The sequence below is a fragment of the Thermincola sp. GK-1 genome, assembly GCF_059412445.1.
In genome coordinates, this window is sequence record NZ_JBSQAT010000005.1 from 173,014 (window position 1) to 230,684 (window position 57,671).

Annotated in this window: 47 protein-coding genes and 1 tRNA gene (1 of these 48 running past the window's edge); 8 read left to right on the top strand and 40 right to left on the bottom strand. The window is 47.9% G+C overall.

Annotated features, from left to right (window positions below; genetic code table 11):
• Window positions 1-138: 138 nt before the first annotated feature.
• From ACSNJE_RS06875 to addB, 6 genes are all read right to left on the bottom strand, one after another.
• Window positions 139-612 (bottom strand): hypothetical protein, encoded by a 474-nt coding sequence (locus tag ACSNJE_RS06875; RefSeq protein ID WP_474773372.1) that lies wholly within the window; start codon window positions 610-612, stop codon window positions 139-141.
• A 12-nt stretch (window positions 613-624) separates the two neighbouring features.
• Window positions 625-1,107 (bottom strand): hypothetical protein, encoded by a 483-nt coding sequence (locus ACSNJE_RS06880; protein WP_052218263.1) that lies wholly within the window; start codon window positions 1,105-1,107, stop codon window positions 625-627.
• Window positions 1,108-1,257: 150 nt separating this feature from the next.
• Window positions 1,258-4,200 (bottom strand): AAA family ATPase, encoded by a 2,943-nt coding sequence (locus tag ACSNJE_RS06885; protein ID WP_495252291.1) that lies wholly within the window; start codon window positions 4,198-4,200, stop codon window positions 1,258-1,260.
• On the bottom strand, window positions 4,166-5,530 hold the full coding sequence (locus ACSNJE_RS06890; RefSeq protein ID WP_495252292.1) for a metallophosphoesterase family protein: 1,365 nt from the start codon (window positions 5,528-5,530) through the stop codon (window positions 4,166-4,168). The genes ACSNJE_RS06885 and ACSNJE_RS06890 overlap by 35 nt, the downstream gene beginning before the upstream one ends.
• 17 nt (window positions 5,531-5,547) lie before the next feature.
• A complete protein-coding gene (addA, locus tag ACSNJE_RS06895; protein ID WP_495252293.1) occupies window positions 5,548-9,387 on the bottom strand; it encodes a helicase-exonuclease AddAB subunit AddA in 3,840 nt (1,279 codons plus the stop codon).
• Window positions 9,388-12,852, bottom strand: a complete 3,465-nt coding sequence (gene addB, locus ACSNJE_RS06900; RefSeq protein ID WP_495252294.1) for a helicase-exonuclease AddAB subunit AddB — start codon at window positions 12,850-12,852, stop codon at window positions 9,388-9,390.
• Window positions 12,853-13,040: 188 nt separating this feature from the next.
• Here addB and ACSNJE_RS06905 point away from each other — a divergent pair, with 188 nt between their 5' ends.
• The 3 genes from ACSNJE_RS06905 (at window position 13,041) to ACSNJE_RS06915 (ending at window position 15,603) form a co-directional block, all read left to right on the top strand.
• Window positions 13,041-14,030 (top strand): ABC transporter substrate-binding protein, encoded by a 990-nt coding sequence (locus ACSNJE_RS06905; protein WP_495252295.1) that lies wholly within the window; start codon window positions 13,041-13,043, stop codon window positions 14,028-14,030.
• A 71-nt stretch (window positions 14,031-14,101) separates the two neighbouring features.
• Window positions 14,102-14,851, top strand: a complete 750-nt coding sequence (locus ACSNJE_RS06910; protein ID WP_474658714.1) for an ABC transporter ATP-binding protein — start codon at window positions 14,102-14,104, stop codon at window positions 14,849-14,851.
• On the top strand, window positions 14,848-15,603 hold the full coding sequence (locus tag ACSNJE_RS06915) for an ABC transporter permease (RefSeq protein WP_474658712.1): 756 nt from the start codon (window positions 14,848-14,850) through the stop codon (window positions 15,601-15,603). The genes ACSNJE_RS06910 and ACSNJE_RS06915 overlap by 4 nt, the downstream gene beginning before the upstream one ends.
• Before the next feature lie 30 nt (window positions 15,604-15,633).
• On the opposite strand, the gene pflA is transcribed toward ACSNJE_RS06915, so the two are convergent.
• The 8 genes from pflA to ACSNJE_RS06955 all read right to left on the bottom strand — a co-directional run bounded on the left by pflA (window position 15,634) and on the right by ACSNJE_RS06955 (window position 25,120).
• Window positions 15,634-16,380, bottom strand: coding sequence for a pyruvate formate-lyase-activating protein (gene pflA, locus ACSNJE_RS06920; protein ID WP_495252296.1), 747 nt, complete (start codon window positions 16,378-16,380; stop codon window positions 15,634-15,636).
• Window positions 16,381-16,391: 11 nt separating this feature from the next.
• Window positions 16,392-18,620, bottom strand: coding sequence for a formate C-acetyltransferase (pflB, locus tag ACSNJE_RS06925; protein ID WP_461567669.1), 2,229 nt, complete (start codon window positions 18,618-18,620; stop codon window positions 16,392-16,394).
• Window positions 18,621-18,854: 234 nt separating this feature from the next.
• Window positions 18,855-19,160, bottom strand: coding sequence for a hypothetical protein (locus ACSNJE_RS06930; RefSeq protein ID WP_461567671.1), 306 nt, complete (start codon window positions 19,158-19,160; stop codon window positions 18,855-18,857).
• Window positions 19,161-19,324: 164 nt separating this feature from the next.
• Window positions 19,325-19,858, bottom strand: coding sequence for a permease (locus ACSNJE_RS06935; protein ID WP_474658708.1), 534 nt, complete (start codon window positions 19,856-19,858; stop codon window positions 19,325-19,327).
• Complete coding sequence (locus ACSNJE_RS06940; RefSeq protein WP_461567675.1) at window positions 19,858-20,337, bottom strand: permease; 480 nt, start codon at window positions 20,335-20,337, stop codon at window positions 19,858-19,860. Before ACSNJE_RS06940 ends, ACSNJE_RS06935 begins: the two co-directional genes overlap by 1 nt.
• 14 nt (window positions 20,338-20,351) lie before the next feature.
• Entirely contained in the window at window positions 20,352-20,705 is a 354-nt protein-coding gene (locus ACSNJE_RS06945; protein WP_461567677.1) for a PadR family transcriptional regulator, read from the bottom strand.
• Between the two features lie 115 nt (window positions 20,706-20,820).
• Window positions 20,821-20,970 (bottom strand): DUF1540 domain-containing protein, encoded by a 150-nt coding sequence (locus tag ACSNJE_RS06950; protein WP_095522510.1) that lies wholly within the window; start codon window positions 20,968-20,970, stop codon window positions 20,821-20,823.
• Window positions 20,971-21,079: 109 nt separating this feature from the next.
• Window positions 21,080-25,120 (bottom strand): EAL domain-containing protein, encoded by a 4,041-nt coding sequence (locus ACSNJE_RS06955; RefSeq protein ID WP_474658706.1) that lies wholly within the window; start codon window positions 25,118-25,120, stop codon window positions 21,080-21,082.
• A 302-nt stretch (window positions 25,121-25,422) separates the two neighbouring features.
• Here ACSNJE_RS06955 and ACSNJE_RS06960 point away from each other — a divergent pair, with 302 nt between their 5' ends.
• Together ACSNJE_RS06960 and ACSNJE_RS06965 are read left to right on the top strand one after the other, a co-directional pair.
• Complete coding sequence (locus tag ACSNJE_RS06960) at window positions 25,423-25,590, top strand: hypothetical protein (RefSeq protein ID WP_013119880.1); 168 nt, start codon at window positions 25,423-25,425, stop codon at window positions 25,588-25,590.
• Between the two features lie 234 nt (window positions 25,591-25,824).
• Window positions 25,825-27,861: an EAL domain-containing protein gene (locus ACSNJE_RS06965; protein WP_495252297.1), complete on the top strand. Its 2,037-nt coding sequence runs from the start codon at window positions 25,825-25,827 to the stop codon at window positions 27,859-27,861.
• 128 nt (window positions 27,862-27,989) lie between these two features.
• Here the strand turns inward: ACSNJE_RS06965 and ACSNJE_RS06970 are convergent, their stop codons facing one another.
• Window positions 27,990-28,184 carry a hypothetical protein gene (locus ACSNJE_RS06970; RefSeq protein ID WP_495252298.1) on the bottom strand — a complete coding sequence of 65 codons (195 nt, stop codon included), beginning with the start codon at window positions 28,182-28,184 and terminating at the stop codon, window positions 27,990-27,992.
• Window positions 28,185-28,456: 272 nt separating this feature from the next.
• On the opposite strand from ACSNJE_RS06970, the gene ACSNJE_RS06975 reads away from it, so the two are divergent.
• Window positions 28,457-29,911 carry an FMN-binding glutamate synthase family protein gene (locus tag ACSNJE_RS06975; protein ID WP_495252299.1) on the top strand — a complete coding sequence of 485 codons (1,455 nt, stop codon included), beginning with the start codon at window positions 28,457-28,459 and terminating at the stop codon, window positions 29,909-29,911.
• A gap of 61 nt (window positions 29,912-29,972) precedes the next feature.
• On the opposite strand, the gene ACSNJE_RS06980 is transcribed toward ACSNJE_RS06975, so the two are convergent.
• The 16 genes from ACSNJE_RS06980 to ACSNJE_RS07055 form a co-directional block, all read right to left on the bottom strand.
• Entirely contained in the window at window positions 29,973-31,613 is a 1,641-nt protein-coding gene (locus tag ACSNJE_RS06980; RefSeq protein WP_495252300.1) for a methylamine methyltransferase corrinoid protein reductive activase, read from the bottom strand.
• Between the two features lie 17 nt (window positions 31,614-31,630).
• Window positions 31,631-32,578: a CobW family GTP-binding protein gene (locus ACSNJE_RS06985; protein WP_495252301.1), complete on the bottom strand. Its 948-nt coding sequence runs from the start codon at window positions 32,576-32,578 to the stop codon at window positions 31,631-31,633.
• Between the two features lie 66 nt (window positions 32,579-32,644).
• Complete coding sequence (locus ACSNJE_RS06990; RefSeq protein ID WP_461567688.1) at window positions 32,645-33,394, bottom strand: cobalamin B12-binding domain-containing protein; 750 nt, start codon at window positions 33,392-33,394, stop codon at window positions 32,645-32,647.
• Window positions 33,395-33,462: 68 nt separating this feature from the next.
• Window positions 33,463-34,836, bottom strand: coding sequence for a methanol--corrinoid protein co-methyltransferase MtaB (gene mtaB, locus ACSNJE_RS06995; protein WP_013119872.1), 1,374 nt, complete (start codon window positions 34,834-34,836; stop codon window positions 33,463-33,465).
• A gap of 468 nt (window positions 34,837-35,304) precedes the next feature.
• Window positions 35,305-36,057 (bottom strand): cobalamin B12-binding domain-containing protein, encoded by a 753-nt coding sequence (locus ACSNJE_RS07000; RefSeq protein ID WP_052218278.1) that lies wholly within the window; start codon window positions 36,055-36,057, stop codon window positions 35,305-35,307.
• Window positions 36,058-36,075: 18 nt separating this feature from the next.
• Window positions 36,076-38,061, bottom strand: coding sequence for a sigma-54-dependent Fis family transcriptional regulator (locus ACSNJE_RS07005; RefSeq protein ID WP_495252302.1), 1,986 nt, complete (start codon window positions 38,059-38,061; stop codon window positions 36,076-36,078).
• A gap of 78 nt (window positions 38,062-38,139) precedes the next feature.
• Complete coding sequence (locus ACSNJE_RS07010; RefSeq protein ID WP_495252303.1) at window positions 38,140-38,865, bottom strand: cobalamin B12-binding domain-containing protein; 726 nt, start codon at window positions 38,863-38,865, stop codon at window positions 38,140-38,142.
• Window positions 38,866-39,017: 152 nt separating this feature from the next.
• A complete protein-coding gene (locus ACSNJE_RS07015; protein ID WP_013119868.1) occupies window positions 39,018-39,680 on the bottom strand; it encodes a cobalamin B12-binding domain-containing protein in 663 nt (220 codons plus the stop codon).
• Window positions 39,681-39,856: 176 nt separating this feature from the next.
• On the bottom strand, window positions 39,857-40,915 hold the full coding sequence (locus ACSNJE_RS07020) for an MtaA/CmuA family methyltransferase (RefSeq protein ID WP_495252304.1): 1,059 nt from the start codon (window positions 40,913-40,915) through the stop codon (window positions 39,857-39,859).
• A 59-nt stretch (window positions 40,916-40,974) separates the two neighbouring features.
• The gene (locus ACSNJE_RS07025; protein ID WP_495252305.1) at window positions 40,975-41,916 is read right to left on the bottom strand and encodes a tetrahydromethanopterin S-methyltransferase subunit H family protein; all 942 of its coding nucleotides are present in this window, start codon (window positions 41,914-41,916) and stop codon (window positions 40,975-40,977) included.
• A gap of 26 nt (window positions 41,917-41,942) precedes the next feature.
• Window positions 41,943-43,904 (bottom strand): ASKHA domain-containing protein, encoded by a 1,962-nt coding sequence (locus tag ACSNJE_RS07030; RefSeq protein WP_495252306.1) that lies wholly within the window; start codon window positions 43,902-43,904, stop codon window positions 41,943-41,945.
• Window positions 43,905-43,925: 21 nt separating this feature from the next.
• Window positions 43,926-44,945, bottom strand: coding sequence for an MtaA/CmuA family methyltransferase (locus ACSNJE_RS07035; protein WP_474658693.1), 1,020 nt, complete (start codon window positions 44,943-44,945; stop codon window positions 43,926-43,928).
• Between the two features lie 38 nt (window positions 44,946-44,983).
• The gene (locus ACSNJE_RS07040; RefSeq protein ID WP_495252307.1) at window positions 44,984-45,709 is read right to left on the bottom strand and encodes a 4Fe-4S double cluster binding domain-containing protein; all 726 of its coding nucleotides are present in this window, start codon (window positions 45,707-45,709) and stop codon (window positions 44,984-44,986) included.
• 376 nt (window positions 45,710-46,085) lie between these two features.
• Window positions 46,086-47,036, bottom strand: coding sequence for a hypothetical protein (locus tag ACSNJE_RS07045; RefSeq protein WP_495252308.1), 951 nt, complete (start codon window positions 47,034-47,036; stop codon window positions 46,086-46,088).
• Between the two features lie 127 nt (window positions 47,037-47,163).
• Window positions 47,164-47,388, bottom strand: a complete 225-nt coding sequence (locus ACSNJE_RS07050; RefSeq protein WP_495252309.1) for a hypothetical protein — start codon at window positions 47,386-47,388, stop codon at window positions 47,164-47,166.
• 52 nt (window positions 47,389-47,440) lie between these two features.
• On the bottom strand, window positions 47,441-48,874 hold the full coding sequence (locus ACSNJE_RS07055; RefSeq protein ID WP_474658687.1) for a stalk domain-containing protein: 1,434 nt from the start codon (window positions 48,872-48,874) through the stop codon (window positions 47,441-47,443).
• Between the two features lie 237 nt (window positions 48,875-49,111).
• Between ACSNJE_RS07055 and ACSNJE_RS07060 the strand changes: the two genes are divergently transcribed.
• Window positions 49,112-49,381, top strand: coding sequence for a type II toxin-antitoxin system Phd/YefM family antitoxin (locus tag ACSNJE_RS07060; RefSeq protein WP_052218289.1), 270 nt, complete (start codon window positions 49,112-49,114; stop codon window positions 49,379-49,381).
• Window positions 49,368-49,685, top strand: a complete 318-nt coding sequence (locus ACSNJE_RS07065) for a type II toxin-antitoxin system RelE/ParE family toxin (RefSeq protein ID WP_461567708.1) — start codon at window positions 49,368-49,370, stop codon at window positions 49,683-49,685. Before ACSNJE_RS07060 ends, ACSNJE_RS07065 begins: the two co-directional genes overlap by 14 nt.
• A gap of 166 nt (window positions 49,686-49,851) precedes the next feature.
• Here ACSNJE_RS07065 and ACSNJE_RS07070 read toward each other — a convergent pair.
• The 9 genes from ACSNJE_RS07070 to ytaF all read right to left on the bottom strand — a co-directional run.
• Window positions 49,852-49,934, bottom strand: a tRNA-Leu gene (locus ACSNJE_RS07070).
• Window positions 49,935-50,127: 193 nt separating this feature from the next.
• The gene (locus tag ACSNJE_RS07075) at window positions 50,128-51,096 is read right to left on the bottom strand and encodes an ABC transporter ATP-binding protein (protein WP_495252310.1); all 969 of its coding nucleotides are present in this window, start codon (window positions 51,094-51,096) and stop codon (window positions 50,128-50,130) included.
• 1 nt (window position 51,097) lies between these two features.
• Window positions 51,098-52,072 carry an ABC transporter ATP-binding protein gene (locus tag ACSNJE_RS07080; protein WP_474658683.1) on the bottom strand — a complete coding sequence of 325 codons (975 nt, stop codon included), beginning with the start codon at window positions 52,070-52,072 and terminating at the stop codon, window positions 51,098-51,100.
• Entirely contained in the window at window positions 52,032-52,916 is an 885-nt protein-coding gene (locus tag ACSNJE_RS07085) for an ABC transporter permease (protein ID WP_495252311.1), read from the bottom strand. The genes ACSNJE_RS07080 and ACSNJE_RS07085 overlap by 41 nt, the downstream gene beginning before the upstream one ends.
• The gene (locus tag ACSNJE_RS07090) at window positions 52,913-53,860 is read right to left on the bottom strand and encodes an ABC transporter permease (protein WP_474773395.1); all 948 of its coding nucleotides are present in this window, start codon (window positions 53,858-53,860) and stop codon (window positions 52,913-52,915) included. The genes ACSNJE_RS07085 and ACSNJE_RS07090 overlap by 4 nt, the downstream gene beginning before the upstream one ends.
• A gap of 33 nt (window positions 53,861-53,893) precedes the next feature.
• Entirely contained in the window at window positions 53,894-55,519 is a 1,626-nt protein-coding gene (locus ACSNJE_RS07095; protein ID WP_474773396.1) for an ABC transporter substrate-binding protein, read from the bottom strand.
• A 147-nt stretch (window positions 55,520-55,666) separates the two neighbouring features.
• Window positions 55,667-56,236, bottom strand: coding sequence for a lytic transglycosylase domain-containing protein (locus tag ACSNJE_RS07100; RefSeq protein WP_013119852.1), 570 nt, complete (start codon window positions 56,234-56,236; stop codon window positions 55,667-55,669).
• A 20-nt stretch (window positions 56,237-56,256) separates the two neighbouring features.
• Window positions 56,257-56,856 carry a dephospho-CoA kinase gene (coaE, locus tag ACSNJE_RS07105; protein WP_013119851.1) on the bottom strand — a complete coding sequence of 200 codons (600 nt, stop codon included), beginning with the start codon at window positions 56,854-56,856 and terminating at the stop codon, window positions 56,257-56,259.
• 158 nt (window positions 56,857-57,014) lie between these two features.
• On the bottom strand, window positions 57,015-57,671 hold the 3' portion of the coding sequence (gene ytaF / locus ACSNJE_RS07110; protein WP_495252312.1) for a sporulation membrane protein YtaF. It continues 6 nt past the right edge of the window; only the last 657 of its 663 coding nucleotides appear in the window; its start codon lies off the right edge, out of view; it ends in the stop codon at window positions 57,015-57,017.

The window sequence follows — 57,671 nt, forward strand, 5'->3', positions numbered from 1 at the left end:
TACTAACATGCTTTAAAAAGGTAGGCTTCGCCAAGACCTTCCGGGTAAAGCTTAGCTTTTTATGCCAAAAAAGGCCGTAACTTTCCGCGTTACGACCTCTGTTATATCCGGTTCACTTCATCAATCCCCGGTATCCTGTTATATCCTTGACCAGAGATATTTCCAGTCACCGTTGACCTTCACCAAGTGCAGGGTATTGGTTATCTCTTTCTCTCCTTTGGGCGTATCCACTTTCACAGTATAGTAGACTTCCGCCACATTCCTGTATGGGATTTTTGACTCAAAGGGGTCCTGCCACTCGGGGAGCATCTTTACTTTTACCAGGGCAAAGTTCTCATACTTAATCTTCATATGGCTTTTCTTTTCCGCCATCTGTTTAGCAAATTGCTCCTTTGTTATTAAAGCCTGAATATCAGGGTGCAGATACCCATAAAGCTTGTCCCAATCTTCCTGCTCAGTGCTGGTCAAAACCTGGGTGGCTATTTCAGCTATGTCAGGAGCTATGTTAGGCTTCGGAGGGCTAACCTTGGCCGCCGGTCCCTTTCGACCGCATCCCATTACCCCGAAAAACAACACCATTATTACAAAAAATATAAGTATCTTACGATGCATACTATATCCCCCTCAATTTTTTGGCCAGAGATAAGCCCATTTTCCGTCAGGGCCTTTGGCCAGATAAAGGTTGCTCTTAATTTCCTGTATTCCTTTAGAGCCTTCAACAGTTACAGTGTAGGTTATTTCAGCTACATTGTTAAAAAGCAGTTCCTGATTCGCCGGGTCTCGCCATGTTTTTATAAATTTTAATTTTTCAATCCTGTAACCTTGATATTTTAATTTTATACGATTTCTGGCCTCTGTGCGCAGTCGTATGAAATCTTCTTTAGTTACCGTGCCCTGAATATCAACATGAATATAATCATATAAGGCCGCCCAATCGGCGGACATATAGGCATCAAGTACTCCTACGGCAACCTTGGCAATCTCCGGAGGAATTCCATCGGCAACTACCGTACCCATAGAAGATTCTTTGCTTCCGCATCCGGCAGCAACCAAAACCGGCAGCAAGAAAACAATAATTATGTAGATGAAGGAATTCTTCTTTGTCAATTAAGGTTCCTCCCAGTAGCGCTTGTTTACACCTAACCCTATTTTAATATAATACAAAATTCACTTAACATAAAGAGTATTAACTGGACTTTCGCATTTTGAGAATTATTCCCTGTGCCCTGTAATGGTGAAACAACCGTTGTTCCGAAGCTATTCCAACATTGATCCCGCTTCAGTGTCTTTTTTTATCTGGATGATGTTATCGGTCATGGAATCAAAGGTATCATCGTGACTGATAATAAACAACTGGTCAAAATCTCCTGTGACCCTGGGAATGGTATCGGCCAGGTTCAACCGCCGGTCGGTATCCAGGTTGGCCGTCGGCTCATCAAAGAAACCTATCCGCACCTGCGACTGCTGTTTGAGTAGCGCTAACCTTACTGCCAGCGCAGCCGTCATCTGTTCCCCGCCGGAAAACTGCTTAAAAATGCGCACCCGTTCCCTGCCCTGGAAGTTGTCCGTCAAACAGATGTCGTAATCACTCCGCCATTCGAGCATGGCGTTTTCGGAAGAAATCTGCCGGTAAATTTCGTTGGCTTCCCGGGACAAGTTTTCCAGGTAAACTTTGGCTATTGGCGCACCGGCGTTATTCAGGATACCGCGAATGGCCTCCAAAAGCCGTTGGGTTTTGCGTGTCCGGCGCATGTCTTCCTCCAGCTTCTTTATAGCGGCCAGTTTTTTCTCCAGGCTACCCAGCCTTTCGATTGCTTCCTGCAGGTCATTTTTGCGTTCCTGCAATATCTGGTTCTGGGCAATATGTTTCTGCTTTATCATGTCCAACTCAGCTTTTTCGAAATTATAGGCTGTAGGGTTAAAACTTTTGACAAGCTGTTGTTTTTCTTCCTGTAGCCTAATGTATTGGTCCTTCTTGTTCGCTATTTCACCGGATAATTTTTGCAGTTCCCGCTCCAGGCTGTCTTTTTTGGCGGCTGTCGCCCGGTTTTCCATGTACAGTTCATAATCCCGGCGGCGCTGTTCCTGGGCCGTCCGGGTATTTTCCAGGGCCTCCTCCACCCCCTTGAATGCGGCGGCTTTCCCGGCTGTCTCCCCAACCCGAGCTTCCATATCTGACAATTTTTTCTTCTCTTGTTCCAGGGCAGCCAGGTCGTCTGCCAACAGTTTCTTTTTGGCCTGTACCTGGTCAAGGGCCCGGATAATGTTTTCCTTTTCCGTGGAATACCGGGTGAGAGTATTGGAAGCCTCCTGCAACCTCTCGTTAAAATCCTTTTCCTTAGCTGCCCGCCGTGTCCCAGACTGTTCTAAAACAGCTTCAACAGCAGCCAACACAGTGTCCAAGTCCCTTTCGTCCTGCCATTCCCTGTTCCAAAGATTACAGCACTTTTCCAATTCATCTGACGGCAAATCTCCGGTCTTCCGCAATTCATCCAACAATTCGGCAAAATCCGGCCGGCGAAAACGGAGTGTCAACTGGGCAATTTCTCCAGTCATTGCCTCTTTCTGCTGTTGTATCTGTTGCAACCTTTTTTTCTCAGCGCGTAGGACCAGTACTTTTTCCCTGGCCGCTTTGGCTTCCTTAACTTCATCGGCCAGTCGGAGGCCGGTCTCCTTTAAGGAATCAAGTTCTTTCTGCACTTCCGCAATCTGCCTGGCAAAAAAACCTCTCAGGTCACCCGCTACATTCTGGCAGGGGCTCTTTAAAAACGGACACAAACCGTCAGCGGCCTGCTGGCTGTCTTTCTGCAGACTGTGGAGTCTTTCTTTAAGCTTAGCCCATTCTTCCCGGGACCGGTTTAGTTCCTTTTCCCGGGCTTCCAGTTGTTCGGCGACCGCCTCCAAAGGAGTTAGCTCTTCCAACCGCTCCAATATGGCGGCTTCCTCCTGGACCAGGCTCCCCTCCAGCAGTTGGCCTTTGGCGTTTATTTCACGGTAAATATCCTGCAGGCCGGCACAGGCCCCAACCAGCTTCTCTTCGCTTTGTCGCCAACGCAGAAGCGCTTCCTGACCCGCCATTATCCTTTGATATTTTTCCTTTGCTTTGGCCAGTAGAGCAGCGTTCTCCGCCAACCGGTTATTAAGCTCTTTCTCTTCGGCCTGCAAATCTGCGGCCCGGGCGGCCGCCTCTTTCTCTTTGGCCCCAATAGCTGCCTGCAGCGCAGCCATGGTCTGCTTCAACCTGTTAACTTCCTGTTCCAGCCCTTCCTTTTCCCGCTTCTGCTTTTCCAGCAGCTTAGCCTTTTCCTGCAGTTCCAGGTAAGCCTTGTAGCCCGGCGCTGCATTCCGGACGACCCGGTAGGCCTGGGCAGCCTGCGCCAGATTTTCCCTCAGGTCCTTTTCCCGCTGTTCCAGCCCTTCAATGGTCGCCGCCAGGGCCTGCAAACTCGCCTCCGTTTTCTCCAGCCTCTCCTTTAACCGTTCCAGTTCCGTTACTTTTTGAGCCCGGTTTTGTACTTCACCTTCCAACTGTTGCAGTGTCTCCTCCAACTCCCTGATTGTTGTCGTCACCGATTGGACCTGGGCTTTGACTGCATCATAATCCTGCACTTCAGCAGCAAGGACAGCCAGGTCCTTTTCCTGCTCGCGCATCCGCTCATCCAGCAACTTTGCGGCCGCCCGCGTGTTCAGGTAAGCGTCCCTGTACTGCTCCACCTTCAGAATGGCATCAAACTTCTTTTTTCTTAAAGACGGAGTTTCCAGGAAAGGTGCGACAAAGGTGCCCTGGGGGACCCCTACTATATCCCGGAACAGGTGCTCCAGTTCCATGTCCTGGTCAATCCCCATGGCCTCCTTCAGCCAGTTTTTTACATCCCTGGTTCCGTGGAGATCAAGTTCGCCGCCACTTTCCAGATCGAACACGGTCCAGAGGGAACTGGTACCCAGTTTACGGACCACCCTGTATTCGCGCTCATCAATGCCGCAGAATTCCACCGTTATTGTCCCCGTTTTCGTCCCGTAGCGGAGGAATTCGCCGATTGTCCCCGGGTGGTGGTCAAAAAGAGCGAACCCGATAGCCTCAATAATGGTAGATTTACCTGCCCCGTTAATCCCGGAAATGAAGTTCACTCCTTCGTTAAAGGTTATCTCCTGGTCCACGTAACTCTTAATGTTCTGCAGCCTGATTTTCCGAATCTTCAACGCCTTCCCCTCCTTCCACGGCAGGTATTCCCCCGGCCGCGGCAACCATATCGGCAGAAAGGTCCTCTTCCGGCAATTCGCAGGCCAGCTTTTCAATCTCGGCAATCAGTTCCCGGGCCGGCTCCCCATTTAACGATGCTTCTTTTACCTTTATAACAAGACCGACCAGTTCATCGGCAAAGTGCCGGTATGCGGGATGCTGCCTGCCGACCAGTTGTTTTAGTACCTGCCGCTCGATTTCCGCCCTGGTCATCATACTGCGGTCCTTGCCTTCCATGTTTTCAGCCGGCAGGTTGGCGTGGTTTTGCACCTCCACATATAGGCTTTGCGTTCCCTCCCTGATTTCTTTCGTTAAAGCTGCTACATCTATGGCCAGGGAAGAAAATTCGATTTCGCCCTTAAGGACTATCTGAACTATGGGTTCGTCAAGCTTTTCAACTTCCGCCTTCCTGAGCTCCTGCCATATCTTTTCCCGCACCTCTGCCGGATTGGCGGAACCCGTAATATCTATGGGTAAAATACATACCCTCCGCGGTGAGGCAGGGATATATTCTACCTTTTTCTCCAACCCGTTTACGGTTACATAATAAAAACCCTTTTCCCGGCCCTCTTTGGCCTCATCAATATGACAGTTTTCCAGGGAACCGGGGTTATAGACCCAGTCGTCAATTTCCTGGCGGGCATGTATATGGCCGAGGGCAATATAGTCCACCTGCCCCCTGTAGCTGTCCAGAATTTCTTTTTTCACTCCTCCCAGGTCCTGACCCAACAGCCTGTCAACTGCGGCATGCAAAAGTAAGACGGTAAAAGGCTTCTCCCCCTTATCACCGGCCCAAAAACCAAGTTCACCGGCAATTTCTTCCAGTCGTTGAGCCGTTGTAGCTCCAAGATAACCCAGGCCGATGATTCTAATCCCCTGTTCCTCCAAAATACAGCCGCCTTCTTCCCGGTCCCACCCAGCAAGGGCTACTTTACCGTCCCGGTAAACCGGTTTCAGCAGTTTTATGTAGCCAAGTGCATTTAAAAGGTTGAGCCAGGAACTTTTTTCTTGGTAAAAAGCCTTGTCGTGGTTACCCTCAATGGCAACGACAGGAATTCCTGCTTCTTTGAGCGGCGTCAGTAATTCCATGGCTTGTCTGAGAGTCTCGGCATCGATAGCCCTTTTGTGGAAAAAATCTCCTCCAATGAGTACAAAATCGACCTTCCTTGCCAGAGCCGTATCCACCACCTGCTTGAAAGCCAATCCGAAATCCTGGAAACGCTGTTCCAGGTTAAACTGTCGGTGCCCCAGGTGAATATCGCTGGCATGGATAAAACTGACCTTGGCCAAAAATCATCACCCTTTTTTCAAACAATTTCTACTGCCTTTCCCACCGCAAACAGATATATGTATTTGGCCCGAACCGGTTTTTGCAATATACGCTCAACAGCCATGGCATAAATATTTAACTGGCCCCTGTACTTATCAGCCAATACCTGAAGGACATCTCCCGCAGGGGGGCTGTTTTTCTCCACCGGGAGCCGGTCTGTTTTATAATCCAGTAAAACAAAACCGTCGCCCTCTTTCAGCAGGCAGTCAATAACCCCCTGCACCAGTACCGCTTCCCCACAACCGGCAGGCAGGTCGCTGTAGATAACTTCTGCCGGCAGTGTGACAGTAAAGGGAAGTTCCCGGTATATTTCGTCCGCCCGTAACATGCGGCGCCCGATTTCCGAATTAAAGAAACCCGCTATATCTTTTGGGTTGATCGCCTTGGCCTGCTCCGCGGTAAGCAATTCCCGGGCCTGCATGCGGGCCAGTTGTCGGGCAATGCCTTGTTCTGTCAAATCCCCCCTGAAGTCTAAATGCTGCATCACCAGATGCATAGCCGAACCCCGTTCGGCGGCCGTCAGACCCTTCTTATTTTGATAAAACCTGGGCCTGATGAAATTAAATTTGCGCAAAACTGCTAATTCCCCGGCAGGATGGCTGCCGTGCGCTTCCTCCATCTCCATCCCTGCGAAAGAGTTTTTTATTTCTGTTACAGCCGCCTTGGAAGGTTTAACCACCGTAAGAGCAAAAGGATACTTCCAGCTCAGGGCTTCGCTGATAACCTTTGTCTGCCCGGCGGTAATATCCACGGGTTCCATTTTCCTGACCTTTTCCAACAGTTCTTCGTAATCGGCGGGCTCTTCAGGCTGTGGTACAAGACATTCTCCCGGCCGCCAAACACGCACACTCCAAAGGGACCTGTCTTCCGCCGGCTCTCCTGCAGGCGCCTCATCACACCCGGCCAGGTCCCTGATGGACTGTCCTTCCCTGTGCCGGGCCACGGCAGGGCAGATCCAGTCCAGAAAACTCTTAGCGCCTGCCAGGCTAACATCGGGGAGAGGCCACTCCTTATGTAGCATATTTTGGCACCATTGGGCCGCGCATTTTTCCAGTTCCGCCGCTGACCCAATCAGAATCAGCTTCTCCCTGGCCCTGGTGAGAGCCACATACAAAACGCGCATTTCTTCCGCCAGCATTTCCATCTGGTTCTTTTTCCTGATGGCGGACTGTACCAGTGACGGATAGGTAAGAGGCAACTCCGGCTCCATGACAGGCAGCCCGATGCCCAGTTCTTTATGCAGGACCACATTTTGCCTCAGGTCAACGGTATTAAACTGCTTGCCCAGGCCGGCCACAATAACCACAGGAAACTCCAGGCCTTTGCTCTTGTGGATACTCATTATCCTTACCACATCTTCGTTTTCACCCAATGCCCTGGCTGTTCCCAAATCGTTACCCAGGTCCTGAAACCGCTCGATAAATCGCAGGAAACGAAACAGGCCCCGGTAGGCAGTGGCCTCATATTGCCGCGCCCGGTCATATAAGGCCCGCAAGTTGGCCTGCCGCTGCATGCCGCCTGGCATTCCGCCAACGTAGGTGTAATAACCGGTTTCATTGTACAGGCGCCAGACCAACCCTGCCAGTGAACCCTGCCGGGCCATGGTACGCCACTGCTCGAGAGAGGTTAGAAAGGCCTGCAACCTAGTTTTGACAGGTTCAGGCACAGGGCCGTCTGCTGCCGCAGCCTGTACAGCATCATAAAACCGGCTGTTTCGGGAAGGGGCGCAGAGCCGGACAAGGGCCAATTCTTCCGCGGTAAGACCTACAATAGGCGACCTCAGCACAGCAGCCAGCGGTATATCCTGGCGGGGGTTATCTATTATCTTTAACAGGGACATGACAATTTCAATTTCAGTAGCAGCAAAGTACCCCGTATCCAGGTCTGCATAAACAGGTATACCGGCGCCCCGCAGCTCTTCCACAAATATATTGGCGGCTCCCCGGGTGGCCCTCATAAGAATGACAATATCCCGGTACCTGACAGGGTGATAACCGCCTGTGGTTTTATCAAAAACCTGGAGCTGGGGCCCAGGCCTTTCCGCTGTACCGCTAACCAGTTCTTTAATCCTTCTGGCAACCAGGCGGGCTTCCCGTTGGGTAGCATCCAGTTCTGCCAGGTCATCATCGGTATTACTCGCATCATCTCCCGCATCGATCGCATCCGGTTGTTCATTATCTTCGCCGCCGGGCGCGCCTATATCCACCTTCTTCTCCAATAAATGGAGTTCCACCGGGCCTCCGGCAGGGGGTCCCCCTCCGGGGACATCGGCATAAAGAGCGCCACAATGCAATTCAGCTTTATTATCATATATCAGTTCTCCCAGCCGCGGTGTCATGATCTGGCGGAAAATATAGTTTACCGCGTCAATCACTTCCCGGCGGCTGCGGAAGTTTTTGGTCAGGTCGACAGCCCGGCAGGCCTCTCCCGCCGTACGGGGATAAGCCAGGTACTTGCTCATAAACAGGGAAGGTTCCGCCAAACGGAAACGGTATATACTTTGCTTGACATCTCCCACCATGAACAGGTTTGGCCTTTCGGCGTTTTCGCCCTGCCTTGATACCAGGTGCAAAATGGTTTCCTGAACGGCATTTATGTCCTGGTACTCGTCCACCAGCACTTCCGCAAAGTATTCCCTGAGCTCAAGAGCAACTGGGGATGGCATTGGCTTCTGGGGCGTTGATTTTTCGTCCAGCAATACCTTTAGACAGTAGTGTTCCAAATCAGAGAAATCTACCAACCCGCGGGCAGTCTTCATCTCCCTGTACCGCTCCATAAAAGCTCTTACCAGCCCGGCAACGGTTCTGACATAAGGCGCGGTCCTTTCCAGGTCTGCCACGTGCTCGCCAAGCGGCCGGGCAAACAAATCCCTGCTCAGGGAAGCAATAGTCTTTTTTGCTTCTTCCCGCAGCTTCTTTGTTCTTTCCTTAAGGGTCTCGTCGATGTCCTTATTCCGGCAGGCCTTCAGCTTGCCAAACTGTAGATCCTGTAAGGCCCGGTGCAGACCGTCCCATGAACGGGCGGCAGCCAGCAGGTCGTGGACAACCACCATGTCATCCCGCAGGTTGTCCAGATATGCCGCCGGCCCACCGGGCCTGAGGGCCAGCTTTTCCGCCTCTTTGAGTTTGACCAGGCACCCGGAAAGCTGGAGTTCTGCCCACTGCAGCAGAATCTGCACCCAAGGCTGTTGCTCGAAGGAACTAATAGAATCGGGTTTGTAAGCAGCTTCCAGTTTGTCCAGCCAATATTCCGGCCAGGGGTTGCTGACAGCAAACCTGTAAACATCCAAAATTAACTGGTGCAGCCTGGAGTCATCCCGTTCTCCCCCATAGGCATCCACTAAAGCCAAAAACTCTTCATCCCCGCTGCTGTAGAGTTCTTCGAAAAGGTCTTCCAGCGTTTCCATCAGCATGAGGGCCGCTTCTGCATCGTCAGCGACCCGGAAGGCAGGGTCCAGTTCCAAACGGTAAAAATACTGTCTTACCACATCCAGGCAAAAGGAATGGAGAGTAGTGATAAAGGCCCTGCTCAACAGGGTCGCCTGCCTGTTCAGGTGGAGCGATGCAGGGTTGTTGTCTAATTCCCGCGCAATAGCCAGGCCTATTCTTTCCCGCATTTCATTGGCCGCCGCCTTAGTGAAAGTGACTATCAACAGGCGGTCCACATCAACAGGGTCTATCGGGTCCACTATCCGCCTGATGATTCTCTCTACCAGTACGGCCGTTTTTCCGGCCCCCGCCGCTGCCGAAACCAACAGGTTGCAGTTCCGCGTGGTAATAGCAGTTATCTGTTCATTGGTCCATTTTGTACCACCCAACTATTGGTCCCCCTTTCTAAGGAGCCGGGCCCATACTTCGTTATCATCCAGATGGGACAGCGCCCGGTAACGGTTCTCGGCCAAAAGTAAATCAAACTGGCACACGGGCTTAAAAGGGCAAAATACACAGGCCGAAATGTTTTTGTACTTGTAGGGGTTTACTGCCACTACGCCGTTTAGAATTTCACCGCCCGTTTCGGCGAATACCTGTTCCAGGTAGCAGCGTAAAGCCGTAAACTGCTCCAGGGAAGCGACAGACGAGGTAGCATAAAAATTACCTTCCCTGTTAATGGCCACGGGGAACAATTCGGAGTACCCCGTTTCTATCCGGTTATCCATCATCCTGACTACCTCCGGGTCACCCAGCAAAAAACCCTGCATTTTCAGCTTTTTCATAATTTCCTTTTCCACCTGGTCGGGGGACATGGGACCGGCGCTCCTTATAACCGGTTCCTTTACGGTAAAGTACAACACCGCCCCTGGTAAACCGGGCCGGCCAACGAGGCGGGCGCTGTGGGTCAGGGCCACGTGCAGGTACGTAAGAAGCTGCAATCTTAGCCCGTAATAAATCTCAGCCAGGCTGAGTCGGTTATCACTGGATTTATAATCGATCACGCGCAGGTAATCGGCCTCTTCCGTCCTGGCCACATCTAACCGGTCAATCCTACCGACCAGGTGCAGTGTGCCGCCCCCGGCAAGTTCAACGGTTACCGGAGGGAGTTCTCCGCCGGCGCCAAAACTCAGCTCTACTCCCACCGGGCGGAAGATACTGCGGCGGGCATGTTCAGCGAGGATAACGGCTGCCCTGTTTACCGAACGTTTTAGTTTGCCCGTCAAATACCTGTACCTGGCAGTGCTTAACAGAATTTCACTTTGCAACTGAGGCGCCAGTTCTTCCACAACTTGTGTCGCCAGGTCGCCACAATCTTCACGGCTCAGTTGTGCCCAGTCTACCCCTCTTTCGGCCAGCCGGTCATTAAAAAGCTTCAGGGCAGCATGAAAAAATTCTCCCATATCAGGAGCAGCCAGCCGAAACAGCAGTCGCTCCTTTAATCTCAGGCCGTAACCGGCAAAATGGGCAAAAGGACATGCCTTGAATTTTTCTATCCTGGAAACACTGGCCTTTAGAGGCTGGCCATAGAGAGCCCTGCTCACTTCAGGGGAGATTCTTTTTTCCGTGTTGGTATGGAAAACCCCGCGTAGAACCTTAGCCAACCGGCCCCTCCCGTCGGCGCTGCCGTTAAACCAGTTGTAGACATCCCACCAAACAGGATCGATGGCCCGCCCCGCTTTTAACTCCCGCAATTGGACAGCCAAATCAGCCAATACCCGCTGAGGGTGGATAAAATATTCTAACCCGCCTGCTGTCCCGTCCGGCAGCTTGTCAACCTGGTAAAAGGTTTCATTAAGGCCGGGGAAAAGCTCCTTAATCCGCCTGATTACCGGCGAGGGAGTCAGCGCCCGGCCTTCCTCGTCCGCCAGGGGAAAACTCAGCCATAACTTTTCACTGGCCCTGGTTAAAGCCATATAAATCAAATACTGTTCGTCAAAAGCTTTGCGCCTGCCCCCGGCAGCCAAAACCACTCCTGCCTCGGCCAGCCTCTCTCTTTCCGAATCATTAAATATACCGTCGTCCGCCTGGCGCGCAGGCAGCGCCCCTTCATTGGCGCCCAGGATGAACAAAGCCCGGGTATTGGCGCTGCGCGTCCTATCCATCGTCCCCACAACCACCTGGTCCAACCCCGGTGGAATAAGCCCGAGGCGCAGACTCTCCAACCCTGCTTCCAGTACGGCCAGGTAATCTTCCAGGGAAACGGATTCTTCGCCAATGGCTTCTACCATTTCGTCAAAAAGGCTCGTAATACCGCCCCATACCTGCAAATGTTCCCGGGCCTGCTCAAGCCGGCCGGCCGATTCTGCTTCCTGCGCCCACTTATGTAAAATTTCCGGCACATGCAGGTCTTCCAAAAGGGTATATACGGCGGTAGTAATTTCCGCAATATTTCCCGCCTGCCTTAGATTTTCCGTGAAAAGGCCCAAACTGCTGACTACCTGTAGCCTCCCCCGGTTTACAGCCGCCAGTTCAGCCTTTTCTTCCGGCGCCGGTTCCGCATCTTCTCCCAGGGTAAATTGCCGCAGGTAATGCCAGGGGCCGGAAGCCCACCTGGCATAGCCCCTGATTCCGTGGGCCAGAACATAGTTCTCCAGTAAATCGGCATCCTCCCGACTTACCGGCAGCAAATCCGTTTTCAAACACCGGAAAAGCGGCTCGTAGGCCCAGTCCTTAATCACTGTTTCCACGGCTGACCTGATCAGTTCCACCAGCGGATGATGCAGCATATTCCGCTTGCAATCTATAAAAAAGGGGATGTCGTAATCCTGGAATACATCAGCAATCAGGTCCCGATAAGGACCCAGATCCCGAAGCAGGATACCAATATCCCGCCAGCGATAATTTTGCTCCCTGCAAAGGTAAACAATTTTCCGGGCTACCGCCTCCACCTCTGCCCGTCTGTTGACAGCCGCAGCCAGTTCGATCCCTTCCCCTGCTCCGGCCGTTTCCGTCGGATACCGGAAATAACACCGTTCCAAATGAGCTAGGCTGTCACTGTTTTGAAACCGAAAGGGTATGGCCGCATCCAACAATACAGGCGGTTCAATTTTTACCCCGGTTTTTTGCGCACGGTCGGTAATTTCCCGGAAAGTTTCCCAGGTAGGATAAAAAAGGTCCTGCTCTTGCAGTTCCCGCCCGGTATCTTTGGGCTCAAGGCACAAAGTCACATGCACCTTTTCGGCTTTACCCAGGATTTTTTCAATAACATAATGCTCCTGGGGGGTGAAACCGGTAAATCCGTCCACCCACACCTCCGCCCCCTCAAGAGTAGAGGAACCGTCGAGTTTCTCAGCCAAGAGCGTCAAGTAATCATCGGGATCCGTATAACAGCCGGCCAAAAAAGCATCAAATTCTCTATAAATTAAGGCCAGGTCCTGTAACTTGGCATTCAATAATCCCGGTGTCTCGTCGGTTTTTTCTGCCGCCAGAGCCAAATCCCCGGGACCCACCCGATAGATTTTCATTTCTCCGATGGACCGCGCCAGGGCATCGGCAAACCCGGGCCTGTCCGCGCTCCGCGCAAAAACCCGCAGTTCACCCCGGTGGTGGTCCAAGAGACGGCGTAATACCATTCTCTTGCCCAACTCACCGATAGGCACCCGGGCGGCGCCGCCCGTTTCCTGCAGTACCCGCCAGGCCAGCCGGCGGAAACTTAAAACCTGGGCCCGGATAATCCCGCCCAAACCGTAATTATGGGCAAGGGCATATTCCATTTGAAAAGTGGCCTGTTCTGGGACGAGAAAAATAATGGGGCTGCCCATGGGCTCTTTCTCCAGAGCCAGCCTGATATTTTCAAGGCAGTATTGCGTTTTTCCCGTTCCCGCCCGACCGATGATAAAACGCAGTGACAAACCGGACACTCCTTACAGCAGAAATGTTTAAATTGAACACAAAGATGCAGAATAAAAATTAATTCGCCACCGGTTCCGGGGATTCCTTTACTTTTTGCCGGAAAAGCAGGAATCGCTGTACCTCTGTCGAAAAAGGTACAGGTGACGAAAAGGCCCGGAAAAGGAGTCGCAAAAAGGAGGAGAACAACTTGAAAAAATTTGTTATCTCTATTTTAGTCTGTTTAATAGCCTTCACAGGCCTGACCGGCTGTCAAAAAGCGACAACCCCCAAATCAACTGCCGAAAATACTTTAAACCAGCCCCTCAACATAGGCGTACTTTTTATAGAAGATAACCTGCCTTTTTTTATTGCCGAACAGGAAGGCGCCTTTGAAAAGGCCGGCTTAAAGGTTAAACTGATACCCTTCCAAAGCGCTGCAGAGCGGGATGCAGCCTTACAGGCAGGCCAGATAGACGGTGAAGCTGCCGACCTGGTGGCAGCAGCATTGCTTAAAAAAGGCGGCGCTGATGTGCGTATTTCGTCTATTACCCTGGGCGCCACTCCGCAGGAAGGACGGTTTGTCCTCCTGGCAGCTCCCGGATCAAATATTACCAGGGTCGAAGAATTAAAAAATGTGCCCATTGCCGTATCGGAAAACACCATTATAGAATATATCACAGACCAATTGTTGCTGGGCGCCGGCTTCGCCCCTGCAGAAATTAAAAAAATCAGCGTACCCAAAATGCCTATCCGCCTGCAAATGCTGACCAACAATCAGGTCAAAGCCGCCCTGCTGCCTGACCCGCTGGCCAGTTTGGCGGAAAAACAGGGCGCGCGGGTAATCATAGACGACACCAAAATAAAAACCAATGTTTCACAGGTAGTTTTGCTGTTCAGGAAAGATGCGATCGATAAAAAACGGGCCGCCATCAAGAAACTTGTGCAGGTGTACAGCGAAGCGGCCCGGGATTTAACCAAAAACCCGGCCAAATACCGTCCGCTGCTGATCGAAAAGGCCAAAATTCCCGACCCGATCAAAGACACCTATAAATCACCGACTTTTTCCAAACCGACTGTCCCGTCAAAAGAAGATATTGACAGAGTCCTGAACTGGATGATAGACAAGAAATTACTGGACAAAAAGTATAGTTACGATGAAATGGTCGACGTGAGTTTACTCAATCCTCGGCGCAATTGACGGTTATAAAAAATCTCTGTGGTTCTGTTGGATTTCTGTTAAGTTACAACGTTGTTAATGGAGTTTTTGTCATGGTTAGATTAGAAAATGTAAACCTTACTTATAAACAGGCAAATACCTCGCTACAGGCCCTTCAGGATATCAATCTGGAAATCGGGACAGGCTCCCGGTTGGCCATAATCGGCCCTTCCGGGTGCGGGAAAAGTTCCCTGCTCTTTTTAATGGCCGGACTCTACCGACCGACTTCCGGAGAAATTTATATATCCGGGCAGAAGATTACCGGTCCGCGGCAAGAAACAGCCCTAATTTTGCAGGATTACGGCCTTTTCCCCTGGAAGACCGTATGGCAAAACGCTTGCCTGGGCCTGGAAATAAGAGGGGTTGCTCCATCGGAGCAGCGAAAAATTGTAGCGCCGATTCTGGAACAACTGGGTCTTGGGGAATTTACCCACCACTACCCTACGCAGTTGAGCGGTGGTCAGCGCCAGCGGGTGGCTATTGCCCGGGCATTGGCCCTGCAGCCTGATTTGCTGCTGATGGATGAACCCCTTTCATCCCTTGATGCATTAACCAGGGAAAACCTGCAGGACTTCCTTCTTGATATATGGCAGAGACACAGGTTTACATTAGTGTTGGTTACACACAGCATTGATGAAGCCGCCTACCTGGGCGACTATATTGCGGTAATGTCTGACCGGCCAGGTCGTATAGTTTCCCTGGTCGAGAACGCCGGTTCCGGCAGCAAGAATTTTCGCCAGTCTCAGCATTTTCACACCCAGTGCAATAATTTGCGCAGGATGCTGGGGGTGGGCACAGTATGAAAACGAAGGCTATAGTGACCAGAATTACGGAATTGCTGGTCGCTCTTATCTTCATTCTGCTCTGTTGGCATCTACTGGCTCTGGCCCTGCACAGCAACATACTGCCCACGCCCTATCAGGCCCTGCGGACCTTTGTTGAAGTGTTTGCCGGGCAGTTATGGCCTCATTTTTGCGTCAGCGCTTACCGGGTCTTCGCCAGTCTTGCCCTGGCGTTACTGGCAGCAGTTCCTTTTGGCCTTCTGCTGGGACGCGTTGAAAAACTGGATCGCCTTTTCGCTCCGGTGGTCTATATCGTTTATCCGATTCCCAAAATAGTTCTGCTACCGATTGTCTTTTTAATATTGGGTTTGGGCGACCAGTCAAAAATATTTATGATCTGGCTGATTGTCTTTTTCCAGATTCTCGTCACGGCTCGTGATGCCGCCAAAGGGGTGCCCCGGCAAAATATCTACTCCATGCGTTCACTGGGCGCCGGCAGGTGGCAGATTTTTCGCCACGTCATTTTCCCGGCCAGCCTGCCTAAAATCATTACCTCTTTAAGAATCAGCCTGGGTACTGCCATTGCCGTCCTCTTCTTTGTAGAATCCTTCGCCACCACAGAAGGATTGGGTTATTTCATTATGGATGCCTGGAGCAGGATGGATTACGCCGAAATGTTTGCCGGCATTATCGGCATGAGTCTGCTGGGACTGATTCTGTACGCTATTGTGGATTTGGCTGAAGCCATATTCTGCCGCTGGCAGCACTTTTAAAAAAAGAAAACCTTGCGCTTACGGAATATCTTATATGACGTTTTCCACCCCTTTACTGCGCAGGTATGCTTTGGCCCTTTCCACTTGCTCATTACCGGCTGCCGGAATATCGCTTAACGGGTCAGCACACCCGGCTAAAGCCCATTTATGAGCGCCCAACTTGTGGTATCCGAGCAGTTCCACCCTCTCTATATTAGGCATTTCCTGCAATAAGCCCGCTAATTTGTCCAGTTGTCGCTCATCGGTATTTATTCCGGGAATTAAAACCTGCCTGACCCAGACAGGTTTTTTTATCTCGGTCAGAAAACGGGCAAAATCATTTATTCTCTCATTTCCTACCCCTGTCAGACTGCGGTGGGCAGCCGAGTCCGTCTGTTTGATGTCTAAAAGGACCAAATCGGTTTGGTCCAACAATCCCCTGACATCCTCCACTCTGACAAACCCCGACGTGTCAAGGGCGGTGTTTAAGGCCATTTCTTTGGCCCGGCGAAAAAAACCTGTTACAAATTCCACCTGCAGGGTCGGTTCTCCGCCCGAAGCAGTTACACCGCCACCGGAGTTCCTGTAATAATCCTGATATTTGGCCACCTCAGAAATTATTTCCCCAAGGGTGACCTTTTTGCCTTTGGACATTTCCCATGTATCCCGGTTATGGCAGTATTTACACTGCAGGGGACAGCCCTGCATAAAGACAATAAACCTAATACCCGGTCCGTCAACGGTCCCAAAGGTTTCCACAGAATATATATATCCCGTCAGATCGTCGGTCCCTTTCATAGGCTATCTCCTTAAACAATACCGTGAATAGTCCGGTTAATTACATCCAACTGCTGTTCCCGGCTAAGTTTTGTGAAATTGACGGCATAACCGGAAACACGTATAGTCAGTTGAGGATATTTTTCCGGGTGTTCCATGGCCTCCAGCAATGTTTCCCTGTCGAAAACATTGACGTTCATATGATGTCCGTCCCGGCTGAAATAACCGTCAAGGAGGCCTACTAAATTGCGCACCTGTTCCGTTTTTTCAGTCCCCATCGCCCTGGGAACGATGGAAAAAGTATAAGAAATACCGTCTGCCGAATAATCATAAGGCAGCCTGGCTACAGAACTCATGGAAGCAAGAGCGCCTTTTTTGTCCCGGCCGTGCATGGGGTTAGCGCCCGGGGCAAAAGGCTCCCCGGCTTTTCGCCCGTCAGGGGTGCTGCCCGTTTTCTTCCCGTACACCACATTAGATGTGATTGTCAGAATAGACAGGGTGGGCTCTGCATTCCGGTAAGTGCGCTGCTTTTTCAACTTGTGCATAAAGTTGATGACCAAGTCCACGGCCAGTTGGTCAACCCGCTCATCATTGTTGCCCATCTGGGGAAATTCCCCTTCAACGTCATAATCAACAACGTAACCATCCTTGTTACGAATCGTTTTTACCCTGGCATACTTAATGGCGCTTAGAGAATCGGCAACTACCGACAGCCCCGCTATCCCACAGGCCATGGTCCGTTCGATATCCAGGTCATGCAGGGCAAATTGCAGGCGTTCGTAATAGTATTTGTCATGCATGTAGTGAATGATGTTCAAAGTGTTGATATATAAACGAGCCAGCCAGTCCAGAATGTTATCGAACCTTTCCATTACTTCCTCATAATCAAGGTACTCGCCGGTAACAGGAGCAAATCTGGGGCCGACCTGCATTTCCAGGCGTTCATCCCACCCGCCGTTAATGGCATAAAGCAACGCCTTGGCTAAATTGGCCCTGGCCCCAAAAAACTGCATCTCTTTGCCCACCTTCATGGCCGAAACACAGCAGGCAATGGCATAATCATCTCCCCAGCGGGGACGCATCAGATCATCGTTTTCATATTGAATCGAGCTGGTCTCAATGGATAACCGGGCACAAAACTCTTTAAAAGGTTTGGGTAATTTCTGCGACCATAAGACGGTCATATTTGGTTCCGGCGCCGGCCCCAGGTTTTTCAAAGTTTGCAGAAAACGGAAAGAATTCCTGGTCACAAGGGTCCTGCCGTCTATGCCCATGCCGCCTATCGATTCGGTAACCCAGGTAGGGTCTCCGCTGAAAAGTTCGTTGTATTCCGGCGTTCTTAAAAACCTGACCATGCGCAGCTTGATAACGAACTGGTCAATCAGTTCCTGAGCTTCCTGTTCGTTTATTGTCCCTTCCTGCAGGTCCCTCTCAATATAGATATCCAGAAATGTAGACGTCCGGCCCAGACTCATAGCCGCGCCGTTTTGTTCTTTAATGGCCGCCAGGTAACCAAAATATAACCACTGAACTGCTTCATGGCCATTCCGGGCCGGCCGTGATATATCAAAACCATAGGATGCCGCCATCTTTTTCAGGTCTTCCAGCGCCTCTAACTGCTCGCTCACCTCTTCTCTGACCCTGATCAGGTCGGTATCCATCACATCGTATTCAATATTTTTCAGGTCCTGTTTTTTGGTTTCGATAAGCCGGTCAACACCGTACAGGGCTACCCGCCGGTAATCGCCGATAATTCGGCCCCTCCCGTAGGCATCGGGAAGGCCTGTGATAATTCCCGCTTTCCGGGCCCGGCGCATCTCTTCTGTGTAAGCATGAAACACCCCTTCGTTATGTGTCTTCCGGTACTTGGTAAAAACAGTTTCAATCAATGGGTCAATAGTGCGGCCGTAAGCGGCAACAGCATTTCGGACCATGCGGATACCTCCAAAAGGCAGCAGGGCTCTTTTTAAAGGCTTATCTGTCTGAAAGCCCACAATTATCTCCAGGTCTTTATCCAAATATCCTGGGGCATGAGATACAATGGTGCCAACTATATCATAATCAATATCCAGAACCCCTCCCTTTCGATGCTCCTCCTGCAATAATTCCAATACCCTGGCCCACAACTTTTGGGTCCGTTCTGTGGGGCCCGTTAAAAATTCAGGCCCACCTTCATAAGGCGAATAATTACGCTGGATAAAATCCCGCACATCTATGCGGGTCTGCCAATGACCGGGCCGGAACCCTCTCCATGCTTCCATGTATGTTTCCCTCCAGAAAATTATTTTACAGGCAAGTCACTTTTATTCTGCCCAGATTATCCTGAAAAATTAAGGTTCTGCCCTTTCCTCTTTTGATGCTTAAGGTCGGAAAACTGCAAAGACGGCGAGGCGCAAAAAAATTGGGTATTCCATGATATTTCTTAAACAGAAAAATCATTGGAATACCCAAATCTTGGCCGTCCGGTTCGGAGAAATGCCTTGACACACAAAAATCTACATAGCTTCGTACTTAGCTTTAATTTCTTCATATTCGCTCTCGGGAATTTTCCTTGCACCGCCCATAAAGACTTTTAACCTGGAATTGATAAACTTTTCCTTGGCCGTCTCCAGGTTGTATTCACCGGCCTGATAGACCTCCGCCAAGGTACGCCTGATTTTTTCCTTTCTTAAGTTCGTTACCTTAACATCGGTTTGTACCACAATCATACCGCTGTTATCCCGCTCCCCAGTGAAAGACACGCGAATAGGATCAACCTTGTAAGCCACCCCGTTTTCCTCATCATAATAGAAATCACACATGGCCGCTTCCTCCTTTTTTTAAGTGATCCTACGATATTCAGTTGTGGTCCGTTAAGTAGTATTATTCTTACTTCTTCCTCCGGTTATAATTATCCTTTAATGGAAATTTTCAAACTTTTTATGGGCAGATTTTGATTTTTAAAAATACGTTCGTCCCTTCGAACTCAGACCTCCTGGCTTCGGGTCTTTTCATAAATTAATTCCCTGGATCGGACAGGTATCATTTTCTCTATAAAAAATGCAGCCGAAAGAAAGCCCACAATACTCACTGTAATATGGATGAGAGTAAACCTTAATCCCAGCGAAGCGCTCTCGTATATTACCAGGGGTAGTTTTGTGCTCGACCATGCCCCCAGGAAGAAAAGCACATAAGCCAACCTGGCTCCTTTTTTTATCAGCACGGCTGCTACCGGAAATGCCGCATACAGCGGTCCTGCCGCCGCAGAGCCAAGAATAAAGGCAATCATTATCCCTTTCAGGCCCGACCCTTCACCCATAAGTTTAATCATGGTTTCCTTCGGCACCCATACATCAAGCAAGCCCACCAGAATAAAAATGGGCGGCAGAAACATTAGCATTTCTCTAAAATTCTGTAAAGTAATACTGACAGCCTTAAGACCGGCAGACTTCTCAAAAAGGTACATGCCCAATATCGTTACAGCAAAAACCAGCGCAAAAATATAACGTCGCAAATTCATCACATCATCACCCAACTTATTATCACAGTAAAAATCATGGCTACCAGAAAAGCAAAGCTATTCCTTAATAGCGCCACCGTTTTGTTAAAGTACTTTATTTCCGTTGGCAGAGTCACTATTCCTACAGCCATCAGGGTGGAAACAAAAGCGGCAATCTGGGGATAACCGGCGCCCCCTTTTAACAGGGCTGCCGCCAGCGGAAAAGCGACAAACCCGGGAATCAGCGTGACTGAACCAACCACAGAAGCAATGATAATGCCGATAATACCTGATTTTTCGCCCATTAATCGGGAAATGGTAGCAGGACTCAAAATTGCCAGGGATATACCGACGAACATCAAAATGGCCAGTAACTGCGGCGCCAGATTCGCAAAAGATTTCCAGGCTTTAAGAACAGCCATCTTTGTTTTCTTCCGGTCTTTTGCAAAAGAGTAAAGCAAACCTACAATAGCCAAACCGTATAAAATTGCCCCGCTCATTTAATCCACCACCTTCATTCATCGTTGTCATCCACCGCGGGCAAAGCTGCAAAAGTAGTCAGGAAGAATTCCAGGTTTTTTTTCTTCATCTCGATATCTTCCTTAAATTCAACCAATTTCTTTCTCCCCAGCCGAGTAATTTTATACCACTTCTTGGCCGGTCCCGGTTCCGAAGTATCCCAGTAAGATTCAACAGCACCCACCTTTTCCAGGTCTTGAAGGGCCCGGTAGACAGCAGCGCTATCAGCCCTGTTATGAGGCATTTGCTCTTCCATTTTATTGAATAGGGTTAGTCCGTAGGCGGGTTCCTGAGCCAGGAACAATAATACGAATGCAGGGATATGCCGGCCATATCTGCATTTAGGCAAATATTCTCACCTCCTGCAGCCAATCGCTTTTATACATATATATGTTATTAACATTATAGTGTTACTAACATTTGTTTGTCAAGAAAAACAACCTCCGTGCAGGAGGTTGTTTTTCTTAAGCTTTAGGTTTGAATGTTTCACACTTAGTCTGTTCAGAGTTAGTTGACCTGGAAACACCGCTATGGTCTACCTGAATCATGGGCGCATTGCACATAATGTTTTTGTTGTAGTGACATTCTACCACATTGCATTTGATATCCGGCACAGAATCACCTCCTCCGGTCTGGTTTAGTTTTTCCGTCTCCATTTTTAATCTTTCCCTGATACGGGACTAAATATGAATTAATAATATTGTAATGGTGAAATAACCATTACTATGGCATATTATACCTTTTCAGCAACTCTTCAAATTCCTTTTCAGGAACGGGTTGACTGAAAAAGTAGCCCTGCATTTCATAGCAATGCTGATTCTTCAGGAAATTCAGTTGTTCTTCCGTTTCAACTCCTTCAGCGATCACTTTCAGGTTCATGTTCCGACACAAAACTATGATCGTGGAAACAATTGCGGCATCATTAGGGTCACAGGCAATATCCCTGACAAAAGAACGGTCTATTTTGAGCGTATTAATGGGAAAACGTTTCAGGTAACGCAGAGAAGAGTATCCTGTACCGAAATCGTCTATGGCTATTTGTACCCCCATTTCCCTTAATTTACGCAAAACATCAACAGTATAATCCACATCCTGCATGGCTATACTTTCGGTTATTTCCAACTCCAGGTATTGCGGATGCAGCCCAGTTTGTTTTAATGTCTTGGCTACCGTATTCACCAAGTTTTGGTGTTGGAATTGGTATGCGGACAGGTTGACCGTCACACGCACGGGCATATACCCGGCATCCTGCCAGGCTTTATTTTGGGCGCAGGCGGTTCGCAGTACCCACTCGCCGATGGGAATAATTAACCCTGTTTCCTCGGCCAGTGGGATAAATTCTGCCGGAGGAACAAGTCCCAATTCTTTATGCCGCCAACGTATAAGGGCTTCCATTCCCGTAATCCGGCCCGTCCTGATGCATACCAGAGGTTGATAATAAACCACCAATTCCCGGCGCTCCAAAGCATGGCGCAGGCTGTTTTCCATAGCCATCCGTTCGACGATTTTTTTGTTCATGGCAGGAGTATATAACTGATACGTATTGCGTCCCTGTTCCTTAGCCCGGTACATAGCCGTATCTGCATTTTTCATCAGGGTTTCTGCCTTCTCTCCGTCAGTGGGATATAAGGCAACGCCTATACTGGCGGTGATATAAAACTCATGGCCGCTCAAGGTTACAGGTTTTTGGAAAGCCTTTAATATCTTTTGCGCAATTTTGGCTGCTTCTTTTTCACTTTTGATCTGCGGCAGTAAAAGCGTAAATTCATCGCCGCCCAAACGGGCAATAGTGTCGCCCTTTCGTAGGCAGATACTTAGCTTTTTGGCCACTTCCTGCAGCAACCGGTCCCCAATAGAATGGCCTAACATATCGTTGACCAGTTTAAACCTGTCCAAATCCAGGAACATTACTGCCAGCATTTCATTATTGCGTTTGGCATGAGCCAAAGCTACATTGAGGCGGTCATTAAATAAAACCCTATTGGGGATATCCGTTAGAGGATCGTGATAAGCCTGGTGGGTAAGCTGTTCTATCATATTACGTTTTTCGCTGACATCGTGGAAAACCAGAACAACACCTATAATTTCTCCCTCTCTATTTTTAATGGGCGCCGCCGAATCTTCGATAGCATATCTTCTACCGCTTCTGTGTATCAATACCGTGTGATTAGCCAAGCCTACGATATTGCCTTCTCGGAGGCACTTTGTCACAGGGTTTTCTACTACCTGGCCTGTTGTTTCGTTAATTATGTTAAAGACTTCCAGCAGCGGCCGGCCGCAGGCCTCATCGTTGGTCCAGCCCGTAAGAACCTCAGCCACAGGGTTAAGGTAAGTAATGATTCCTTGGCCGTCAGTGGTTATTACGGCATCTCCTATGGAATGGAGGGTTACCTGGGCCCTTTCTTTTTCTTCCCAAATAGCCTGTTCAGCCTGTTTACGCTCAGTAATATCTCTTACCACACATACCGTGCCGCCGCCTTCTATCAGAGTCAGGGATACCTCCTGTGGGAAAAGGGAACCGTCTGCTTTGCGACCAACGGCCTCGGTCCGAATATAACCCTGTTTATACAATGCGGGCAAAATTTCCTTTTCAAACCTGTCCCTTTCTTCTTCATCGTATAAAATATGCCATGTCTTTCCGATAAATTGAGCCGGATCAGTATATCCGTATACCCTGGCATGGGCTTCGTTCATATAAGTATATTCCCCGTTTGTGTTGAGGATAGCCATACCGTCCATGGAAGCCCGCATGGCCGCTGACTGCTGCCGCAAAAGCTCTTCGGTTTTTTTCCGCTCAGTAATATCTCGCACGACTTCAATAGCTCCGATTATTTTACCGGCGGCATCCTTCAGCGGAGCAGAAGTAACCTCAATATACAAGGAACCTTTTTTTGCTTCCGGACATCTTTCAACAGTTTGGATAGTGCCTTCCTGCAAGGAAACAGCTACCGGACAACCGGGGCATACCTGTTCTCTGCCCTCGTAAGCCTGGTAACAATACTGGCCAACTGCTTCTCCAAGGAGCTCTTTTTGAATTTCGTTCTGGTAAATTATACGATACTCCTTATCCTGAATGCTGATTCCGTCACCGATACCGGCAATTATGGCCTCAATTTTATTCTTTTCTTCTTCTGCCTTATTCCGCGCCTGCTGTAATTCCCGGAAATTCTCCCGTAACTTACCGGCCATGGACCGGAAATTAACCACCAGCGAATGTATTTCTGTCAAGGGAGAGTAAGGCCATTCGATATTTTCATGCCCGGAAAGACGGCAAGGCAGGTCGGTGGTGACATCAGCCAGCCTGGCAATGGGCCCGGTCAGGTAACGACTCAGCAAATCCCCCAACCAAAAAGCCACCAGCAAAAACACCAAAATAGCAACCAAATAAATATTGGTTGTTCTTAACATGTTTTGCCAATAAGGAGCAAAGGGCGCTTTAATAACCAACTTCCAGGGAATATCGTGAGCCAAAACCCCCTCGTAAATATAAATGCTTTCCCGCCAGCGGGCTAACTCAGTAAGTTTATCATCATCGGGGAACACCCATCGGTAAGCACTGTTTGTAGACTCCCTATTTCCTATAGTTCGCAAATTATATCTTTCCATAGGCTGAAGGCCTGGCACGGTACTGGCAATAATCAAGCCGTTTCTGTCCGTCAGCGTGATGTCGAATTTATGGGGCTGCGCATTGCCCTGTAACAGTTTCGAAACATATTGCAGTTTTAAAACTCCGACAGAAAAACCACGCAACCGACCCTTTTCCACCATAGGCACGCCCATTACAGTAATCGGTTCCGGCTTCCCTACCCGGGCTATCAGGACATCGCTCATTACAGGTTTAAGGGTTGCCATCATATCACGGTAATGCGGGCGGTCGGCAAAATTAACTCCCCTTCCGTTGGCCTCAGGCGGGGCATAAGTTATGGCAGTGGCCTCAGGGTCATCAATATGCACCCGGTCAAAATAAGGAAAAGCATTTTTTATCTGTTCGGTAGCCCTCTGCAGTTCCTCCGTCGGCTGTATACCGGCCCGGAGAGCAGCCTGCCCCAAAACATACAAAGCATGCTGATATTGCTGGTGCCAGTCAGCCAAATGTTGGGTAATCTCTTTTACCTCTCCCCTGAACAAGGTTTCCGTATCGGCCACGAACTGCCGCTGCTGCCTGTAGTTGGTTGTTGCAGTAAAGACCAGAACCGGAATCAGCAGGAAAGCCACCAGAAGATTAAAGAGCAAATGGTAGAAAGAAACTGTTCCCTTCTCCTGATTACCGAACACCCAGCGGGAAAGAGGCAGGAGATTTAGGACAATACTGGCGGCCAGAGCATTACAAATACCGTTAACAGCTAACTTGAGGATAATCAGTAGATTTTCGTCCCAGTTCAGGTGCATTATAAAATGATTAATGAACCCACATAAAGGAATGGCGACTAAAAACCAGAACAGACCGTCAGCCAGAACCAAATTTTTGTTCCGGCGATAAAAGAAAATACCTACCAGAGCCACTTCCAAAATACCGAAAAAGAAAGGGGCAAACTCATGCAGCCGGAAAAACACAAAGCCCCAAGAAACCAAGGCTGCCACTATCCCCCAGAAAACACCGTATAAACTCATCACCAATAATACAGCAATGCTGCCAAAAAACAGTCGCGCACCGGGAAATACCGGAATCCCCGCAAAATTGCCGACAATGCCAAGCACAGTCAAAAAGCCCAGGAACACTAAAGAAGTAACTGATAAATGCCCCACGCTGCGAAACATCTCCATAATACCTCCCCCGCGCCAAAATTTCCAGATAATTGACAGCTAATACTATTTTTCGACATTTAGTAATTTTTTCCTTCACAAATCGAGATATTATGAGCGTTTTTTACCTGTTCAAAATATCAACTTTTGTATCGTTCATTTTGATGCAGGGGCATAAGCATTTGTTTGTAGGGCCATAACTGATTCCGAATAGGCGCCAAATTGACTTGCCTGTCCATATCTTGCTATAATTTTAATTGTACTAATACTCCCATCTTTTATTGACGCTTATCAAATGCCTAATATGAAAGGGGAGGCTTTTCATGGATAACCGGGCTCAGCAGCAGAATAACTGTAATCACTGTTCGGTAAGTAATCTGCGGAAACTGAAAAAAAATTGGCTGGAAACACAAAATGAAGAAGACAGGATTAAATACCTGGAAACTTTGAAGCGCTGCAATGCTAAATTAGTTGACGACAATGAAATATGACTGTATTAAACCACGTAAAACCGTGGTTTTGTTTTTTCTATGCCAAAAACAGTTTGCCTGTTTTGAATAATATTGATATTTTTGTCGAAAAAAGGGTTTTTATCGCGAATGTAGAAATCCTTTATAACAGCCGGGTAAACATTCCCGCACGTATCTTAGGGAAAATCTGCCGGCAAGTCTGCAGTAGATGTTTCCCTTTTGAAGCAGTTAGCCTTTGGAAAGAGGTGATCTGCCGTGTCCAGTATTGAATCTGATATTACCAACGAATTGCACAACCTTATCTCTCGGAATAAAAACCGGATTTTGAAACGGGTGCTGCATTTTGCCGAAAAACATGATTATTTAAAACATACACATACCCTTGAAAAGACATGGCGCAAGTCTGTTGCCAGCCTTAATGACGCTATTTTCAAAGCGCTGGGCTGTACAAACAGTCTTTTTGCCATGAACCTCTCGACTGACCTGTCCACTGATGTGCTATCGGCCTTCGGCACAAAGGAAGGAAAAAAACACCGAGAACGCGGCGTCACCCTGCAAATGTTTTTAGGCCTTTTAAAACACTGTCGAATCAGTTACGAAGAACTTATAACAGACGCGGAATTGGAGCCAGGCCTTAAAGAAAAATGCCTTGTCACACTTGAACGGGTTTTTGACAGGTTGGAGATAGGAGTCTGCACTGAATGGGTTGAATCAATACAGAACGAAAAAATAAAATACCTCACCATTTTTGAAAGTTTGCCCAATCCGGTAATAATATTAAACAGTAAAAACGAAATTGAAAGCTATAACCATGCAGCAGCAGAAACATTCGGCGATTTGTTAATGCCTTCCGCCCGGGGCAGGAAACTCCTGCTTGATGCTTTTCCCTGGTTGGAACAGGAAATGAAGGACTTTGCCGCTGGAACTGCAAATCAATATTTTTTTGAAAAAGAGCTCAACAGTAAAACCGCTAACAGTTACTTTGAAATCAAGTTAATGCGAATGTTTGATATCGGTGACAAGTCCAGGTACACCATTATTTTTTTCTATGATATAACGGAGCGCAAGATGGCGGAAGAAGCCATCAAACACCAGGCTTACCACGATCCCTTAACAGGCTTGCCAAACCGTATCTTATTCAAAGACCGCCTGACCCAGACTTTAGCCCAGGCTAAACGGAGCAAACAAATGCTCGCGCTAATGTTTTTAGACTTAGACCGTTTCAAAAATATTAACGACACTCTGGGTCATGCCACCGGTGACCAGTTTCTGCAGGGAATCTCGAAACGTTTGACCGGGTGCATACGTTCCGGCGATACGGTGGCCCGCTTGGGCGGAGATGAATTTACTCTGCTCCTCCCGCAAATTAACCATGTGGAAGATGCTATAAAAATCGCGCAAAAAATTATTGATACCTTTAAAAAACCGTGGATTTTGGGCGGCCACGAATTTTACATAACTACCAGTATCGGCATAGCGCTGTATCCAAACGACGGAGAAGATGCGGAAACTTTAATGAAACATGCCGATACTGCCATGTACCGGGCCAAGGAGAGGGGCAACAATTATCAACTTTATTCCCCTTCCATGAATGAAAAAGCGATAAATCGTCTGGAAATGGAAGGTGCGCTGCGAAAGGCATTGGAGCGCGAAGAATTTACCGTATACTACCAACCGCAAATCAATACCGACACCGGGGAGATTATCGGCATGGAAGCACTGGTGCGCTGGCGGCATCCGGAACGCGGGATTATTCCGCCGGCAGACTTTATTGCGCTGGCTGAAGAAACAGGGCTGATATTACCTTTGGGTGAATGGGTCTTACGAACTGCCTGCCGGCAGAATAAAGAATGGCAAATGGCCGGATACCCTCCGCTGCGTGTTACCGTAAACCTGTCGGCATCTCAATTCCAGCAACAGGATTTGGCTGATAGAGTTTCCCGGATTCTGAAGGAGACCGGACTTGACCCTCAGTGGCTGGAACTGGAAATTACGGAAAGCATCGCTATGAAAGACGTGGCCTTTACCATCAAAACACTGCGGCAATTACGAGACATGGGGATAAAAATTGCCATTGATGATTTTGGTACCGGTTATTCTTCGCTCAGCTATCTGAAACAAATACCGAGTCATACATTAAAAATTGACAAATCCTTCGTTCGGGATATAGCGAAAAATACGGAAGACGGTTCTATCGCCTCAGCTATCATTGCAATGGCCCAAAACCTGAAACTCAAAGTTATTGCCGAAGGGGTGGAGACAGAAGAGCAACTTGCTTTTCTAAAAAAGTAAAAGTGCGATGAAATACAGGGGTTTCTTTTCGGCAAACCGGTACCCCCTCAAGAATTCGAAAAACTGTTAAAAAAGAAAAAGTAGTTATACAATTAAAAAACATGCCGGGATTTACCCGGCTTGTTCTTTTACTTTTTCCTTGGCCTGAGAAAATAAATCAGCACTACGGCAATGGCAGTCAAACTAAAAATCTTCATTCCAATAGCCAGAGACTTCAGTTGGACTATCGCTATAGCTAAGAGAATGAGCATATAGCGGTTCCAACCCTTTTGAAAATAAGCGGCTACCAGGCATCCCACAACAATTAATCCGAAAATTGCCAACATGTCTGCTCCTTTTCATCAAGTTAATAGTTATTAAATATTTGACAAGGCAGGGCATTTTCCTCCTAAAGGTACAAACCTATTGCCACAATACTGGCATGCAGGGATATCGCTTGGATTTTCAGACCATGCAGATACCCTGCACCGTCCCAACTTTCGCGGTGGTGTCTGACGATACGTTTATTTATACAAAAATTGCCTTGAATAGAGAAAAATATAGTGCGTTATAGTTGGGAAAATTAATTAGGAAAATATCCGGGAAGGTGGCACCGATGAAAAAAATATGGAGAAAAGTGTTCCTCTCGTCTTTAGCTATAGCGCTGGGGTATCAGGGAGCCAAGTTTCTGGCCAGAAAAATTATCCATGATGTAAGCACCGATGCCATAAGTACGATTATGACAGACCTTTATGATGAGAATTTGTGGGAGTTTGTTTCAGCGACAACTAAGTTTGGACCACAGGTTATCGTAGAAACCAATTTACGCTCGCAGGAAGGTCAGATGATCAAACGGCCACTGGGTTCTCCCAAGAAATTCCCAAGCCTCGACCAATTAATGTTTAATATAGGACAGCTTCATATAATGCCTACTCCCCTTGAGCAACCTGTGGATACTAAAGTGGTTATAGGTAAAAACTGCAAATATCCTTTAATTATAGACCTGCCTATCATGGTCTCCGGTATGGCATTTGGTGCAGCCCTTTCGGAAAAAGCCAAAGTAGCCCTGGCTAAAGGAGCCAGCATGGCCAATACAGCAACAAATACAGGCGAGGGTCCTTTTCTGCCAAGCGAAAGAAAAGCAGCCAAAAAGCTAATATTACAGTACAACAGGGGAAATTGGAATAAGAGTGATGATATCCTGAAACAGGCAGATGCTATTGAGATTCAAATTGGCCAAGGGGCTACTGGCGGGACAGGGCAGAAATATAACGTTGGAATAACTGACTTTAAACTGGCAAAAGGTTTTGGAGTACTTCCCGCTCAAGATGCTGTACTTCATGCACGGCATGCCGAAGTCAGCACTCCATCGGAGCTTCCCAAACTTGTGCAAAAACTTAAAAGCGTAGCCGGCGATATTCCTATTGGCGTTAAATTTGGCGCCGGTAAGTACCTGGAAATGGATATGAAATGGGCAATCGACGCAGGCGTTGATTTTATCACAATAGACGGCGCCGAAGCAGCCACCAAAGGATCCGCCCCCATACTACAGGATGACTTTGGCATCCCCACTATTTTTGCCATTAACCGCGCAGCTCAATTTTTACAAAAACAGAACTGCCAGGACAGGATTTCTCTGATTGCAGCCGGCAAAATCCGGACACCGGGAGACGTACTAAAAGTTTTAGCCTTAGGGGCAGATGCAGCTTATATTGGCGCCATTGCTTTATTTGCCATGTCCCATACTCAGGTATTAAAAGCGATCCCCTTTGAGCCGCCCACTCAACTTGTTTATTATGACGGAAAATATGCAGATAAGTTTGACATAGCATCGGGAGCAAAAAACCTGGCTAAATTTCTCAAGTCCTGCAATGATGAACTGATAGAAGGTATCAGGGCACTGGGCAAAACATCTGTCGGTGAAGTCAGCAAGGACGACCTGATAGCGCTGGATGACATTACGGCGAAAGGTGTAGGAGTACCTTTAGCCTATGAGCCATGCTTCACGCCAAATATTTATAACAAAAAAATTCCCCTCTCGACTGAGGGGAAAAGACATGAGGAAGGTTAAAGTTAATGCCAAGGTAAAACCCTGGCTTTTGCCTGCTATATATTTACCGGCCGTAAAACATTTAGTTATTAACCGGCTTACCGGCTTCAAAAGATATCATGTAAAATTTAAACACTTTTTCAGGGCAGTTTTGTTCACAGCGTTTGCAGGCGGTACCGTTGCAACGGTCAGGTCGCAGCACTAATACCGAATCTGTATCTTCCGAGAAGGAAAGAGCCTTTTCCGGGCATTTCTCAATACATGTTCCACATTTTGTACACCCGGGGAAATTGATACAGCAAGGATAGCCTACAGAATCGATATAAGCAACTCCCTTGTAGCCCAAATCGGGAATATCACGCTCATAAAGTTTGATAATTTTAGCATTCTGAACAGGTTTAATTAACTCAGGAAGGTTATAAAACTTACTAAAACGCCGGTACTGCTCCCAGGGCATCCCTTCGCCCCAGAGAGATAGTTCGAGTAAGTATGCCTTTTCAAAAACTTTAGATTCTGCAAACATGCAGTGATTGGCCCTCAGTTTACGGGCCAGGGCCTGAAGTTCCCAGAGCCGTTCAGGATCAAGGACAATGTCTCTGGCCATAGCAAGAGAAGTGTTCCCCACCTGATATATTTTTTCCGCCCCCGGGGGTACCAGACCGATCTGCAGAGCCTTTGCAGCATTTACGTACGTTCCGGAGGCTCCCGCCATGTATGCTGTCTTAATATCGGAAAGCTCAATACCGGCTTCACTGGCCAGCGTTACAAATCCTGCTCTTATTGCCCCAATAGCTTTGCCCGCTTCAACTATATCGTGCTCGCTGAATGAAACACGGGGCCCCAGATGAAGCCTGCTATCGGGAGTTTTTATGCGCGGCAGACGGATGAGATTTGCTGCCATGGCCTCATAAAGAATGGCAATAACACCGGTACCGGTAATTCCCTTGATGGGGGCCGTTCCCTCCTCGATAACCCGTTCTGACGTAATATCCACCAGGTCGCCGGATGTGCTGTTCAGCTCACTGTCAAGAACCAGGCACCTGTAACCCACCTTTTCTTCGGTAAGGTCATGTATTGCCCCCGGAGCCGCCAGCATGCCAAATTCAATATGCTGGCCCTCAAGAGCCGGGCCGGCGGCACAGGAACCCGTTATAATACGGTCACCTATTTTCAGAGCCATTTCCGCATTGGTGCCATAATCCGTAACCAGGGCGATTTCTTCTTTCTCCAGCAATCCTGACTTTACCATCATGGCAAGAGCATCAGCGCCAATTTCATGCTTAACCGCCGCCGGAATAAATACGTCCACATTTGGAGCCAGGGCCAGTCCGCGAACCTTGTCGGCCGGTAAAACTTTGGCATCCCGGTTTGGCGGCACAATGCCCAGAGCTTTTTTCTTTCTTTCCCCGGCATAGGCCAGGTCCCGGATTTCAATTTCTTCGAACAGGGAAAGTTGAATGGGATTACCACACACTGCCAAACGGACAATGTTTTCCCTAGGCACTCCCAGTCTGTCAATAAGCTGGTTTACTGTATCTATTATAATACTGTGAGCTTTATCTAGCCCGACTTCAATGGCAAAAGTCAGGTGATCCATCACGTTGGCCCCGGGTAAGGGGTGGCGGGCAGTAAGAACAGTAGCAAGAATTTCCCTCTTTTCAAGGTCAACGGCCTGTCCTCTGAACCCACTGGTGCCCAAGTCAAGGGCTATTCCTATTTTCAATCAGTCACACCCCCGGTTCAGCCTTTTTGGCAATTCATAAACTCAGTATTTAGTAATTTCTTCGACAAATCGGTCCCTATAACAATTAACTTACTAAAGGTGTATTCTTTTTCCAGAAAGGACTCACTAACCTCACGGGAAGCCAAGTCAAAACGAACCCACTGACTGTCGGCAACCCGGAATATTCCTTTGGCCCGGTCAACGGACCCATACCAATTGTCACTCAAGCGACCAAAAAATTTCCTCAGCCTGTCCACATCAAACAGATTGCTGCTCTGAACACTGAACTGTTCATACTCTTTTAACGGCAGGTCATGAAGGTGTTTACCGGTTGCACCGATATTACCGGACAATACATTATTTAGGGCCGTTTCCGGTAGTACAGCCGGTTCAGATAAATCTCTATGCAAAACCTGTCCGAAGCTGGTCAGCAGAACCTGCCCGGAACAGTTTGTTTTCCTGATAATTTCGCGGATTAATCCCAGTTGTTCCGGACTGACTTTATCACATTTGTTAACTAGTATTATCTGGGCCGATTCCAGTTGTGTTTCCACAAACCCTCGGTTTTTTTCCATGTTCTCCATAAAAGTACCGGCGTCCAAAACCAGAATCACCCTGATATTTTCAATATATTTTTCCAGGCTGAGACTTTCCAGAATGCCCAGCAGGTTTTTTATCGTCGCTGCTCCTGTGGGCTCGATATATAACCTGTCAGGTTTGAACTTTTCGGCTATTTCCCTGATCTGATTACGTAAATCTGCTTTCAGCGTACAGCAGATACAGCCGTTGGGCAGTTCAACTACATTCGCATCATGCCCTGTCAACAGGTCTCCGTCTATACCGACGGTACCAAATTCATTGACCAGTACTGCCACCTTTTCAGAAGGATTTTTCGTTTCAAGCAGATTGATCAGAAACGTCGTTTTTCCTGCACCAAGGAATCCGTTTATCAAATCTACCTTCATAACATACCTGCCTTCGGGGGAAATTTGCCCGGGCCCGACAAAGCGGTCCCGGGCGATGGATAACATTTAGCTATTCCATTTTTCTCTTATCTGCATCCAGTCCATACCGTTAACTGCATCGCTGGCCATCCCCGGCGCCTGGGACGCATCTTTTCCATAAACCCCCAGCTCATAACCCTGGACATATTCATTGGATACGGCACCGCCGCCGCAGACAAACGGAATTTTGTAGCCTTCCTTGACAAGCCGTTTGGAAATCTTTTCAAAGGCCGTCATGGTAGTTGTCATCAGAGCGGTACCGGTTACCATAACGGGATTGTATTTCTTAACGGCGGTAATAACTTCATCGACCGGCACGTCTTTACCCAGGTCAACAACCTCAAACCCATTGGCCCGCAGCAGAGCATTGACAATTTTCTGGCCCAGGTCATGGATGTCGCCCTCAGCGGTGTGGGTAACAACAGTACCTTTCTTTTCCACCGATTTACCCAGTTTCTTTTCACATATTTCCAGCCCGATCAACATGGCATCAGAAGCAACAATGGCCTGAGGCAGATAATACTCACCTTCGTCCCATAACCTACTGACCTCGTTCATGCCCTTGATCAGACCTTCATTGATAACAACCATGGGATCTTTGGTTGCAAGCGCTTCATTTACTGCATCCACAATATTGTCACTGTCACCTTCCAGTACACACTGTATCACTTTCTGGAGCGCGGCGTCCTTACTGCTGAGTTTTGCCCCTTTTGCATCCCCAGTGCCAACCAGGTCATACCTAACAAAAATATTTGAATAATTGGCGACTGTTGCCATCTTTGTCCCTCCTTATTATTATTTAGGCGGCTCTCACATGCTCATCAAATTATAGCGACAAATTGTTTTTACAATCCATAGTTTGCCAGTGAAAAGCCGGGAATCAGTTTCTTGTAGATATCAGCACATTCACTGATGAAGTCTTCTTCTTTCTCAGGCAGACTTTCCAGTGTACGCATAGCGGATTCAAGCGACTCTTTCTCGAAGGCTGACATCTGCAGTTTGCTGTCCTTCAGCATCAGTTCACCGGCCTTAATTGCCGCCGCGCGTGCCCTGGCATAATATGACGTGTTGTTTTCCACAATGGCCTTGCCGATTTCATAAGCATTCTGCGGACACAGAATGAATCCGTGGGTATCACGGTATTTATCCGATTCAACCATCATATCCCTCAGGATTTTGGCCTGCCCCATCTCAATGGCCGTATTCATCAGCGCCACATCATATCCGAGTATTTCGGTAAATACGGCAACAGTTGTTCCACCGAACATATCATGATATTCAACAGCCTCATTACTCCACAGGTCACAGCAGGCAGCAATCAGGTTTCCGACCAGGTCACTGTGCGCACAGGCACTGGCTTTGCCTTCCATGGCAATCGGCACACCGGTAATAGCCTTGATAATTACATCTTCATAACCGCAGTCCTTGGAAGGGCCCTTTGCACCCTGCTCATAGGCAACAAGACTGCGGGCAGCGGAAATAGCCCTGGTAAGAGCAGCAAAAGTATGCGGTACAGACCGGTCCTGATATCCGCCGGCCATAAACATGGCTACGTTTGCCTGTGCACAGTCCGTGTCACCGCCGGGTGTAACACCGTATTTATCAGCGATCTCCACTATTTTTTTCCACATAAATTCCATGTCACGGCTGCCCAGAACTCCTATACCGAACAATGTACCGCGAATATCCTGCCTGACAATGGTATAGTCAGAAATCTCCTTGCCACCGACAGACTCAATGGACAGATTGTCTGCTCCTCCGGCAGCACTTGTTTCGAAGGTTTTTAACTGGTTTTCCAGAGCAACGCAGTTTCTGATATCCTCTTCATCAGGCTTGCGGTAATCTGCAATAGTTGCCCTGATGGCGCTCTTCAGGCCATATTTGCGATGATATTCCTCCTGTAGATGCTTGGTAGCGGCAGCAATTTCACCGCCCCAGTCCGGGTTTTTGGTCATCTGATAAACGTGTTCCAGCTCAATCTGAATTCCAGGAATACCGATAGCAACACAACGACCCAGTACATCTGTTACCATTTTTTCATATTCTTTAACCAGGGTTTTCTTTGTGGTTTCAGTCCCCGGTCTTGGATGAGGCACCAGCTCAGGAAAAACATAACCCCCACCCACTGTAAAATCACGTCCATACTTAACAGGGTTTTTGGCTGTTCCGAAAATCATTTCATCCGCGCTTGCATAAGCCATTTTGTCGAATTTCGGCATTAGTCTGACCTCCTTCTTTTCTTAAAATAATTCCGGTTGAAAAGCAGGTTTGTACAGGCAAAATGAGTTTACATCCCCCCTCCCCCTGGCAGAACAAACCGGTAGCCGACTTCTCCAAACACCGGTATTTGCCTCAATTTTAGTAGCAATAATCATGCCAGAAACGGGAGAGAGAGAGTAAAAGGTTGTTTTTTTCTTACAGAGACCTGTTCCTCTAGAAAAACGCGGAGATTCAGACGACAGTGCGGCTTAAACACCAGTTCGTTTTCCGCCGGAGGCAGTTACCCGGTCGGAGTAACGGGTTGAAGTGTTCCAATTCTGAACGCTTTTTTAAACTCTCCGGGTGAAATCTGAACCAGGCTGTTTGCTCGTACAAGTCATGGCCTGTTTTTCTGTTCTGTTCCGGTTTGGTACAGTGTACCACTTTCGGTTATCTAATAAAAAAAGGTGATACGGCAGTAATCCGCATCACCCGTTGTATTTACGCCTTATTGCCTCCCAGCCCATACCCCGGCAGGCATCTTCCGCTATTTTGGGCGCCAGAGACGCGTCTTTGCCGTAAATCCCAAACAAAAAACCGGTAATAAAAGATAAAGTAACCCCGCCTCCCCCACCGCAGACAAAAGGAACCACTAACCGCTCTTCCTGCATACGGGCCGATATTCTTTCAAAGGCGCTCATAGTAGTGCTCAAATGGGCCGTTCCGCACAAAATATCGGGTCTGTATTTCCTTACGGCCTTGATAACTTCTTCAACAGGTACATCCTTACCCAGGTCGACCACTTCAAAACCGCTGGCCCTTAACAGAGTATTAACAATCTTCTGTCCCAAGTCGTGAATATCTCCCTCAGCAGTGTGGGTAACGGCCAAACCTCTTTTTCGAACAGGATGACCCAGCTCATTTTCACACATTTTCAGTCCCAGCAGCATGGCATCAGACGCCAATAAAGTCTGGGGAAGATAATAAATGCCTTCATCCCACAGCAAACTCACCTCTCGCATAGCGGCAACAAGCCCGTTATAGATGATGTCAACCGGATCATGCTCAGCCAGGGCCGCTTTTACGGCATGCGGCACCCTATCAGTTTCACCCAGAATAACGGCTTCTACAACCTTATGAATCAGCCTGTTCTCATTGGCTGCTTTCCTGATGGAATAATATGGACTTTCCGTCACCAGGTCATAACGGGTGAAAATATTTGAGTAGTCTTTGATGTCCACGGTTACATACCTCCTTGATCACCCCTTTTGCCTTTTGCTGCATAAATTATATCGTTTAATTTTCCTGTAGAGTGTGTTTCTTCCAATCCCCAGGGTTGATGCCGCCCTGGAAATGTTCCACCGGCACTTATCAAGGGCATCTCTGATTATTTCGGCCTCAGCGCTTTTCAGATTTATTTTTTGTTGGGGGTTTATCTGTCGGTTGTTTTGAGGGGAATATATTCTGGCAGGAAGATGTTCAGGTATAAGGATATCGGTTTCTACAATGTTAAGCGCCTGTTCGATAACGTTTTCCAGTTCCCGCACATTGCCGGGCCAGTCGTACCTGGAAAGGCACTCATAGAAATCAGGGGCGATAATAGGGGGAGTTATGCCCAGTCGGCGGCTGATTTTATTGACGAAATACTGAGCCAGATAGGGAATGTCTCTGGGGCGGTCCCGCAAACTGGGAATAACGAGGTTAATTACGTTTAATCTGTAATACAGGTCAAGCCTGAAATTACCTTTTTCCACTTCTTCGGCCAAGTTTTTGTTGGTAGCGGCGATAACACGGGTGTTTACGGGAATGGATTTCTGCCCGCCGATCCGGGTAACCTGCCGTTCCTGCAAAACTCGCAGCAGACTGGCCTGGATATCCAGGGGCATATCTCCTATTTCATCCAGGAAAATAGTACCTCCGGAGGCCAGTTCGAACTTACCGGGCCGGCCTCCTTTCTTGGCACCTGTGAATGCTCCTTCTTCATACCCGAATAATTCACTTTCCACCAGCTCCCTGGGAATGGCACCGCAGTTAATTACGATGAAAGGACCTCCACGGCGCCCGCTGGCATTATGTATTGCCTGGGCAAACATTTCCTTGCCTGTACCGCTGGCTCCCTGTAACAGAATAGTTGAACTGCTCCGGGCGACTCTTTTCGCTCGCTGTATAAGAGTATGCAATTGAGGGTCATTGCCGATAATATCGTCAAAAGTAAAGGTGGCCTGAGCTCCCACCATTTTGTTAACAAGCTTGTGTACGCTTTGCATCTCCCGTAAAGTGGCCATCATCCCTGTTACCTGGCCTGTTTCATCACGAATCATCTTCACAGTTGACGTAAATCGCGTACCACCGGCCGGTGTTTCGATATAAAACTCCTTATCTGTAAACTCCACTTCATTTTGCAGAGCTTCCAGTAGTGGAAAACTCTGACCGAAGACATCAAGAGCAGACCTGCCGATGCAATCTTCCCGGTTTACCTGCAATATCTTGGCACCTTCTGAATTCAACTGGGTTATTTTCCGGTTGGCCTCAATGGCAATCAGTCCCTCATCCATTGTTTCAATAACTGCAGTTACCTTTTTGTAGGCCAGCAAGAGCTCATAGGATTTTTTCTGACTGACCAGTTGGTTTTCTATGGCCTTGACGGCTGCTACCACCATCCCCAGAGTGTGAGCATGGACATTATTACAAAGCCCTATAATGGAAAGCACTCCCAAAAGCTCACCCTCGGGACTGAAAATCGGAGCCGCAGAACCGGTCAGCCCGTGTAATACTTTACAATAATGTTCAGTGGCCGTTATCTGGACCGGTTTTTTTTCAAAAAGGCAAGTGCCGATACTGTTGGTCCCGCAGATGGACTCACTCCAGTCAGAACCTACCTCGGTGCAAATGTGTTTTGTCTGGTAGTGAATTACCGGATCACGCAGTACATCCAGAATGATGCCGTTGTCGTCCGCAAGGCAGACCAGAGTTTCGGAACCTTTGACAAAATTATACAGGTGGCTCATAAAGGGCATGGCTGCACCAATCAGTGTTTTTCGCCGTTCAATGTGTTTGTTTATCTGAGACGGACTCAAAAGATTAATGTGGTCCAGGGGAGACATTGGATCTACCTTCATCCTGAGGCAGCGATGCCAGGAATTTGCTATCAGCGGTCTGATAACATAAGGTTCTATTTCATAATTGGAAATAAACTTTTCCCAGGACCGATAAACCCTGGTGAGTTTGCGATTTACGGTCCACAATGCTCCCACCTCTTTGCAAGGGTAGTATTAATTTCTATTCTATAATAAGGCTGAATAACCTTTTCATTTTGTATATAATTATTCGAATTTTTGCGCTATTTTTCGATATTTTATTTCTTCTGGTTCTCCACCGCCCGGGCCAAGTCCCAGTTTCCTCAAAGACGAAACCATTCTGATGGCACATTTGATAGCATCGTTGGCCTCCCTGGCAAAGCCGTCGGCCCCCCACCGGCGGGCTATATGTTCATTTAGCGGAGCACCGCCAACCATTATTTTTACCGAAGGATTTTTTTCTTTAATTTTCTTTATGATTTCATTCATACATGGCATCACATTGGTCATCATAGCAGAAAGACATACTATCTCGGCATCTGTCCGCAGTTGCTCGTTAATAAACCGTTCCAGCGGAACGTCCCGTCCCAGGTCATGCACCTCAAAACCAACAGCATCAAACATCATTTTTATAATATTTTTTCCGATGTCATGAATATCACCCTGCACCACCCCGATAATAATCTGGCCCCTTATCCCGGTTTGTTCTCTTTTCAGGTGGGGTCTTAAAATATTGAGACCTGAATACAGGGCATCGGTGCACATCATCATTTCGGGAACAAAATATTCACCCCGTTCATAAAGCTCACCTACTTTCTCTATTCCGCATACCAATCCATTCATAATTGCGTCATAAACATCCATCCGGTACAAAATTACATCTTTGGCCGCTTCCACAACCATTTCCTCATCGAAATTTATGACCCCGTTTTTCAGGCGGTCCCAGACTTCCTGTGGGGTTACGGTTCCCATTTTGACTAATCTCCTTCCCAAGTTGAATTATTTTAAATATATATGTCCACATGTCTGCTGCATAGAGCAATTTTTCAGAGTTAAAAAGGGTTATGTTGCAGAAAACCCCGGGATATTTGATAATTTCCCGGGGCCACAGAATTCCAAAATCATCAGCCTTTTTGCAGTTCGCGCAAAGAACTGACCATGTTTATTGCATCCTTCAATGCATTGTTGGCATCCTTGGCATAACCGTCTGCGCCCCATTTTTCCGCCAGTTCTTCGTTTACGGGCGCACCGCCGATCATAATTTTAACTTTGGGGTTTTTCTCCTTGATCTTGGCAATGATATCCTTCATCCCCACCATTGTAGTGGTCATCATGGCTGACAGGCAAACCAGGTCAGAATCTGTCTTCAATTGCTCCTCCACAAATTTCTCAAGCGGAACGTCCCTGCCCAGGTCATGTACTTCAAATCCGGCAACATCAAACATCATTTTGACAATGTTCTTACCGATGTCATGCACATCGCCCTGAACTACACCCATGACAACCTGCCCCTTGATCCCCGCGTCCCTTTTTTTCATGTGGGGCTTTAATATGTTTAACCCTGCATACATGGCATCAGCGGCCAGCAACATTTCCGGAACGAATATTTCCTCCAGTTCATACAGGCGTCCGACTTCCTCTATCCCACAGACCAGGCCGTCAAAAATTGCTTTTTCAGCATCCATACCGATGGCCAGGGCTTCGTTGGCAGCCTCAATCACGGCCTCCTCATCATATTCCACCACACCTTTTTTCAGACGTTCCAGAATCTCCTGTTCTTTACTCATAACTCTTTCCTCCCTTTTCATTTAACTTCCCAAGTGGTTTCTTTCTAACAAATCTATCCACTTTACTTTGCCGCAGGAGCGGGAAATATCTCCTCAATCCTGGTTATAATTTGGCCAAACAGAGATACCTCCTTTATCAACAGAGTTCTCGAATTAGGTGGAGTTTTAGTAAATTTTTAGCCGACAGCTTTTCTCTGCCATTTTTGGGCTCCCAATTCCTTCACCGTATCCACCATGGTTTTGAGGTTCTGTACCGGAGCCGTAGGCCAGATATCACATCCCGGCCAGACAGCGTCCACGCCGTCCTCCAGGCATTTCACAGTAGCATTGCGCACATCTTCGGGCGTACCATTGACCAGAACGTTGTATGCATCCAGCGCACCGAAGACCAGCGGCTCTTTTCCTATGTCAGCCCTGGTTTTGACCATGTCGTTTTTCTGCTCAATGCTGAGCGCATCATATCCGCTCTCCTGCATTACTGTGATAACCGAATTCGTACTTCCACAGATATGAAGTATCTTGGGTACATTGATGTTCTGAGCAATCTTGATTAACGGCGGCTGGATCAGGCTCTTGAAGACCCTGGGACTTAAAATGTCTGTGGTGGCGCCCATTTCACGGATACAGATGTAATCAGCGCCGGCAGCTTCGTAGTAAGGAATAATTTTTATTATGACATCTGCCAGCCGGTCCAGCATCTCCGCAACCAGCTTCTGTTTTTTGAATGACAGTTTGAAGAGTTCATTTAAATCCATCAGTTGTCCGGCCAAAGTAAAGGGACCTAACAGGTAAGTACCGATAGGCACTTCTTTACCAATATCGGTCTTCAACATTTTGATTGCTTCCGCCACCACGGGAATTCGACCACGCTCAGTCAGGTTGTCTGGAATTTCGAAAGTAGTCATGTCGGCTTCCTCGTGGATAATTTTTTCCTTTATGGTCGGGTAAAGGAGCATATCCACTTCTTCATAGGGATTCATCACACAGCCCAGGGCTTCAGCCTCAACGCACAGGTCAAAGGGAACAACCGCACATTCATATCCAAACAGTTTATACGAACTGGCAGCGGCATTAGCCATTTTCCCGGCATCTCCGTGGGTTTCAGCAAGTTTGTAGCCGAACTGTTCCAGGCCTGCCGTAGTTACATTGCCCATGCCGCTGTAACAGGCCGGACGGTCAACTTCCTTACCTTCGAAAAGGCGCAACACCCGTTCCCGGGGAGTTAAACCACTCATTTTACATCCTCCTTTGAAATATTTGTTTTTCAATTTGCAGTTATTTTGACCGGGCCATCTTATTGCTGATTTAGTTTCTGGGCAAAATCATTAAAGAACTTGTACAGGGGATGATTCGGGTTACTCGGCAGTTTGCCCGCATTTTCATAAACCAGCGTGGACAGCAGCAAAGTTGTGGAAACGGTAGCAGGTATGAGTTTTGGAATATTCACTATAGGCCCGGAGAAAAAGAAATCACTCCACAGCAGCACCGATGCTGCCTGTCCGGCAGTGTTCATTGCGGCAAACCCTTCTGGGCCCCACATTTCCCGCGCCTCTTTCCACATATATGTGCCGTTGGATGCAGCAACCCCGGCGGGCCAGCCGGAATCTTCCTTGATCAGCCTGCAGGCTATTCCGGAAAAGGACATGGCCGGTAAATTCATAACGGATGTGTCCACAAGTACCGATTCAAAGGTATCCTGGCCGATAACATCCATCATTTTGTTGAAGGACGCCAGTCTGCCCCTGGGTGTCTGGTCTTCCTGGTCAAAAACCTGCACCACTATGTGCTTGCAGCCCATTTCCTTAAGCCGCTGTACCTGGCCGGGGATGTCCTTGTCCCAGGGAGTGATGCTGTTATACAAAACCCGGTCTGCCAGTCCCTGTTCAGTTACATACTGCATGGCCTGAAGCCTTGGTTCCTGCACCCACATGTCTATACCAAAAGGCTTATCACTGATAGAAGTGAAAAAATCTATGTAGGTTTTCATCTCATCCACTGAGGTCGCCACCATGGCTACCAGAACCGGAATCCCGGTCTGTTCTGACAATTCTTCCTGTCTTTTTACATACTCCGTGGCCTTGGCCCTGTCAAACTTACGTTCTTTCCGACTTTCCAGAATCCTGTCCCCATTATGGAACATGGAAGAGATAAGGAGAGGCGGATTATCCCCGGGCTGACCCCCTACCAGAATATCACCGATTTTGCAGACCTTTTGAGGTTTGCTGAAGGAATACATCTGTTCCACCTTCTTTCATGAAAATGTTAAACAGCCTTTTTCTTTCTGTCGGGTATTTTGTCCAGTATATGTTGAATACTGGGGAATTTGTCGACACTGTGCGGGAACGCCATAGCCTCGGCAAATCTTTGCTGGAAGTCAGGTTCTACAGCCGTTTCAATAAACTCAACACTAGCAGCAACATCACGGGCCTCAATACGCTTGCCTTTATCCAGCAGAGCAGCCTGTGCTCCGTCACCGGCGGCATTTCCCACAGCCTGCACCTTTTCCAGGTCGCAATCAGGGAACATCCCGATTACCATGGCCGATTCCTTATTAATATAGCTTCCAAAGGCTCCGGCAAGGGTTACCCTGTCTACCTTATTCACACCCAGATGCCGCATAAGCATCTTGGCGCCTACATAAAGAGCAGCCTTGGCCAGTTGTACTGCTCTGATGTCACCCTGGGTTACCGTAATATCCTTGCCAATGGCGCTGTCTTCAGCAAATACCAGGATATATTCCGGCTTACCGTTTTCATCAAACCGCAGCCGGTCAGTTTCCAATTTCTTGTTGATCCGGCCCGTCTTATCGATAATTCCGGCCTTAAATACTTCCGCAACCATATCGATGATACCTGAGCCGCAGATACCTTTTGCTCCACCCTTGCTTCCCCGGCCGTGCCATTTTTCATCGCCGATTACCTTGTAAGTGCATTCCAGAGTCTCAGGATCTATTTTGATGCCCTCAATTGCTCCCGGTGCCGCCCGCATGCCGAACTTGATCTGCGCTCCTTCCAGGGCAGGACCGGTAGCACAGGAAGTAGAGAGAAGCTTGTTTTTGTTGCCCAGGTCTATTTCCCCGTTGGTACCGATGTCAATTATCAGGCGAACTTCTTCATCCTGTTTGTAAGGTTCCTCAGCGATAAGAACAGATACATTGTCTGGTCCCACAAATCCGGCCTCTATCGGTAGTACATGAATATTAGCGGCTCTGCTGATGTGAATACCCAGGTCCCTGGCTTTTACGTCAAAGGGTGCCGATATGGCCGGGGCAAAGGGAGCCCTCCCCATGTACTTGGGTTCCAGTTCAAGCAAGCAATGGTGCATTGCTGTATTGAATACCAGGACTATCTCCAGCACATCGGTCGGTTTAATGCCCGCCTTTTCCGTCATGCGCTCAACCAGGGTGTTAATGCCCTCAATTATGGCATCGTGCAGTTTCCGGCGCCCGTCTTCATTCATCATGGCGTAAGTGATACGCGACAGAACATCCTCACCGTAACGAACCTGCGGATTCATCATCCCATCCTTGGCCAGCATTTTCCCGCTGCCCAGGTCACACAGATAAGCTGCTACCGTGGTGGTGCCGACATCGATGCCTATACCGTACCACTGCCGAACAAAACCTGGCCTGACATCGATAATTTCCCGGTCATAGAGCACTGATGCCGATACCTTCCAGTCACCTTCACGGATTATGTTAGGTAGCTCTTTCAAAACAAAGTAATCAATGGAAAGGTTATCAAGCCCGAACTGATCCCGCAAAGCATCCTGCAGTCTCCTCAGGTCATCACGATGGTCTTCCAATGTGGCGGCAGGCATTTCAACATAATAGGTCTTTACTGCGGGGTCCAACTTAAAACTGCGGTCTTTTCCGGTTTCCAGAACCACCTGGTCAGCCTTGCGGCTCTCCTCGGGCACGAAAACCAGGACATCTCCATGGATTTCCGCTGCGCAGGCTAAACGGTAGTTTTCGGCTATTTCCTTCTCCTGCAAAAGCTTCTTTTCTTCTTCCGTCACCGGTGAAAGGTGGCTCATCTGGGAATCAATGCCGAACTTCTCAAAGAAGCCCGTTTCAATTTTCACTTTGCATTTACCACAAACTTTGTGTGCGCCACAGGGAGCTTCAATATCTACGCCAAGTTCATGGGAAGCTTGCAGCAGAGTTTTCCCTTCCGCAATCTTACCCCGGCGACCGGAAGGTTGAAAAATTACATTGCACTCCATTTGAATCCCTCCGTTCGTTTTCTAATTTTTTGCTTCCTGAACCGTTTCCACAATTGCCTTTAACACTTCGATTCTGGTAGCCGGCGGTACCGCACACCCAGGTGAAATCATGGAAAATCCCTTGGCCATACAGGCCCTGGTTTCTTCTCTGCACTTTTCCACATTGCCATGGTACAGCGTATTTACAGGGTCAATTGCTCCTATTAACGGAGTGGTTATACCTTCTGCTCGGAATTTTGCCAGTGCAGCAGGTACATCCACAACCGGTTCCACGCTTATGGCCGAGCAACCGGTTCTGGCAATATCTATTATAATGTTGTCCAGTTTACCGCAAATGTGAAGAATTGTAGGCACACTAAGTGCTTCTATCTGTTTTTTCTGGTAGGGGGCTGCCAGTTCTCTGTAGATCTTGGGGGTAATCATATCCAGTGAACACATCATATCCTCGATGGCAATAACATCGGCACCAGCGTCTATCATTGCCTGTGCCAGCATGGTACCAGCCTTTTCACCGATCTCAATGTAAGAAACAAGTTCCTGAGGTTTTCTGTAAGCTATTTTCAGCATCTGGGTAATATCAAGAATTTGTCCGGCAATACTGAATGGCCCGATGATCCCCCCCATCACTATCACTTTGTCGCCTAACTGGCTTTTCAGCAGCCTGATCGCCTCCAGAAGGTGAGGGATCCTGCCCCTGCTCAGGAAATCTTCCGGGAAATCTACGGGATCACCTATGTTGTAGGGATGTGTTTTGACACTCGGCAATCCCTCTCTTCCACCCTCCTTCAGAATTGCTCCCAGTGCCTCAGCCTCGTGAGTCTGGCAGAAAGGAACCCGAACAGCATCGAACCCCAGAATGTTGTAAGCGCCGCCGGCCAATCTGGCCATCAGTTCTGCATTGTACATGGCATCAGGCCAGTAGCTATTCAACTGTTCCATCTGGTCATAAGTAGCATGCTGACAAACACTGATTACCGGAAGCCTGTCTACAGGCTGACCGTTCAGGGCTGCCATGAATCTTTCACGGCTCGTCATTTCCATAAATTTATCCCTCCTTTGTTTTGGGGACTGACGATTCTTCAGTCACCCCTTTTACCGAGAGGACAGGCCAGAATACAAAGACCGCAAATATACCGGCCCAAAGCTTGATAGTTTTTTTCCAATTGCCGGGCACACCGTGATACATCAATTTTTACCTGAGTTGTTGACTGCCGGGTCCATTCTTCATCTTTGATCGCTCCACTGGGACAAATATCCACGCACTTACGGCATGAACCACAATTACCTTTTAAATAAGGTTGTTCAGATACCGGTAATAGAGCATCTGTTAAAACTGTCGCCCAGCTTAGCCTGGGGCCGTAACGACTGTTTATCAGGAGGCCGCTTTTTCCAATCCAGCCAAGTCCGGCACAGGTGGCAGCTGTTTTATGTTGGAACAGGGGAAATAACCTGGCAATGAAACGTAGGTCTTCCTGAGCAGTGTCAGGCGGAATGGCTAGAGCACGCCACCCTTGCATACGCAAATAAGTTACAATCTTCTTCTGAATGACTATCAATTTATTGTCCACTTCGGGAAACTGGTTGGTGTATGCTGTTACTCCGTTTTGTCTGATAATGCTGCTTTCAGCCGGCGGATGTCTAATCGCTAACGAAATGGCAGTTGGAATATGTTTGAATTCTTTGGCTAAACCCGGCCTTACGTCCCCGTACCCTGCAAGGCTGGCCCCCCATTGAAGAATTTTTTGGTGCAGTCCTCCTAAGTTAAAGTTCAAACTATCACGGTCCAGGCCGTTGATTGTATTCATGATTTCCTCTCCTCTCTGCCTTTTATATCTTGCAATTATCGTGCCAGAAATTTGCTTTTTCATAAAAAAACCCTTTACCCTCTAAGTTTGGGGCTGTAGAACGATTGGGAGATACTTGTTTTAAGGACAATTTATCGGCTGCGGGTAAAACAGGGCTTCAGACTGTTCCACCGCGGAACATTTCAGCAACATATTTTTTCAAAAATTTCCCTAGCAAATAAATTAGGTGTGTTATTGCAGTACACTGAAACAACCTAATGTAGATGTTCCGTTATGGAACTGTGTTCCAATGAAATACAATTTGACACAATAATCAGTGTGTTCAACTCATTTTTCGTTTAGAAAGAAAAACCCCGCCTTATTTATTGACGGGTTTTTAAACCGTTGTAGGGTATTGATCAATGTAACTGTTATAAATACTTAACAAGTTGTTCACGTGCGAACCGATTTCCTCGAGGCAGGTATAATCCTTAGCTCTGAACGAGATAACAAAACAGGGTTCAGTTCCTGTACCCTGGAATAGTTGTGCGCCATTGTCATGTAGTATCTCGAGGTCGTTGAAACTGAACGGTCGGCATTTATAACGGGTTGTAAAAATGTCCTCCCTCACCTTGACCTGCCATGGTTTGTTCAGTACAACGTTGCACTCTACCGGTTTTACGGGGGGAGTTAAAATATATACGGCGCCGAGGTAAATAGGTAATTCCCGGATGTAAGTAAAATGAGTGTACAGGTAACCGCTCACCGTATTTATATAATCCACCTTACAAAGAAAAATTTCAGTATCCGGCCGTCCGTCTTTTCCGATCGGATAGTATGCGGCTCTTTCACTTTTGTAGTACCTCAGGCCTTTCTCCCTATAGAGTTCAGTTCCGCATTCCGCACATTTCTCAGCGTGAATTTCCCCCTTGCACACTGGGCATTGCAATATTTTTTTTATTTCCTGAAAAGATATTACTTTGCTGCCCGGTACAGATGAAACAGCTCTATACTCAGGAATAAGCAACAGCCTATACCTCATTTCCTCTTCATCCCGGCAGTCTCTGAAGTTATATTCCCGGAATACCCCGGGCTGGTTAGTCGCCCGGGCAAAGGTTAAAAAAGCTAACCTGGCCCGCCGCAAGGAATCTTCATTTAAGTCCGGAAAGTGGTAAATTGATACGCCATTATTGTAGGCCACTTTCATCTCGGCTTCCATTCTGCCCTGGCGGGTTTTCTTGACAGCCAGTTCTAACTGTTCCAACCCCAAGGGACCTGGATTAATTTCGCCAAAAGCTTTACTGGCAATTATAACTTCCACTACTTTTTCTCCCACCGCCAAATTCACCATATCACCTCCCGGCTTTTGTTAATCTTTGGGAAATTATGTCTTAGTTACTTTCGTTCCTATTATTACCATACTCAAACATAAAAAGACAAAAAAAACGGTAATATTACCGTTATTTTAATGCCGGTTATAATTTAACTTTTTCTTCCACTGGTACCAGTAATGTTTTTGAGTGATAAAAACTTCGCACAGCCGAACGAAATTCTTTTCTAATCAGCCTATCGCAGATGGCACAATAAACGGCCCGACCGTTTTTCAACTTATTTCCAAATATTTTTTCAGCCTTTGCAATAGCAGCGCTACAGGTGAATCTATTTTGGCAATCCGCCAAAGTGATCTCGATACACTCCATTATTCTCCTTCCTTTCTTGAATGGCAGGAAGCCCGGCGAGTATTTCAAAACTTTACTGGGTAATTATTACTTTGTACCCCACCGGGTCCCAGTTAACGGTGGCCCCCAGTGCTTCGGACACAAACCTCAAAGGTACAAAAGTGTATCCATTTTTAATGACCGGTGCCTGGTCGATGGTCACTGTTTTCTCATTAATAGCAGCGGCTTTATTCCCTATCTTTAACTTTACAGTTATATCGCCTTTTCTCGCTGTTACAGTCCTTGTTCCGGCATCCCATTCCACGCTGGCGCCAAGGGATTCAAAAACACCCCGTAGCGGAACGAGCGTCCTTCCGCCTGCTATGTAAGGTTTAACAGGGAATGACCTTGTTTGTCCACTTATAATGACTTTTATTTCCGGCTGCTGCTCAAAAATCAGTATCGCGTTACTTATTTTTCTGCCCGGTTTGGTCAGATACGATCCCTTAAAATAAAGCCCACTCGATGCCCCGCCGTCCAGGTTCATAGCCTCCACCGCACCGAGTTTCTGCATAACCTGGGCCAGTTCCCCGACCGTCGCCCGATTTACGGTAACAAGCATAAGAACATTGCCGGCCGTCTTTCCGATCGCACTCCGTGCCCCGCTGTTGGTGAGGATTTTGGGATCCGTAAAACCCTCTGCTCTGGGGTTGACCACAACCCTGCCAGCAGACAAAAGGATGGGACCGGCGCCCACTGAATGTTTTATCCGGCTCCAGTCAACGGCATTCCCTGCCAGGTCCCTGAAGGAAAGACTGTAATTAACCGGGGTTCCCGGTGTAAACCGCTCCACATACCTGCTGACATTCGGGTTTGAACCAAAGTTTATGACGTAGCCGTTAGAAGGGATTGGCGCCTCGCCGGTGACAACGGAATCGACGACCCCGTTTTTCACCACCACCGACGTACCGGTTTTCATCCCGGTTGTTTTTCCTTTTCGGGGAGTAAAAATCTCAATGGCGGAAGGATCTGTCAATACGTGATTTATACCCCAGGCATACCAGTTATGCAGAAAGTCATCGTTATTGTCCGTAGTGCCTGTAATATAAGTTCTGAGCGGCGCAAACCGCACTTCGTTATTTTCTCCGAACCCAACAGTGGAACCAACATTTGAAAGGTGAAGAAAGCTGCCGTCAATCTGAATGTTACCCTGCGGCTGCATATCAGAATATGCGTTAAAAAATGTTCCGTTAATCGCCGCCAACGCACCATGGCGTCTGGCCAGTGCGGACAGTTCCTCGGTTCCGCCGACATAGCCTCCGCCGAGAGCCGGCTTTATTCTGATCCAGGGACTTTTAAGGTTTATATACACAGCCTTAACTGAAAAATTCTTTTTGCCTATTGTAACTGTCTGCGAACTACTCCAGACATTCGCGGTTGCATCCGCCCGAGGCACATTATAAAAAGCCTGACCGACTGCAATGGTTAATACCAAAAAAATTATTACTGATAAAATCCATTTTCTCATTTCGCTTTCCCTCCCATAATCCTTGGTCCGGCAACAATCCAGATCCAAATTATTCATTCGGCAAATTTCGTTTTTTCCCTTCTGTTTTTCGCAAAGCAAACATTCAGGAAAAACTTTAAATATTTAAACCGTCTAAATTTTCACCTTTTATTCACAAAAAATAAAAATATATATATTTATATTCTAATAGAATTATCATATAATAATTGTAGAATAATTTGACCGGAGGAGACCGAAATGATTATAAAATCGTCGACAACGCTTCGTAATGATTACAACGCTATCGCCAAACTTGCCCATGAAAAGGCTGAACCTATATACATCACCAGAAACGGTGAAGGGGATCTTGTGGTTATGAGTATTGAGGCTTTTGAACGCCGGGAAGCTATGCTTGATCTTAAAGAAAAGCTTCTGTTTGCCGAGCAACAGCGCCTTGCCGGCGAGCCGGCCATCTCGCTGAATGAAGCCCATAAACGGCTCAGGGAGAAAATCAATGGAAAAGTATGAGGTAGAACTGCTTCCTGCCGCATATACAGACCTGGACGAAATATTCGATTACATCATGGTAGACAATACACAGGCGGCAGCCGGCATGCTTGACAATATCATGCAAGCCCTGCGCCGCCTTGAGAATTTTCCGCATTCCGGAACGCCACTGCTCAATAGTTCTCTGAAAAAGTTCGACTTTCGGATGATTATCATTGAACCCTATATCGCCTTCTACCGTTTTATAAACAACAAAGTTGTTGTGTACCGCATTTTACATGGTGCAAGAAACTATCCGCATCTACTGAAAGGTACATTAGAATAGAGCCGGAAACTCCACTGGAAACACGTTCGGATGCTCCTTGTTGCACCGGTCGATGTGATAATCCCTGTCGGACCGACGGAAACAACACACTTTTCAGCAACCGCACATGTTTCATACAAGACAAAAACCCTGCTGATTTTTATCAGCAGGGTTTTAACTTTCATTATGGTGCGGATGATGGGACTTGAACCCATACGGTTGCCCACACGCCCCTCAAACGTGCGCGTCTGCCAGTTCCGCCACATCCGCGTTTGGAAGGCTTACCGCCTTTTTTGCTGCTGCCCTTTCGGTAACAGCAATATTATTATAACTGAACAGTGTGCTAATTGCAAGGGTGTACAGGTAGTTTTGCGCAGAAAAAATCTTCCCAATATCAATGCTGAGCATTGATTCAAAGAATCCGAAGGAGACTCCGCCGCTAAATTCAAAATTCCCCTGTGCGTTACATATAGCACTTGACCCAGTGTTCTGGACCCAGCAGCCGCAAAGGAGGAGCGTTCCTGCGGCAAATCTCTGCCCGTTCAGGGCACCAGTCATAATAAGGGCAACCATGGCTTTTTTGTTTGCCCGATGCTTCCGCCGGACCACGTTCCGATTCAGGCGCCGCTTCCTGTTTTCCACCCCCAAAAATCCGGGGCATGGCAGAAATTAAAAGCCGTGTATAGGGATGTCCCGGATGGCTGAACACTTCTTCGACAGGGCCAAGCTCTACCAGTTCGCCCTTATACATAACCCCTATTCTGTGGCTGATATATCTTATCACTCTGAGATCGTGAGATATAAAAAGGTAAGATAACTTCTGAGAAACTTGCAGCCGGCGAAAAATCTGCAAAATTTGCGTTTGCACCGAAATGTCCAGCGAAGCCAGAGGTTCGTCACATACCAGCAATGCAGGCTCAGTAGCAAGGCTTCTGGCCAGGCAAACTCTTTGCTTCTCACCGCCGCTCAATTCGTGGGGATAAGCATAAAAAACATCGGTCCGCAAACCCGCCAGGTTTAATAACCGGGCTGTCTTTTGCTTTATATCCTCCGCACCTTTGCCATGATGAAAAGAAAGCACTTCTTTAATAGCGCTGCCAACGGTCATTAGGGGATTAAGAGTACCGGCGACATCCTGGAATATACACTGCACTTGTCTGCGGTACTCCGTAAATTCCGCGGCCTTAAATTCTTCTATATTCCTGCCTTTGTACAGCACCATTCCCTGTGACGGTTTAACCAGTCCAAGGGCCAGCTTTCCGATGGTTGTTTTTCCGGAACCGCTCCCACCGATTAACCCCAAAGTTTCTCCGGCCCGGGTATCTAAACTTATGTTTTTCACGGCCGTAACACGCCTGGTAAACAAGAAACCTAAGCCTATACAGTATTCCTTGGTAACTCCCCGTAACTCCAAAAGAGTTTTACCCTTCATGTCACAGCGCCCCTTTATTTCTGCCCGAGTATAAGTGACAGGCTACCTTTCGGTTTTCCGATATTTTCAGCAGCTCTGGTTCATATATTGAGCAATTTTCCGAAGCCTCTTCGCACCTCGGGTAAAAAGCGCAGCCCATGGGCAGTTCATGGTAACCGGGGACCTGGCCACGAATTGGTTCAATATCGTGCCTTCCCTCTTCCAGAGCAAAAAAAGTTTCAATGAGCCGGCGCGAATAAGGGTGCAACGGAGTACTTAACAATTCCCAAGTCGACCCTTCCTCAACCACTTTGCCCATATACATAACCAGCAGCCGGTCACAGTTCTGGGCAACCGCAGCTAGGTCATGAGAAATCAGGATTACCGCCAGGTCCATCTCCTTCTTCAAAACTGCCAATGCTTTCATCACTATGGCGCTGTTTATAGTATCCAACGCAGTTGTGGGTTCATCGGCTATCAAAATCTCCGGTTCGCAGCATAAAGCCATGGCCAGACAAACCCTTTGCGCCATACCGCCAGAGAGTTCTCCCGGAAATCGCCTGAGTATGTCATCAACATCATTAAAACCGACCCGCAGTAGTAACTGCCGCGCTCTCGCCAGGGCATCTCCTGAAGATAATCTGCAATGAAACCGGATTAACTCAGTCATTTGTTTCTTCACTGTCAGCACAGGATTAAGCGCTGCCATTCCTTCCTGGTACACCATGGCAATCCTTTTTCTTTTAATGTTATGCGGGGCTTTATTATAACGGTCTGATAAAAACCTGATACTTCCCTCCACTTTACATCCCGGATACTTTAACGCCCCCGCCACCGCAAGACCGGTAACAGTTTTACCGCAACCGGACTCGCCAACCAGACCCAGGCATTCGCCTTTTTTTAGTTGCAAAGATAAGTCCCTAACCACCCTGACATCACGGCCGGTCCCGGAAAAACTAATATTTAACCCCCTGACGTCCAAAAGTACACTGTCCAATTGTTCTTCCTCCAACTCCAGCCCCACATTTTCTTGTTGGATCAAACCATCCCCGCAGACCGTCGCCAAGGAGGTTAAACCCAAGTACAGTAATAAATATTGCCGTCCCCGGAGCCAGGGCCAACCACGGAGCCGTAGTCAAATAGTTTCTGGATTGGTAAAGCATGAAACCCCAACTCGGTTCAGGCGGCTGCACACTCAGCCCCAAAAAACTGAAACCCGATTCAGCCATAATATTGACACCGGCAAGAACTACGGCATAACCAAAAATGGGCCCCAATATGTTAGGCAAAAGGTGAAATCCTATAATTCGCCATTTGGGTAGCCCTGAAACCTGTGCCGCTAAAATATAACCGGCCCCTTTATTCAGCCGGACCAACCCCCGCACCATTCTGGCCATGTAAACAGTTCCACCGACCGTCAATGCCACGACAATGCTTGTTTCACCTTTACCCAGAAACGTAACCAGAATTAAGGCCAGAATTATCCCGGGTATACACATCACTACCTCTAAAATCCGGTCGATAATTTCGCGTCCCCATCCCTCCAACCAGCCGCTTAAAAAACCCATACCCACGCCGCAAAGCAATGATCCGGCCAACGCCGCCAGGGAAATGAAAAAACTGTGCCTGCCTCCGTAACAGAGGCGGCTTAGGTTGTCCCGTCCCAAAACATCAGTACCGAGGGGATGCTCCAAGGAAGGTTTTTGCAGAGCATTTTCCACGTTTACTTCCAGGGGGTTCGGCAAAAAAAGTGGGCCCAAAATTATGAGAATCACTATTGGCATTAAGAGGACTACGCCCATCAAAACAGGTCGGCGAGCAGAACTGCAGGGAAAGTTCATGCGCCAAAACCCCCTTCATAAAGGTCTTCCGCTGACCTGGGATCCAGCACAGGCCCAATAAGTTTTACAAATAAATTTAGACCCGTGATAATAGAAGCGGTGATTAAAGTTATGCCGTTAATCACAGGCCAATCCCTGTGCAGGACTGCGTCTACCAAAAGATTACCCAGGCCAGGCAGGCTGAAAATGGTCTCCGTTATCACAGCCCCGGTAAAGAAGTAGGCCGCATCGGTAACAACCTGGATCAGCAACAGATAAACAATATTAGGCGCTGCATGCTGCCAGAAAACCCGGAATTCCGGTAATCCCCAGCCTTCTACAGCCTTTATAAAAGGTTTGCTTAAAATATCCAAAAGAAAATACCTGATAAACCGGCCATAAGTCAGGCCCAGTGGGATGCCGACAGCCAGGCCCGGCAGTACATAGAAATAAAACTGCCCTTCTCCTGCCCCGGATATGGGAAGCAGGCCCAGGGTCACTCCCAACAAGGCCTGCAGCAACAGGGCCAGCCAGAAATGGGGTAACGAAAATCCAACCACAGACAGAGCGGTAAGCAACCTGTCAATAAAAGCATTTTCATGATAGGCGGACAAAGTTCCGACTGCCAGGCCTATGAGCAAGGCAAAAACCAGGGAAACCAGAAAGAGCTTTGCTGTCACCGGCAAGGCTTCAGCAATGATGTCCTTTACCTGCTTGCGGGACACATAGGAACGTCCCCAATCGCCCTGTAAAAGGCTGCCGGCATAGTCCACAACCTTTTTAATAACGGGTTTGTCCAATCCCATTTCCTGCCGCATTAACTGATAGGAGCTCTTGTTGACATGCTTCCCCAAAGCCATGCGGGCCGGGTCCCCCGGTATAAAATTGGTTAGTACAGACATTACTATAACCATAACGGCTATGGTAATAAAACTCCCCAAAAAGTTTTTAAGCAAATAATTCAACGGGAACCCCCCTTGACACTCCCAATCGTCTGACTACCTGGCCAACCAAACTCTTTCCAACGGTTTTATATTAAGCCTTGACATATATAAATTTTTCACCCTGGGGCTTACCAAACCGGTCTGGGCGGAATAGTAAAGCACTACTCCCACACTGTCGTCCATCAGCACCTGCTGCGCTTGTTTGTATAGTTCCGTTCGCTTCCTTTCATCTGTCGTTTCCCTTGCTGCCAGAAGAATTTGGTCAAACCGGGGATTTTTATAAAAAGCGAAATTGGCGTTACCGACCTCAGTAGAGGCAAATAGGGGATAGAGAAATGTCTCGGGGTCGGGGTAATCCGCGACCCAACTGAGGCGAAACATTTGCGAATTCCCTGCCACCAAATCTTCCAGATAAGCCGCCGGCTCCATGTTTACCAACCGCACATTGATGCCAACTTTCTTAAGGTGGGCCTGAACAATCTCCGCTACCCGCTGATTGAGCTCTGACGTGTTATATTTCAGTTCTATAACAGGCAACCCTGCCCCTTTCGGATACCCAGCTTTATCCAGCATTTCCAGGGCTTTCGCCTGGTTGTATTCATAACCTCGGACATCATCCCCAAATCCCGGAATACCTTTAGGCACAATCCCCTTTCCATATACTGCCTGGCCCTCAAGAGCCGTTATAATCTCCTCACGGTTAACTGCATAATTTATGGCTTTTCTTAGATATTTATTATTGAAGGGAGGCTTGTTTACATTAAACACATACATGGTAACTTCCAGCAGGTCTGTGGTCTTGACCTGCCCCGGAAATTCACCCGCCACAGCTTTTAGCTGTCCCGGCGGTATCCGGTCAACCAGATCCAGGTTGCCTGCCCTGTATTCATTTAAAGCTGTTGTTTCTTCTTTGATAAAGCGATAGATTACTTTGTCCAGATATGGCCTGCCCTTAAAATAATCGGAATTGGCCTTTAATTCTATTTGGCTGTTATTCCAGTCTGTTACCCGGAACGGTCCTGTCCCCGCGAGCAATCCTTGAGCCGCCTGAGTCCCAAAGTCTGTTCCCGCTTTCTCCACTGCAGACCTGTCAACAACAGCCAAACCTGGGTGGACCAACACATATAAGAATGTGGGGCTGGGCTCGGCCAATTCCATCTCCAGGACGTATTTGCCTCTAACCCTTATACCGGTTGTTTCCTTTGTCTTACCTGCAAGCTTTTCCCGTCCTCCCTTGACCACCGTTAACAGCCCGGAAAGCTCGGAAGCTGTATGGGGATCTAAAATTCGTTCAAAAGAATACTTAAAATCTTCGGCTGTTACTTCCTTCCCCGAATGAAACCGGGCTCCCTTAGCCAGGTAGAAAATATATAAGCGGCCGTTGTTTTTAATTTCCCACCGTTCAGCATGGGCCGGCCTAATCTCCATATTTTGAGGGTCAAGAGTAAGTAACCCCCGAAATACTTGCATGCCTACTTCAATGCTTGCTGAATCGTAGAGGTGAGCAGGGTCGAGGGATTGTACGGGAGCAGGGAGGTGAGCCCTGAGTACGCCTCCGAGCAGTGGGTTTTCTGAACCTTGAGTGGGCTTATCTGCAGCCGTTGAACACCCGGTAAAAATCACGGAAGTCCATATAAATATAGTATAAAAGAACAGCCTCCAATTGAACCTAAATACCACAGGTTTTCACCTCATCCCGGCTATTTAGGTCTAAATTCGACGACTTTCCCAATTTTTCCTTTTATTCCTTCAAACATATTACATTCATTTAATGTTTCTGAAAATTTTCAGGGGTTTTGCGACCCACAAATTAAAGCATATTTCTTTCTAGCCCTCGCCGTATATCCAACGGTATTTTTCATATCCTTTCAAAACACGTTTCACGTATTCCCTTGTTTCCGGAAACGGTATATCTTCCACAGTCTCATGCCGGCCGCTCCACTGTCTGGTCTGTATCCATTGTTTTACATTACCCCGCCCTGCATTATAGGCAGCAATCATGAGTATTTTGTCATTGCCAAACTCTTTGCTCAGGTCGGCTAAATACCAACACCCTATTTTTATGTTAATTTTTGGGTCGTACAGGTCGTCAGGTTGAAAACCTTCCAGATTCATCTGTTCAGCAGCCCATTTTCCCGTCTCGGGCATAATTTGCATGATTCCACGCGCCCCGCGGTACGATTCCGCCTCCTCGACGAAATGACTTTCCTCCCTGATGATGGCTGCTACCAAATACGGATCCACCTCATATTCCTGCGCGTATTTGAATATCATTTCCCGGTAAGGAAAAGGATATAATTTGCGCCAAAACCATTTGCTGGTCAAAAGCAGGGCAAGAAGCAACAATAAACCAAGCCATTTCGTCCTTTTCAAAACTTTTCTTAAATCTATAAGCAAGAAAATCACTCCAAAATCCCTTATTCAGTTAAGGATTTCATTAATTGCTCTATTTGTTTTCTGGTATTGGCCAAACTACCGTCATTGTTGATTATTCTGTCGGCAAACCTCAGCTTTTCTTCCAGCGGCATTTGGCTGTTAATTCGCGCCAGGGCCTGCTCTCTGGTAAAATTATTCCGTTTCATGAGCCGTTCAATCTGCGTTTCCGGGCTGACATAGATAACCCAGACTTCGTCAACCAGTTTATGGAGTCCGACTTCCAACAGCAGTGGCGCATCAATTACCACCACCTGCCCTTTTTTATTTTGGGCCCTGTATTTTTCTGCTTCCGCAGCTATACTTTTAATTATTTCCGGATGAGTTATTTCATTCAATATCTTTCTTTTCACAGGGTCATTAAATATTATCTGCCCTAAAAGAGGCCTGTTAATATTGCCATCATCCTTCAGTATTTCCGGGCCAAAAGCTTGTACAATTCGCTGCCAGGCCGGTTCGCCCGGAGCAACAACCTGCCGCGCTACTACATCAGCGTCGATTACCTCGGCTCCCAATTGCCGCAAAATTGAACTGACAGCGCTTTTCCCTGAAGCAATGCCGCCCGTAAGGCCGATAACCTTCATCTTTACCTCCGCCTTTTCCGTGACCCCTGGTTGGCTTCAAATTTAGCCTCCTCAGCGTAATAGTTTAATATAGTTCTACCAAAGTTATTCTTTTCCTGCCCATAATGGTCTCTTAAGGGCCAAACAAAAAACGCGCCTGTAATCTTGCGCGCCCAACTCTATAATTTTATTACTCTCACCACTCCGAGCAAAACCAGTACCCAGCCGTGGACGGTTGCAGCCTTTTCGCCAAGCCACCTGGCGGCATAACGCCGGCCGATCCAATCCCCTGTGCCTACCAGAACAAACTGGGTTACCCCCACTATAACGGGTGCCGTATAGGGCCTAAAGCCGGTCATGGCAGCTCCTAAACCGGCCGCCAGCGCATCCATTGCCAGGGCCAGGCCCAGTAAAAACGCTTCTCTCCAGGAAATGACCCCCGACCTATCAATATCCGCCCGGACAGGTTCTCTGATAATCTGTATTACTAAACCCAGGGGCCGTAACTGAATCTTCAGCAACTCAGTTTTTTCCCCGTTTCTTTCATCGGCCTCGCCGTGTTGGCCGGACTGTCGGGCCCGCAACCTGGTCTGGTAAATTATCCAGCCGCCAACAGAAATTAAAATAGCTGCACCCACAGTTTCAGCCACTTTCAGGGACACAATTTTTGTTATTGCCTGGCCCCCCAACATGGAAACACTTATAGCACAGACCGAAGTCAGACTTATTATGCAAAGAGACAGTACAGGTATTTTTATTTTGCGTATACCGTAAGATACGCCGACCGCAAACCCGTCAAGACTCAAAGCCAGGGCAAAAAGCAGGACTGATACCCA

Coding starts and splice junctions, on each gene's coding strand:
- ACSNJE_RS06875 (WP_474773372.1), bottom strand. CDS start 612: ATGCATCGTAAGATACTTATATTTTTTGTAATAATGGTGTTGTTTTTC.
- ACSNJE_RS06910 (WP_474658714.1), top strand. CDS start 14,102: ATGGTTAGATTAGAAAATGTAAACCTTACTTATAAACAGGCAAATACC.
- ACSNJE_RS06915 (WP_474658712.1), top strand. CDS start 14,848: ATGAAAACGAAGGCTATAGTGACCAGAATTACGGAATTGCTGGTCGCT.
- pflA (WP_495252296.1), bottom strand. CDS start 16,380: ATGAAAGGGACCGACGATCTGACGGGATATATATATTCTGTGGAAACC.
- pflB (WP_461567669.1), bottom strand. CDS start 18,620: ATGGAAGCATGGAGAGGGTTCCGGCCCGGTCATTGGCAGACCCGCATA.
- ACSNJE_RS06930 (WP_461567671.1), bottom strand. CDS start 19,160: ATGTGTGATTTCTATTATGATGAGGAAAACGGGGTGGCTTACAAGGTT.
- ACSNJE_RS06935 (WP_474658708.1), bottom strand. CDS start 19,858: ATGAATTTGCGACGTTATATTTTTGCGCTGGTTTTTGCTGTAACGATA.
- ACSNJE_RS06940 (WP_461567675.1), bottom strand. CDS start 20,337: ATGAGCGGGGCAATTTTATACGGTTTGGCTATTGTAGGTTTGCTTTAC.
- ACSNJE_RS06955 (WP_474658706.1), bottom strand. CDS start 25,120: ATGGAGATGTTTCGCAGCGTGGGGCATTTATCAGTTACTTCTTTAGTG.
- ACSNJE_RS06960 (WP_013119880.1), top strand. CDS start 25,423: ATGGATAACCGGGCTCAGCAGCAGAATAACTGTAATCACTGTTCGGTA.
- ACSNJE_RS06975 (WP_495252299.1), top strand. CDS start 28,457: ATGAAAAAAATATGGAGAAAAGTGTTCCTCTCGTCTTTAGCTATAGCG.
- ACSNJE_RS06985 (WP_495252301.1), bottom strand. CDS start 32,578: ATGAAGGTAGATTTGATAAACGGATTCCTTGGTGCAGGAAAAACGACG.
- ACSNJE_RS06990 (WP_461567688.1), bottom strand. CDS start 33,394: ATGGCAACAGTCGCCAATTATTCAAATATTTTTGTTAGGTATGACCTG.
- mtaB (WP_013119872.1), bottom strand. CDS start 34,836: ATGCCGAAATTCGACAAAATGGCTTATGCAAGCGCGGATGAAATGATT.
- ACSNJE_RS07010 (WP_495252303.1), bottom strand. CDS start 38,865: ATGGGAACCGTAACCCCACAGGAAGTCTGGGACCGCCTGAAAAACGGG.
- ACSNJE_RS07015 (WP_013119868.1), bottom strand. CDS start 39,680: ATGAGTAAAGAACAGGAGATTCTGGAACGTCTGAAAAAAGGTGTGGTG.
- ACSNJE_RS07020 (WP_495252304.1), bottom strand. CDS start 40,915: ATGAGTGGTTTAACTCCCCGGGAACGGGTGTTGCGCCTTTTCGAAGGT.
- ACSNJE_RS07025 (WP_495252305.1), bottom strand. CDS start 41,916: ATGTATTCCTTCAGCAAACCTCAAAAGGTCTGCAAAATCGGTGATATT.
- ACSNJE_RS07030 (WP_495252306.1), bottom strand. CDS start 43,904: ATGGAGTGCAATGTAATTTTTCAACCTTCCGGTCGCCGGGGTAAGATT.
- ACSNJE_RS07035 (WP_474658693.1), bottom strand. CDS start 44,945: ATGGAAATGACGAGCCGTGAAAGATTCATGGCAGCCCTGAACGGTCAG.
- ACSNJE_RS07040 (WP_495252307.1), bottom strand. CDS start 45,709: ATGAATACAATCAACGGCCTGGACCGTGATAGTTTGAACTTTAACTTA.
- ACSNJE_RS07050 (WP_495252309.1), bottom strand. CDS start 47,388: ATGGAGTGTATCGAGATCACTTTGGCGGATTGCCAAAATAGATTCACC.
- ACSNJE_RS07055 (WP_474658687.1), bottom strand. CDS start 48,874: ATGAGAAAATGGATTTTATCAGTAATAATTTTTTTGGTATTAACCATT.
- ACSNJE_RS07060 (WP_052218289.1), top strand. CDS start 49,112: ATGATTATAAAATCGTCGACAACGCTTCGTAATGATTACAACGCTATC.
- ACSNJE_RS07065 (WP_461567708.1), top strand. CDS start 49,368: ATGGAAAAGTATGAGGTAGAACTGCTTCCTGCCGCATATACAGACCTG.
- ACSNJE_RS07075 (WP_495252310.1), bottom strand. CDS start 51,096: ATGAAGGGTAAAACTCTTTTGGAGTTACGGGGAGTTACCAAGGAATAC.
- ACSNJE_RS07085 (WP_495252311.1), bottom strand. CDS start 52,916: ATGAACTTTCCCTGCAGTTCTGCTCGCCGACCTGTTTTGATGGGCGTA.
- coaE (WP_013119851.1), bottom strand. CDS start 56,856: ATGAAGGTTATCGGCCTTACGGGCGGCATTGCTTCAGGGAAAAGCGCT.